60 protein-coding genes and 1 pseudogene (1 of these 61 only partly in view) are annotated in these 54,753 nt (G+C 68.5%); 43 read left to right on the top strand and 18 right to left on the bottom strand.

From position 1 onward, the window contains the following. The first annotated feature begins 62 nt into the window (after positions 1 to 62). A complete protein-coding gene (locus tag IH45_RS0101845) occupies positions 63 to 683 on the top strand; it encodes an erythromycin esterase family protein (protein WP_267885117.1) in 621 nt (206 codons plus the stop codon). A 450-nt stretch (positions 684 to 1,133) separates the two neighbouring features. On the opposite strand, the gene IH45_RS0101850 is transcribed toward IH45_RS0101845, so the two are convergent. After that, the gene (locus IH45_RS0101850) at positions 1,134 to 2,480 is read right to left on the bottom strand and encodes an SGNH/GDSL hydrolase family protein (RefSeq protein ID WP_030660169.1); all 1,347 of its coding nucleotides are present in this window, start codon (positions 2,478 to 2,480) and stop codon (positions 1,134 to 1,136) included. A gap of 331 nt (positions 2,481 to 2,811) precedes the next feature. Here IH45_RS0101850 and IH45_RS0101855 point away from each other — a divergent pair, with 331 nt between their 5' ends. After that, positions 2,812 to 3,309: a hypothetical protein gene (locus IH45_RS0101855; RefSeq protein ID WP_030660172.1), complete on the top strand. Its 498-nt coding sequence runs from the start codon at positions 2,812 to 2,814 to the stop codon at positions 3,307 to 3,309. A gap of 90 nt (positions 3,310 to 3,399) precedes the next feature. Here the strand turns inward: IH45_RS0101855 and IH45_RS0101860 are convergent, their stop codons facing one another. Beyond that, a complete protein-coding gene (locus IH45_RS0101860) occupies positions 3,400 to 4,044 on the bottom strand; it encodes a pentapeptide repeat-containing protein (RefSeq protein WP_030660175.1) in 645 nt (214 codons plus the stop codon). 397 nt (positions 4,045 to 4,441) lie between these two features. On the opposite strand from IH45_RS0101860, the gene IH45_RS0101865 reads away from it, so the two are divergent. Together IH45_RS0101865 and IH45_RS0101870 are read left to right on the top strand one after the other, a co-directional pair. Beyond that, entirely contained in the window at positions 4,442 to 5,638 is a 1,197-nt protein-coding gene (locus tag IH45_RS0101865) for an FAD-dependent oxidoreductase (RefSeq protein WP_050514449.1), read from the top strand. Positions 5,639 to 5,830: 192 nt separating this feature from the next. Then, complete coding sequence (locus IH45_RS0101870) at positions 5,831 to 6,829, top strand: zinc-binding dehydrogenase (RefSeq protein ID WP_030660179.1); 999 nt, start codon at positions 5,831 to 5,833, stop codon at positions 6,827 to 6,829. A gap of 110 nt (positions 6,830 to 6,939) precedes the next feature. On the opposite strand, the gene IH45_RS0101875 is transcribed toward IH45_RS0101870, so the two are convergent. After that, positions 6,940 to 8,118, bottom strand: coding sequence for a M24 family metallopeptidase (locus IH45_RS0101875; protein ID WP_050514450.1), 1,179 nt, complete (start codon positions 8,116 to 8,118; stop codon positions 6,940 to 6,942). 166 nt (positions 8,119 to 8,284) lie between these two features. Here IH45_RS0101875 and IH45_RS0101880 point away from each other — a divergent pair, with 166 nt between their 5' ends. Next, on the top strand, positions 8,285 to 9,157 hold the full coding sequence (locus IH45_RS0101880) for an AraC family transcriptional regulator (RefSeq protein ID WP_030660183.1): 873 nt from the start codon (positions 8,285 to 8,287) through the stop codon (positions 9,155 to 9,157). 32 nt (positions 9,158 to 9,189) lie between these two features. On the opposite strand, the gene IH45_RS0101885 is transcribed toward IH45_RS0101880, so the two are convergent. The 3 genes from IH45_RS0101885 to IH45_RS1000000144930 all read right to left on the bottom strand — a co-directional run bounded on the left by IH45_RS0101885 (position 9,190) and on the right by IH45_RS1000000144930 (position 11,800). Further along, entirely contained in the window at positions 9,190 to 9,627 is a 438-nt protein-coding gene (locus IH45_RS0101885) for a nuclear transport factor 2 family protein (RefSeq protein ID WP_030660185.1), read from the bottom strand. Between the two features lie 544 nt (positions 9,628 to 10,171). Continuing rightward, positions 10,172 to 10,891: a site-specific integrase gene (locus IH45_RS01000000142975; RefSeq protein ID WP_158812843.1), complete on the bottom strand. Its 720-nt coding sequence runs from the start codon at positions 10,889 to 10,891 to the stop codon at positions 10,172 to 10,174. Positions 10,892 to 10,927: 36 nt separating this feature from the next. Next, the gene (locus tag IH45_RS1000000144930) at positions 10,928 to 11,800 is read right to left on the bottom strand and encodes a tyrosine-type recombinase/integrase (RefSeq protein ID WP_050514452.1); all 873 of its coding nucleotides are present in this window, start codon (positions 11,798 to 11,800) and stop codon (positions 10,928 to 10,930) included. Between the two features lie 123 nt (positions 11,801 to 11,923). Here IH45_RS1000000144930 and IH45_RS0101895 point away from each other — a divergent pair, with 123 nt between their 5' ends. From IH45_RS0101895 to IH45_RS1000000148475, 3 genes are all read left to right on the top strand, one after another. After that, complete coding sequence (locus IH45_RS0101895) at positions 11,924 to 12,166, top strand: DNA-binding protein (RefSeq protein ID WP_234440396.1); 243 nt, start codon at positions 11,924 to 11,926, stop codon at positions 12,164 to 12,166. Between the two features lie 291 nt (positions 12,167 to 12,457). Beyond that, complete coding sequence (locus tag IH45_RS1000000148470; protein ID WP_030660190.1) at positions 12,458 to 13,396, top strand: recombinase zinc ribbon domain-containing protein; 939 nt, start codon at positions 12,458 to 12,460, stop codon at positions 13,394 to 13,396. 127 nt (positions 13,397 to 13,523) lie between these two features. Continuing rightward, complete coding sequence (locus IH45_RS1000000148475; RefSeq protein ID WP_032916639.1) at positions 13,524 to 14,408, top strand: MBL fold metallo-hydrolase; 885 nt, start codon at positions 13,524 to 13,526, stop codon at positions 14,406 to 14,408. On the opposite strand, the gene IH45_RS0101910 is transcribed toward IH45_RS1000000148475, so the two are convergent. Then, positions 14,390 to 15,319: an MmyB family transcriptional regulator gene (locus tag IH45_RS0101910; protein WP_030660195.1), complete on the bottom strand. Its 930-nt coding sequence runs from the start codon at positions 15,317 to 15,319 to the stop codon at positions 14,390 to 14,392. The genes IH45_RS1000000148475 and IH45_RS0101910 overlap by 19 nt on opposite strands. A gap of 213 nt (positions 15,320 to 15,532) precedes the next feature. On the opposite strand from IH45_RS0101910, the gene IH45_RS0101915 reads away from it, so the two are divergent. The 6 genes from IH45_RS0101915 (at position 15,533) to IH45_RS0101950 (ending at position 20,442) form a co-directional block, all read left to right on the top strand. Next, the gene (locus IH45_RS0101915) at positions 15,533 to 16,237 is read left to right on the top strand and encodes a beta-ketoacyl-ACP reductase (RefSeq protein ID WP_030660198.1); all 705 of its coding nucleotides are present in this window, start codon (positions 15,533 to 15,535) and stop codon (positions 16,235 to 16,237) included. 668 nt (positions 16,238 to 16,905) lie between these two features. Beyond that, positions 16,906 to 17,856, top strand: a complete 951-nt coding sequence (locus tag IH45_RS1000000144935; RefSeq protein ID WP_158812847.1) for a ParB/RepB/Spo0J family partition protein — start codon at positions 16,906 to 16,908, stop codon at positions 17,854 to 17,856. Positions 17,857 to 18,633: 777 nt separating this feature from the next. Then, a complete protein-coding gene (locus tag IH45_RS0101930) occupies positions 18,634 to 18,822 on the top strand; it encodes a hypothetical protein (RefSeq protein WP_158812849.1) in 189 nt (62 codons plus the stop codon). Positions 18,823 to 19,229: 407 nt separating this feature from the next. Continuing rightward, complete coding sequence (locus IH45_RS1000000148480; protein WP_158812851.1) at positions 19,230 to 19,487, top strand: hypothetical protein; 258 nt, start codon at positions 19,230 to 19,232, stop codon at positions 19,485 to 19,487. Continuing rightward, the gene (locus tag IH45_RS0101940) at positions 19,484 to 19,825 is read left to right on the top strand and encodes a VRR-NUC domain-containing protein (RefSeq protein WP_063762938.1); all 342 of its coding nucleotides are present in this window, start codon (positions 19,484 to 19,486) and stop codon (positions 19,823 to 19,825) included. The genes IH45_RS1000000148480 and IH45_RS0101940 overlap by 4 nt, the downstream gene beginning before the upstream one ends. Positions 19,826 to 20,142: 317 nt before the next feature. Then, positions 20,143 to 20,442 carry a hypothetical protein gene (locus tag IH45_RS0101950; RefSeq protein ID WP_030660214.1) on the top strand — a complete coding sequence of 100 codons (300 nt, stop codon included), beginning with the start codon at positions 20,143 to 20,145 and terminating at the stop codon, positions 20,440 to 20,442. A 128-nt stretch (positions 20,443 to 20,570) separates the two neighbouring features. Here the strand turns inward: IH45_RS0101950 and IH45_RS0101955 are convergent, their stop codons facing one another. Next, a complete protein-coding gene (locus IH45_RS0101955) occupies positions 20,571 to 20,795 on the bottom strand; it encodes a hypothetical protein (RefSeq protein ID WP_030660216.1) in 225 nt (74 codons plus the stop codon). 359 nt (positions 20,796 to 21,154) lie between these two features. Here IH45_RS0101955 and IH45_RS1000000148485 point away from each other — a divergent pair, with 359 nt between their 5' ends. From IH45_RS1000000148485 to IH45_RS1000000146110, 3 genes are all read left to right on the top strand, one after another. After that, a complete protein-coding gene (locus tag IH45_RS1000000148485; RefSeq protein WP_158812853.1) occupies positions 21,155 to 21,796 on the top strand; it encodes a hypothetical protein in 642 nt (213 codons plus the stop codon). Between the two features lie 842 nt (positions 21,797 to 22,638). Next, positions 22,639 to 23,076, top strand: a complete 438-nt coding sequence (locus tag IH45_RS1000000144940; RefSeq protein WP_050514455.1) for a hypothetical protein — start codon at positions 22,639 to 22,641, stop codon at positions 23,074 to 23,076. Positions 23,077 to 23,560: 484 nt separating this feature from the next. Then, positions 23,561 to 24,390, top strand: a protein-coding gene (locus IH45_RS1000000146110; protein WP_394298654.1) for an IS5 family transposase whose coding sequence is annotated in 2 segments (ribosomal slippage) — positions 23,561 to 23,915 and positions 23,915 to 24,390 — 831 coding nt in all. Because the reading frame shifts where the segments join, the coding sequence is not laid out codon by codon here. On the opposite strand, the gene IH45_RS0101975 is transcribed toward IH45_RS1000000146110, so the two are convergent. Further along, complete coding sequence (locus IH45_RS0101975) at positions 24,324 to 25,181, bottom strand: hypothetical protein (RefSeq protein WP_050514456.1); 858 nt, start codon at positions 25,179 to 25,181, stop codon at positions 24,324 to 24,326. The genes IH45_RS1000000146110 and IH45_RS0101975 overlap by 67 nt on opposite strands. A 434-nt stretch (positions 25,182 to 25,615) precedes the next feature. On the opposite strand from IH45_RS0101975, the gene IH45_RS0101980 reads away from it, so the two are divergent. Then, positions 25,616 to 25,873, top strand: a complete 258-nt coding sequence (locus IH45_RS0101980; protein WP_032916641.1) for a hypothetical protein — start codon at positions 25,616 to 25,618, stop codon at positions 25,871 to 25,873. Between the two features lie 45 nt (positions 25,874 to 25,918). Further along, positions 25,919 to 27,031, top strand: a complete 1,113-nt coding sequence (locus IH45_RS0101985) for an NAD-dependent epimerase/dehydratase family protein (RefSeq protein ID WP_050514457.1) — start codon at positions 25,919 to 25,921, stop codon at positions 27,029 to 27,031. Here the strand turns inward: IH45_RS0101985 and IH45_RS01000000142980 are convergent. After that, positions 27,028 to 27,903: pseudogene (locus tag IH45_RS01000000142980) on the bottom strand (glycosyltransferase family 2 protein). The gene IH45_RS0101985 and the pseudogene IH45_RS01000000142980 sit on opposite strands and share 4 nt — an antisense overlap. Positions 27,904 to 27,988: 85 nt before the next feature. On the opposite strand from IH45_RS01000000142980, the gene IH45_RS0101995 reads away from it, so the two are divergent. Further along, positions 27,989 to 28,690 (top strand): LbetaH domain-containing protein, encoded by a 702-nt coding sequence (locus IH45_RS0101995; protein WP_030660232.1) that lies wholly within the window; start codon positions 27,989 to 27,991, stop codon positions 28,688 to 28,690. A 113-nt stretch (positions 28,691 to 28,803) separates the two neighbouring features. Here the strand turns inward: IH45_RS0101995 and IH45_RS0102000 are convergent, their stop codons facing one another. Together IH45_RS0102000 and IH45_RS01000000142985 are read right to left on the bottom strand one after the other, a co-directional pair. Next, positions 28,804 to 29,001: a hypothetical protein gene (locus IH45_RS0102000; RefSeq protein ID WP_030660235.1), complete on the bottom strand. Its 198-nt coding sequence runs from the start codon at positions 28,999 to 29,001 to the stop codon at positions 28,804 to 28,806. A gap of 94 nt (positions 29,002 to 29,095) precedes the next feature. Then, positions 29,096 to 29,827, bottom strand: a complete 732-nt coding sequence (locus IH45_RS01000000142985; protein ID WP_050514458.1) for an HNH endonuclease — start codon at positions 29,825 to 29,827, stop codon at positions 29,096 to 29,098. Positions 29,828 to 30,057: 230 nt separating this feature from the next. Between IH45_RS01000000142985 and IH45_RS1000000144945 the strand changes: the two genes are divergently transcribed. From IH45_RS1000000144945 to IH45_RS1000000148490, 4 genes are read left to right on the top strand one after another with little or no spacing between them, the layout of a single operon-like run. Continuing rightward, entirely contained in the window at positions 30,058 to 30,720 is a 663-nt protein-coding gene (locus IH45_RS1000000144945; RefSeq protein WP_158812855.1) for a ParB/RepB/Spo0J family partition protein, read from the top strand. Beyond that, complete coding sequence (locus IH45_RS1000000146115; RefSeq protein WP_158812857.1) at positions 30,717 to 31,859, top strand: ParB N-terminal domain-containing protein; 1,143 nt, start codon at positions 30,717 to 30,719, stop codon at positions 31,857 to 31,859. Before IH45_RS1000000144945 ends, IH45_RS1000000146115 begins: the two co-directional genes overlap by 4 nt. A 10-nt stretch (positions 31,860 to 31,869) precedes the next feature. Next, complete coding sequence (locus IH45_RS1000000146120) at positions 31,870 to 32,166, top strand: hypothetical protein (protein ID WP_078897142.1); 297 nt, start codon at positions 31,870 to 31,872, stop codon at positions 32,164 to 32,166. 4 nt (positions 32,167 to 32,170) lie between these two features. After that, a complete protein-coding gene (locus tag IH45_RS1000000148490) occupies positions 32,171 to 32,695 on the top strand; it encodes a hypothetical protein (protein WP_158812859.1) in 525 nt (174 codons plus the stop codon). A 93-nt stretch (positions 32,696 to 32,788) separates the two neighbouring features. On the opposite strand, the gene IH45_RS1000000148495 is transcribed toward IH45_RS1000000148490, so the two are convergent. Together IH45_RS1000000148495 and IH45_RS0102035 are read right to left on the bottom strand one after the other, a co-directional pair. Continuing rightward, entirely contained in the window at positions 32,789 to 33,436 is a 648-nt protein-coding gene (locus tag IH45_RS1000000148495) for a hypothetical protein (RefSeq protein ID WP_158812861.1), read from the bottom strand. Between the two features lie 238 nt (positions 33,437 to 33,674). After that, the gene (locus tag IH45_RS0102035) at positions 33,675 to 34,379 is read right to left on the bottom strand and encodes a ScbR family autoregulator-binding transcription factor (RefSeq protein WP_078897144.1); all 705 of its coding nucleotides are present in this window, start codon (positions 34,377 to 34,379) and stop codon (positions 33,675 to 33,677) included. Positions 34,380 to 34,594: 215 nt separating this feature from the next. Here IH45_RS0102035 and casB point away from each other — a divergent pair, with 215 nt between their 5' ends. The 4 genes from casB to cas6e are packed head-to-tail and all read left to right on the top strand — an operon-like array spanning position 34,595 to position 37,969. Then, the gene (gene casB / locus IH45_RS0102040; protein ID WP_234440397.1) at positions 34,595 to 35,428 is read left to right on the top strand and encodes a type I-E CRISPR-associated protein Cse2/CasB; all 834 of its coding nucleotides are present in this window, start codon (positions 34,595 to 34,597) and stop codon (positions 35,426 to 35,428) included. Beyond that, positions 35,425 to 36,552, top strand: coding sequence for a type I-E CRISPR-associated protein Cas7/Cse4/CasC (gene cas7e / locus IH45_RS0102045; protein ID WP_030660266.1), 1,128 nt, complete (start codon positions 35,425 to 35,427; stop codon positions 36,550 to 36,552). Before casB ends, cas7e begins: the two co-directional genes overlap by 4 nt. Next, on the top strand, positions 36,549 to 37,322 hold the full coding sequence (cas5e, locus tag IH45_RS0102050) for a type I-E CRISPR-associated protein Cas5/CasD (RefSeq protein ID WP_030660269.1): 774 nt from the start codon (positions 36,549 to 36,551) through the stop codon (positions 37,320 to 37,322). The genes cas7e and cas5e overlap by 4 nt, the downstream gene beginning before the upstream one ends. After that, positions 37,319 to 37,969: a type I-E CRISPR-associated protein Cas6/Cse3/CasE gene (cas6e, locus tag IH45_RS0102055; protein WP_030660272.1), complete on the top strand. Its 651-nt coding sequence runs from the start codon at positions 37,319 to 37,321 to the stop codon at positions 37,967 to 37,969. Before cas5e ends, cas6e begins: the two co-directional genes overlap by 4 nt. 498 nt (positions 37,970 to 38,467) lie before the next feature. Here cas6e and IH45_RS0102060 read toward each other — a convergent pair whose 3' ends face one another. Together IH45_RS0102060 and IH45_RS01000000142995 are read right to left on the bottom strand one after the other, a co-directional pair. Beyond that, positions 38,468 to 38,845: an NUDIX domain-containing protein gene (locus tag IH45_RS0102060; protein ID WP_030660275.1), complete on the bottom strand. Its 378-nt coding sequence runs from the start codon at positions 38,843 to 38,845 to the stop codon at positions 38,468 to 38,470. Positions 38,846 to 38,905: 60 nt separating this feature from the next. After that, positions 38,906 to 39,442, bottom strand: coding sequence for a GNAT family N-acetyltransferase (locus IH45_RS01000000142995; protein WP_324607916.1), 537 nt, complete (start codon positions 39,440 to 39,442; stop codon positions 38,906 to 38,908). A gap of 94 nt (positions 39,443 to 39,536) precedes the next feature. On the opposite strand from IH45_RS01000000142995, the gene IH45_RS0102070 reads away from it, so the two are divergent. Further along, positions 39,537 to 40,592 carry an NAD-dependent epimerase/dehydratase family protein gene (locus IH45_RS0102070; protein ID WP_078897146.1) on the top strand — a complete coding sequence of 352 codons (1,056 nt, stop codon included), beginning with the start codon at positions 39,537 to 39,539 and terminating at the stop codon, positions 40,590 to 40,592. A 208-nt stretch (positions 40,593 to 40,800) separates the two neighbouring features. Here the strand turns inward: IH45_RS0102070 and IH45_RS01000000143000 are convergent, their stop codons facing one another. Continuing rightward, positions 40,801 to 41,865 carry a hypothetical protein gene (locus IH45_RS01000000143000; protein WP_050514460.1) on the bottom strand — a complete coding sequence of 355 codons (1,065 nt, stop codon included), beginning with the start codon at positions 41,863 to 41,865 and terminating at the stop codon, positions 40,801 to 40,803. A 571-nt stretch (positions 41,866 to 42,436) separates the two neighbouring features. Here IH45_RS01000000143000 and IH45_RS0102085 point away from each other — a divergent pair. The 8 genes from IH45_RS0102085 to IH45_RS0102125 all read left to right on the top strand — a co-directional run bounded on the left by IH45_RS0102085 (position 42,437) and on the right by IH45_RS0102125 (position 47,597). Next, positions 42,437 to 43,081 carry a hypothetical protein gene (locus IH45_RS0102085; RefSeq protein WP_030660285.1) on the top strand — a complete coding sequence of 215 codons (645 nt, stop codon included), beginning with the start codon at positions 42,437 to 42,439 and terminating at the stop codon, positions 43,079 to 43,081. 280 nt (positions 43,082 to 43,361) lie between these two features. After that, entirely contained in the window at positions 43,362 to 43,931 is a 570-nt protein-coding gene (locus tag IH45_RS0102090) for a hypothetical protein (RefSeq protein ID WP_030660288.1), read from the top strand. Further along, on the top strand, positions 43,932 to 44,225 hold the full coding sequence (locus IH45_RS0102095) for a zinc-dependent metalloprotease (protein WP_030660291.1): 294 nt from the start codon (positions 43,932 to 43,934) through the stop codon (positions 44,223 to 44,225). A 55-nt stretch (positions 44,226 to 44,280) separates the two neighbouring features. Beyond that, positions 44,281 to 45,006, top strand: coding sequence for a hypothetical protein (locus IH45_RS1000000149185; protein WP_050514461.1), 726 nt, complete (start codon positions 44,281 to 44,283; stop codon positions 45,004 to 45,006). Further along, entirely contained in the window at positions 45,003 to 45,488 is a 486-nt protein-coding gene (locus tag IH45_RS0102105) for a helix-turn-helix domain-containing protein (protein ID WP_030660295.1), read from the top strand. Before IH45_RS1000000149185 ends, IH45_RS0102105 begins: the two co-directional genes overlap by 4 nt. A 239-nt stretch (positions 45,489 to 45,727) precedes the next feature. Then, positions 45,728 to 45,934, top strand: a complete 207-nt coding sequence (locus IH45_RS0102115; protein WP_030660298.1) for a DUF5999 family protein — start codon at positions 45,728 to 45,730, stop codon at positions 45,932 to 45,934. Next, positions 45,931 to 46,785, top strand: a complete 855-nt coding sequence (locus IH45_RS0102120; RefSeq protein WP_030660300.1) for a hypothetical protein — start codon at positions 45,931 to 45,933, stop codon at positions 46,783 to 46,785. The genes IH45_RS0102115 and IH45_RS0102120 overlap by 4 nt, the downstream gene beginning before the upstream one ends. A gap of 422 nt (positions 46,786 to 47,207) precedes the next feature. Further along, on the top strand, positions 47,208 to 47,597 hold the full coding sequence (locus IH45_RS0102125) for a hypothetical protein (RefSeq protein ID WP_030660302.1): 390 nt from the start codon (positions 47,208 to 47,210) through the stop codon (positions 47,595 to 47,597). Between the two features lie 108 nt (positions 47,598 to 47,705). Here the strand turns inward: IH45_RS0102125 and IH45_RS0102130 are convergent, their stop codons facing one another. Next, entirely contained in the window at positions 47,706 to 49,235 is a 1,530-nt protein-coding gene (locus tag IH45_RS0102130; RefSeq protein ID WP_234440398.1) for a DUF2079 domain-containing protein, read from the bottom strand. 444 nt (positions 49,236 to 49,679) lie between these two features. Here IH45_RS0102130 and IH45_RS0102135 point away from each other — a divergent pair, with 444 nt between their 5' ends. The 6 genes from IH45_RS0102135 to IH45_RS0102155 all read left to right on the top strand — a co-directional run. After that, on the top strand, positions 49,680 to 50,255 hold the full coding sequence (locus IH45_RS0102135; protein WP_030660308.1) for a hypothetical protein: 576 nt from the start codon (positions 49,680 to 49,682) through the stop codon (positions 50,253 to 50,255). A 164-nt stretch (positions 50,256 to 50,419) separates the two neighbouring features. Next, the gene (locus IH45_RS01000000143005) at positions 50,420 to 50,758 is read left to right on the top strand and encodes a hypothetical protein (protein WP_032916643.1); all 339 of its coding nucleotides are present in this window, start codon (positions 50,420 to 50,422) and stop codon (positions 50,756 to 50,758) included. Positions 50,759 to 50,803: 45 nt separating this feature from the next. Next, entirely contained in the window at positions 50,804 to 51,916 is a 1,113-nt protein-coding gene (locus IH45_RS0102145; protein WP_050514462.1) for an AAA family ATPase, read from the top strand. A 69-nt stretch (positions 51,917 to 51,985) separates the two neighbouring features. Further along, a complete protein-coding gene (locus IH45_RS0102150) occupies positions 51,986 to 53,134 on the top strand; it encodes a PD-(D/E)XK nuclease family protein (protein ID WP_234440399.1) in 1,149 nt (382 codons plus the stop codon). A gap of 90 nt (positions 53,135 to 53,224) precedes the next feature. After that, on the top strand, positions 53,225 to 54,088 hold the full coding sequence (locus IH45_RS1000000148500) for a hypothetical protein (protein ID WP_158812863.1): 864 nt from the start codon (positions 53,225 to 53,227) through the stop codon (positions 54,086 to 54,088). Positions 54,089 to 54,280: 192 nt separating this feature from the next. Continuing rightward, a protein-coding gene (locus IH45_RS0102155) for a hypothetical protein (protein WP_158812865.1) crosses the window boundary here: on the top strand, positions 54,281 to 54,753 show its 5' portion. The gene runs 118 nt beyond the window's last position; the window shows 473 of its 591 coding nt (coding positions 1–473); it begins with the start codon at positions 54,281 to 54,283; the stop codon falls past the right edge of the window.

Here is a 54,753-nt window from a genome sequence, read left to right on the forward strand (position 1 = left end):
GGGCTGGGGCTGGGGCTGGGGCTGGGAACAAAGCCGGAACCGGGGCCGGGATTGGGGCCGGGATTGGGGCCGGGACCGACGAAGACGCCTACGCATGGGCCGTGCAGAACGCCCAGTTCATCGCGCAGACCACCAAGTTCCTCACCATGGACGTCAACGACCCGGCCTCGGTCACCGCCGCCCAGCGCTTCCGCGACGAGGTGATGGCCCGGAACATCACCTGGTGGCAACGGCGCACCGGCCACAAGATCCTGCTTTCGGCGCAGAACGACCACGTCGGCTACGCCGCCGGCGACCCCGAGCTGTACCCGAAGACACAGGGCTCGTTCCTGCGCGACATGCTCGGCGAGAATTACCTCCCCATCGGCTTCACCTTCTACCAAGGCTCCTTCCTGTCGAAGGACGCCGCCCTCACCGGCGACTGGAAGGAATTCACCGTAGGCGCCCCGAAGCCCACCACGAACGAGTACGTCCTCGACAAGGTCCGCCACCGGGACTTCTACCTCGACGTACGCCACGCCCCGCCGGCCGCCCGCACCTGGCTGAATTCCACCCGTCCCACGCGCAACATCGGCACCGAGTACCCCCACCCGGACGCTCGCGTCGCGATCGGCCGCTCCTTCGACGTCCTCATCCACCTCCACGAGGTCAGCGCGGCCAAGAAGACGAAGCCGAAGCCGTAACGCCCGACGCCGACCCCGGTGCCAGTCCCAGTCCCGGCTCCCGCTCCGGTTCCGGTTCCGGTTCCGCCCCAGCCTCAAGCAGCCAAGCCGGTCACCTCAGCCACTCTGTGCCCGGCCCGCGGCCCCGGAGGCGACGCGGACGGCTGGGCAGGCCGCAGCCGGTGCCCAGGCGGCCGCGCGTGACACGGCCGCCCCGGGCATACGGCTGCGGATCTGGACGAGGTAGCTCGTACCGAGCCTGTGGTCCGTACGTCCCTGCGACCCGTACGTCCCTGTGACCCGTACGTCCCTGTGACCCGTACGCCCCTGTCCGAGGCTAGCGACCTCGGCAGCCGCGACATCGGCCACCGCATGCACGAGGGCCCAGCCGCCCAGCCCCAACAAGAACCACCTCAGCCGCGGCTTCCTCCTCCGTCACCGCCCGCACCACCGCCTCACTGCCTCACCGCCTCACAACTCGTCCAGATCCACCGCCTCGGCCATCGCGCGGTACCCCGCGTCGCTCGGGTGGAGGTGGTCGCCGGAATCGTAGGCCGGGGCGATGCGGTCGTGGTCGGACGGGTCGGACAGGGCTCGGTCCAGATCGACTACGGCGTCGTACTCGCCGGAGGTGCGTATCCAGGTGTTGAGCGCGTCGCGCTTGGCCTCGCCGCGCTCGGAGTAGTAGTCGGCGCCCTTGAACGGCGTGACCGTCGCGCCGATCACCTTCACCCCGGCCGCGTGCGCCTGACGGATCAACGACTTGTGGCCCTGGATGAGTTGGGCGACCGACACGTCAGGGGCCGGCCCGTCGGGCCAGTTCGGCGACTCGCTGGCGCCGATGTCGTTGATCCCCTCCAGCACGATGACCGAGCCCACGTTCGGCTCGCCGAGTACGTCGTGCCGGAAGCGGGCCACGCCCTTCTCCCCGGCCCACGACGAGTCCGCGGTCACCCGGTTGCCGCCGATGCCCTGGTTGAGCACGCCGCGCGGGCGTCCGGTGGCCGCGAAGCGCTCGGCGAGCGCGTCCGGGTAGCGGCGGTTCGTGTCGGTGGTGGCGCCGTACCCGTCGGTGATGGAGTCGCCGAAGGCCACCACCGCCTTCCGGCGCGCGTCGTCCTTGCCGCCGGAGACCTCGACACCCGACAGGTAGTACCAGGACTCGGACTTCTCCGTGAACGCCGCCGCGCCGGTGTCCGACCGGTGGTCGCCCTTCGCGCGGTAGGTCGTGGCCAAGGCCGCCTGGTGGAAGGTGGCCGGACCGGTCGGACCGGCCAGGTACAGCGTTACGGTCACCGACTCCAGCGCCCGGACCTTCATCGGCAGCCCGTCGCTGCGTACCTCGCCACCCGCCGGTATGGTCACCGACCGGTGCCGCCCGAAGGACAGGTGCCGTACAGAACCGTCCTGCACCGACGCCCCCTTGCCCGCACGGGCGATGGTCGCGCCGGTCACCTTCAGCGGCGTACGGCCGTAGCGGTTGGACAGCTCGATACGGGCCTTGGTGCCGCCCGTGCTGACCCGCACCACCTGCCGGACCGTGTGATCGGTGAAGCCCGCCACCGACCAGTTCGGCATCAGCGCGTGCGGTGCCTGCGGCGAAGTCGCCCAGGCGCCGCGCCACCGCTGGCCGCTGCCGCGATCACCGGACGAGGTGCTGCTCTCCCCCGTGCCCACGGCCCCCGCACTCGCCATCGGAGCCGACGCGGCCACGGCGGCCGCGTCCCGCTCCGTACCGAGCACCGGCAGCGCCACCAGCGCCGCGGCGGCGAACAGCGCGACGCCCGAGCGTCTGGCCTTGGTACCTGACATGGTCATCCCCACCCTCTGACTGGTCGGATGCGTTGATCCGAGTTGGTTGACCCGGGTTCGTTGCCCCGGGCTCGTCGACCCAGGTTCGTTGACCCGAGCCCGTTGATCCGGGGGCTTGCCCCGGCTGGTTGGTTGGTTCGGTTGGATTCGTCGGTCCGGCTCATTGATCTGGCACGTCGGTCCGGCTCGTCGGCCCGGCTCATTGTTCTGGCTCGTTGACCCGGCCCGCCGACCCGATTCGTCACGCGTGGGCTGTGCCCGCGGTCGGCGACACCCCCGGCGGCTGTACCGACCGCGGCGGCGCGGACGAACGTACGAGCGTGACACCATCGAGGATGTGATCGACCTCGGCTACTCCCTTTCCCGCCGTTTTCCGGACCCGCCGCAAACGGACTACCGCACCGCGGACGTACGGGCCCTGCGCCACGACCTCTTCTGCGGCGACGTCTACCTGGCCGACACCAAGGCGGACCGTGAGGTCTCGACCGCCTGGGGCTGGGTGCCGGTGCTGGACTTCGCCTGGGCTCTGTGCGACATCGTGGAACGGATCGACCGCGATCCGCTCGGCAACCGCGCCGCGCAGCCGCAGTACGCCGAGCTGGATTTCACCGAATCGGCGGACCGGATGTACTTCGAGCGCCGCTTCGGCTGGGTGGACGTCGACGCCGACTGGATGCCGGGCGACGAGGCCCCGCTCACCTTCCAGCACTCCGAGCTGCGCCGCGAGGCCCGCGACTTCCTGCACGACCTGATCGCCGACCTCACCGACCTGCACGACGGGCTCGCCGACAACCCGGCCGTATGGGACCTCCAGGCCCGCTTCCCCCGTGTCTGAGCGGTCGCACAGCCGCACCGCCCCCGCGGATGCGGGCCCGGGCCCGCATCCGGGCCGCCGCCCGCACCCCCTGGTCCTCCCCTGCCGCCCTCATTCCACCCGCACCCCCATCTCCGCCGCGAACGCCGGCGCCAAGTCCATCAGCTGGGCCGGGCTGATCACCGCGCCCGACAGCCGGTCGACGCCCCGCGCGATGTCCAGGCGGGCGACCCCGCGCAGGTCGACGTCTCTCATCCGTACACCACTGAAATCCACCCGGGTCAGCGTGCAGTCGTCGAAGCTCACCCGCTCCAGCTCCGCTCCGCCGAAGTCCGCCTCGACCAGCACGCAGCCCTCGAACGCGACGTCCTTCAGCTTCGCCTTGCGCAGATTGGGGAAGTCGATCTTCCCGCCGCGCACCACGACCCGCTCCAGCACCGCCCCGTGCATCTGAACGCCGCCGAGCCGGGCGTCCAGGACCTCGACATCGCGTAGCGACGCCTGCGACAGGTCCGTCCCCACACCGCGCACCCCGTCCAGCACGCTGTCTATGAAGCGCGCCCGGCTCAGGACCGTCTCGTCCAGCGCGCACCGCCGCACCGCACAGTCCATGAACCGGGCGCCGCGCCCCGCCTGCCCCGTCAGGTCGGTGCCCGCGAACTCCAGCCCGTCGTAATCCCCCTCGGTCTCCAACTCCGCGTCCGTGTACGGGCTCAGCTCCGGCAGCCGCACCGACGGCCGCCGCACCTCCCGCACGGCCCGGCCCGTAGACGCCGCTCGCCCCTCCGGTCCGACGGCCGCACGCCCCTCCCCCACCGATCGGCCCTCCCCAACCACCGGTCCTGTCCGCCCCGTCCGCCCCGGCCGCCGCGCCCCGTCGTCACGCTCCCACACGCCTGCCCACCGCCTCCCGCATCTCCCTGCCACTTCCGCCCGCGCACCGCCGACTGACCCCATCGTGAACCACCCCACTGACAATCGCCCGAACCCAGCCCCTGACCAGCGCAGATGCCTCCGCCCCCGCACGCGTGTCACAACCGCCGCCACCCCACTCGTCCCATCCGCGAGGACCACTCAACCGCTCGGGCCCCGGCGATTCCCACACCAGCCCTGGCACACCAGCCCTGGCACACCAACCCAAGGAGGACCCACCATGCGACGACCTGCCATCACCATCGTCGGAGGCGGTTTCGCGGGCCTGACCGCGGCCATCTCCTGCGCCGAGGGCGGCGCCGCGGTCACCCTCTACGAGGCGCACCGTTCGCTCGGCGGCCGGGCCCGCACCGCCGACGGCCCGTACCGTACGAACGAAGGCCCGCACGCGCTCTACAACGGCGGCCCGCACTGGACCTGGCTCAAACAGCGCGGCCTCCTCAAGCCCCTCGCTCCGCTGCCGCCCCTCCAGGCCGCCCGATTCCGCTTCCACCGCGACGGGGTGCTGCGCCGCGTCCCTCCGGCCGGCCTGCTCAAGCTGCGCGGCCACAAGAACGCGCCGGTGGACCGCGACTTCTTCAGCTGGGCCGTCTCCCAGGAAGGCGAGGCGGCAGCCCGCGCTGCCGCCCACTACGTCGGCGTCGCGACGTTCCATCACGACCCCGGCGCGCTCTCCGCCGCCTTCGTCCAGGAGCGGCTGCGCCGTACCACCTCGTTCCCGCCCGAAGCCCACTACATCCGGGGTGGCTGGGGCGAACTGATCACTCGTATGGCCGACCACGCACGTCAGTTGGGCGTACGCATCGAAACCGGAGCCCGCGTCGACGCACTGCCCGAGGGCGGCCCGGTAATCGTCGCGACGCACCTCGAATCCGCCCGCGCCCTCCTCAAGGACGAGCGTCTGACCTGGGACAGCGCCCGCACAGTGCTGCTCGACATCGCTCTGCGTTCCCGGCGCGGTGACCTGTTCGCGATCTCCAGCCTCGACTTCCCCGGCTGGGTCGAACGTTTCACCGCTCAGGACCGCTCCCTCGCCCCGCACGGCGAGGAACTCCTCCAGTGCCAGGTCGGCATCGGCCCGGACGAGAACCGCGCCGACGGCATCGCCCGCGCCGAGCGCCTGCTGGACGCCGGTTTCCCGCAGTGGCGCGAGCGCCTGACCTGGCGATGCGATGCGCTCGCCCTCGGGCGTACGGGTGCGGTGGACCTGCCCGGCACCACCTGGCGCGACCGGCCCGCCGTCGAGCGCGGGGACGGTGTTTACCTGGTCGGCGATCAGGTGGCGGCACCCGGCGTACTCAGTGAGGTCTCGTTCAGCAGCGCTCTGGAGGCGAGCACGCTGGCGCTCCGTTCCACCAGGGCCGACCGCGCGGAGCCGTACGTACCCACCGGCACCAGTACCGACACCGGACGCTGACAACCAGTGGGCCCTGACAACCAGTGGGCGCTGACAACCAGTGAGCCCTGACAGCAACCGACCTTGACCTCAATCAAAGTTGAGGCTCCAGAGTGAGGGCCATCGGTCCCGGACGGCCACGCCTTTCCAGGCCCCGTCCCAGAACCGCCATCCACCAGTACGCCCGCCCTACTGCACCTCTGGAGAACCACCATGCACGCGATCCGCCTGCACGCCTTCGGCCCCGCCGAGAACCTCGTCTACGAGCGAACCGAGACCCCGCTGCCCGGCCCCGGCCAGGTCCGGATCTCCGTGGCGGCGGCCGGCGTCCACCTGCTCGACACCGCGCTGCGCGAGGGCATCGCGGGCGGCCCGGCCCCGCTCCCCGACCTGCCGACCATCCCCGGCCGGGAGGTCGCGGGCACGGTCGACGCCCTCGGCGAGGGCACGGACCCCGCGTGGCTGGGCCGCCGTGTCGTCGCCCACCTGGGCATGAACCCGGGCGGCTACGCCGAGCAGGCCGTCGTCGACGCCGAAAAGCTCCACGACATCCCCGGCAATCTGGACGAGGCCCAGGCCGTCGCCATGATCGGCACCGGCCGCACCACCATGGGCATCCTCCGCTTCGCCGACCTCACCGCCGCCGACGTCGCCCTCGTCCCGGCCGCGGCCGGCGGCATCGGCTCACTTCTCGTCCAGTACGCGAAGAACACCGGCGCCACCGTCATCGGCCTCGCGGGCGGCCCGGCCAAGGTCGAACGCGTACGGAAGCTGGGCGCCGACCTCGCGGTGGACTACACCAACGCCGGCTGGCCCTCAGTAGTGCGCGCGTTCCTGAAACTGCGCGCAATTCCGGGCGCCACCATCGTCTTCGACTCCGTGGGCGGCGAGCCGGGCCGCGCCGCCGTGGACCTGCTCGTCCGGGGCGGTCGACACCTTGTCTTCGGCTGGTCCTCGGGCGGCCCGCTGGAGTTCGCGGAGGGCGAGCTGACCGAGCGCGGCATCACCTCCGAGTCCGTATTCGGCCCCGTAATGCTGGCCAAAGCAGGCGGCGACAATCCGATGCGCACTCTGGAGACCGAGTCCCTCGCCGAGGCGGCGGCGGGCCGCCTCATACCGGAGGTACAGCGCTTCCCGCTCGCGGAGGCGGCAGCAGCACACCGGGCTCTGGTGAGCCGGGGGACGATGGGGAAAGTTGTGCTGATGCCGTGACTCCGTGACGTCGTGACTCCGTGACGTCCTGATTCCGTGATGTCGTCATTCCGTAGGGCCACAGCGCCCGCCCGGCGTACGGCCCTACGCCCCTCCCCTCCCCCTTCCCCTCAGCTCACCACCCCCATCCCCACCCGCTCACTGCCGTTCAGCCACCGCCCACCTGCATCCGTGCACGTCACGATGTCCCCGATCCGTACGCCGAACCGCCCCGGAAGGTAGATCCCCGGCTCGATCGAGAAGCACATCCCGGGAACCAGGGGCAGTTGCTCACCCTCCACCAGATACGGCGGTTCGTGCGTGAGGGAACCGATTCCCCGGCCCGTACGGTGGGTGAAGTACTCCCCGTAACCCGCCGCCTTGATGACCCTCCGGGCCGCCCGGTCGATCTCCTGGCAGGCCGCACCCGGCCGTACCGCCTCGAAGGCCGCCTGCTGCGCCTCCCGGACAACCTCGTACACCTTGCGCTCCTCGGAGGACGGCGGCGAACCCACCCGTACGGTGCGGCCGGTGTTCGAACCGTAGCCATCCTTCAGGCCGGCGAAGTCGAGCACCACAATGTCCCCGTCCCCAATGACCCGATCGCCCGCCTCGTGCTGCGGGTCGGCCCCGTTGGGGCCGGACCCCACCACCGTGAAGACGACCGTCTCGTGCCCGTTCGCGCTGAGCAGCCGCCCGAGGTCGGCGGCCACTTCCCGTTCGCGCCGCCCAGCGAAGCGCAGCCCGAGGGCTGCCTCGTACGTGGCGTCCGAGGCCGCGGCCGCAGCCGCCAGCCGCGCCACCTCGTGGGCATCCTTTACGGCGCGCAGCATTGGCAGCGCCTCCGTCACTGCGAGGTAGGAGGTCCCCGGCGCGACGCGCTGCAAGGCCAGCAGGTCGCGTGCCCATGTCATGTCCGAGATCGCGTAACGTCCCTCTGGGACCAGCCAGTTCGCCAGCAGGGCATACGGGTCCGCCGCGCCTGCCGCGCCTGCCGCACCCGCAGCGCCTGCCGCACCCGTCGCACCCGCAGCCCAAGCGGTCAGCTCCAGCGCGTCCGCTCCGGGAGCCTGCTCCGCGACGGCCTTCTCATCCGCCGGAACCAGCAGTTGCGGCCGCCGCTCCGCGGGCTCCGAGGCGATGACCAGCGCGGTCATCAGCCCTCTGAAGCGCGCGGGGGTGTAGCCGCACAACCACACCATCAAGGGCCCGGGCGTCACGATCAGCCCCGCCAGCCCGGCATCCGCCGCGGCCCGGGCCGCCCGCGTCATGCGCCGCTCGTGATGCACCCGCCCCGTCGCAGTCACCATGCCGGTGAACCTACGCCGTTACGCGTACGGCGCACCCGAGGAAACACGCCACCGACAAGCACCCCCACCCGGGCTCGACCACCCCCGACCGAACCGGGCACAAACTGTCGGGCCCGCCCACATGCGATCTTCCTAACGTGATGAACGCAAAGGAAGGAGATCCGGAGTGCTGGAGCGGCTGAACGAGGCCCTGGAACACATCGAGTCCCATCTCGACCAGAGGATCGAGGTGGGCGAGCTGGCGCGGATCGCGATGACGTCGGAGTACCACTTCCGCCGGATGTTCTCCGCGCTGGCGGGTGTCTCGCTGTCGGAGTACATCCGGCGTCGGCGGCTCACCGTCGCGGGGGCCGAGGTGCTCGCCGGGGAGCGGACGCTGCTGGAGATCGCGGTGCGGTACGGCTACGGATCGGGCGAAGCGTTCGCCCGCGCGTTCCGGGCCGTACACGGTGTGGGACCGGGTGAGGCCCGGCGCACCGGCGCCGCCCTGCACTCCCAGCCCCGGATGTCCTTCCGTCTCATCATCGAGGGGAGCAGCAGCATGCGGTACCGGGTCGTGGAGAAGGAACAGTTCCATGTGATCGGCAAGAAGGCCCGGGTTCCGCTCGTCCACCAGGGCGTGAACCCGGCGATCGCGGACTTCATCCGCAGCATCGGCCAGGAGACCCTGGACCGGATCACGGCACTGTCCGACCAGCAGCCGGAAGGCATCGTCGCCGTCTGCGACGACCTCGCCCCGAGCCGGGCCGAGGGCACCGAACTCGACTACTACCACGCCGTGGTGAGCCAGGCGCCCGCCCCGGACGACCTGGACGCTCTGCTCGTCCCGGCCGGCACCTGGGCGGTCTTCGAGAATTCCGGCCCGTTCCCGGAGGCGTTGCAGTTCCTTTGGCGCGACGTGTTCACCCAGTGGTTCCCGTCCAACCCGTACCAGAGCCGGCCGGGACCGGAAATTCTGCGTACCCGGTTGTCGAAGGACTCGTCGCAGGCGGATGCGGAGCTTTGGATTCCGGTGGAGAGGGTGCGGGAAGCCGGCTGATGCAGGGCCGGAAGCAGCGGGCGAGGCCGGGTTTAGCCGGCCTCGCCCTGCCCGGCCGACCGCCGACGCTTATAACAGTCATAGTTACGCTGAGCAACGATCCGGCCGTCGCGAAACTCCATAAAAACCGCGATACGAGCACGCAGCACGTGCCCGACAGGCAGATCCCCCAACGCAACCGCCAGCGTCCCGGCCCAGTCCACCTCAAGAGCTACCTGCTCACCCACCGCGACAGCGTTGAGCACCTCGAAGCTCTGACACCGCAACACGCCGCGCCCCCGCTCAGCCGCCTCAAGGATGGCAGGCAGATCCCGCACCGCCCCATCCGGAAAGAGGGCGTTGGGGTACTCACGCTGCACAACATCCTCATGAAAGAACCCGGCCAGTTCCTCACCGACAGCACCACGGGCAACCGCCTGGTGATAACGAACCGCCGCCTCTACGAGGGGGTGCCGCTGCAGACCCGTCATGTGCACAGCCTAGAGCGCGGCGCCAGATCCGGAACCGCGTTCCCGCACCTCCTCACAACCTGGGCCCCACACCCTCCGAACAGCGAGAACGCCCCTCCGGAAGATCTTCCGGAGGGGCGTTCTCAGTGCGTTTTACCTGGTCACAGCTAGAGCCCCCTGTCGGGTTCGAACCGACGACCTACGCTTTACAAGAGCCTTCCGGTCGGGAATCGAGCCGGATAAGCAGCAGTTCGGAGCGATCCCCAACCTGCCTTCCTGCGACGGCAGAACGTCGCCTCAAGGGGAGTTTCGCCAGCTCGGAGGCCCCTCAGCAAGTACCCCCGCCGCCCGCGATACCGCAAGCCCTTCCTTCGTTTTCCTCATCTTCCCCTGCCTGTCCCCGGCCTTCTGTCCACGTTCTGTCCACGGACAGTCCCCGACCGCCCCTTCTTGCGCAAACCGGCCTGGCCCCGGAGCGCGGACACGAGTTCCCGCAGGTCAGTGCCGCCCTGGCATCTGCTAGTCCAACGCTTCGCATTCGCGCTCGCCAGGCATAACCGCGCCCTCACGCTGACTTCACCTGGCAGGGGGCGGATCCACCGTCGACACCGTCCTTGCCGTCCCCGCTGCCCCCAGGCTGTTCTGGTTCTACGGCCGAGACGACGAGGGTCAGCTTCGGAGTAGCACTGTCCTCGGTCGCGTTTGCTCGCGGTACGAGGGCGACCGGCGCGTTCGCCGCTGCCTGGTCGAACTGCGGCATGAGCGAGGTGTAGGTGTCGGCGGTGAGCGAGTAGTTGCTGTGGCCGAGGAGAGCTTGGATGGCCTTCATGGACAGGCCGGCCGCGAGGCTCAGCGACGCGGCGCAATGGCGAAGGTCATGAAGGCGGATCGGAGGGAGGCCGAGCCTTTTGACCAGGCGGTCGAAGGCTTGCGATACGTTGTCCGGGTTGTGGGGGCTTCCGTCCTCGGTGGTGAACACGCGGCCTGAGTTGACGTAGGGGCCGTACTTCTCGGGTTCGGCCAGGTGTTTTGCTTCCCAGGCTTCGCGCTCGGCTTTCTGTGCCTGGCGCACAGCTCGGAGCAGTGCGCGGGTCACGTCGTCCAGGGTGACGGTGCGGCGTCCACTGCGGCTCTTGGGGGTGTCTTCCCAGACCTCGCTGTATGTGCGGCCCTTGACCAGTTGCTCGACGACCTTGATCGTTCCGGCTTCAAGGTCCGTTTCCGTCCACGGGAGGCCGACGGTTTCGCCGCGTCGTGTCGCTCTGAAGACCGCGAGGTGCCACATGGGGTACATGCGGTGGTCGGTTGCGCCGTCGAGGAACTACCCGGTCTGTTGCGGCGTCCAGACCATGACGGGTCCAGGGATTTCTCCTGTTTCGCGCCAGCGGGCGACACGTTCGTCCGTCCAGACGAGAGCTTCAGGGCGTTCGTACTTAGGGAGGGTGACGCCCTTGGTGAAGTTCTCTGTGATCAGCTTTTCGGCGACGGCGGCGTCGAGTGCGGCAGAGAGGGTGTCTTTGAACTTCTTCTGTGTGCCCGGGCCTGTCTCTCTGCGCGGCTTCTGACGTGCTTTACGAAGCGCCGCTTTGGCCTTGTCCCACCGCTGGCGCAGGTGCGGTGGACGAGGCTTGGCCGCAGACTTCCATGCTCGATGGGCGTCGTCGCACTCGGCCTTGGCCTGCTGCGCTGCGAGCCGGTTGGCCGCCTTGGTTTCGTTGAGGGCCCAGATCCCTTCGAACATCTCCTGGATGTGGCGCTTACGCAGTTGGCGCAGGGGGAGGTGGCCGAGGGCGGGGATGAATATTCGCTCGACGTAGTCCTCGTAGTCCTTGCGGGTGCTGCGCTTGAGGTCGACGCGCTGGCGCAGCCAGCGGCGCAGGTACTGCGCGACCGTTTCCTTGGAGTCGATGTCGACGCCGCCCTGGGCCTCATCCCAGAGCTTCTGTGCTGCCGCCTTCGCGTCGGCCTGGGTTCGAAAGCCGCTCTTGCGGGGCCGGCGCCGTTCGCCGCGTGGGCCATCGGGGAGGTTGAGGTAATAGGCCCAAGAGCCATGGTCTCGCTTCTTCAGGTCCGGGCAGGCCGAGCCGATCTCCCGACGCTTGGGTTTGCCGTCGGGCCTGAGCACCGGCCGGTCGGCGTCGTCGAGCACCGGCTCCGTGCACGAGCATCGCTTGTAGGTGGTTCCGTCGAACACGCAGGCTCCTGTTTGAGCTGGGGTTTCCTTGCGTGTCCTGATCATTCTGTAGCGGAACTCGCGCTTCCTTGGCTCTCGTATGCTTCCGGTCAGGTGGCGCGGGGATGAAGGATTTGACCACCTATGACCACATCTGTGATCGGTTCTGCTGCACCCGCCTCCGAGCGCGGGGACATGTCCGTGGAGGAGGTGCTGGCGCTTCCGCTTGCTATCAGCGTGGCGACGGCTGCGCGCGCTTTCAAGATCGGGCCGGACAAGGCGTATCGGCTGATCGAGGAGGGTCGGTTCCCGGCGAAGCTGATTCCGCTGGGCGATACGACGAAGGTGGCGACGGCGTCCGCCTGGGAGGCGCTTGGGCTTCATTAGTCGATCTTTTGCTGCGGCCTATTTGCCGAAGGGTCGCCCGCTTTTACCCTCCGAGGAGGCTCTACACGGGCGTTCGCCTGAGGTGATCCATAGCCCTAGGCAACCAAAAATTTCCTTGTGAGCGAGGTCACGTTTCGATGTTACATTCGAATCATGTGTCTGACCTGCATAAATGTCCGCCTTCTCTAAGGGAGTGGAGAGACCTCATATGTCGCCCAAGTACATTGGCCTATTACGGAGCTAAGAGGCCGCTATGGGCAGGGCGGTCGCACTCCCGATGGATGGAGATTCATGGCACGGCTATCGGGCTACGTGCGTCCTGGAGAGCTGCACCAGCAGGAGGCCCAGGGCTTGCGTGAGGGCGCTTCACGGCTGTTCTTGGACGAGCCCGTAGGCACGGTCGTGCGCCAGCTCACCGACAAGGGCTACACCAACGCGCGCGGGAACCCTTGGACCGCGGAGGCTTTCGTGCGGGCCATCCTCAACCCGCTCATGGCGGGCCTCGACAAGAACGGCGACCCTATCGAGGACTTCGGGGAAACGGTTCTCACGCCGGATGAGCACCGAAGGTTGAAGGCGCTGTTCGCTAAGCGTCGCGGCGAGCAGACTGCCCCTCGCGAAGCGCACGACTACCTGCTCACCAGCGGACTGTCAGAGTGCGGCCGGTGCACCTTCCACATGCATGGAGCGCGGGTGGACGGTGGCGCGGACCCCGGCTACCGGTGCCCTCCCCCCAAGGAAGGCCGTCCTTCGTGTGGTGGCGTCCGCATGAACGCCAACCGCCTGGAGGGCGCCGTAGCCGAGCAGGTTCTCGCTGATGTCCTGCGACCTGGCACTCATGAGCGGCTGCTTCAAGTCCAGGAGGACGTCAGGGCCGAGGTGCAGCGTCTGCGCGAGCACGTCAGTGGAGCCGAGGAGCGGTTCAAGGAGCTGGGGGGCCTGTACGGGCGCGGCCTGCTGGTGCGCTCGGCGTTCCTGGCCGCACAGAAGGCCACCAAGGAGGACCTGCGGGAAGCACGGGCCCGGCTTCGGTTCCTGGAGCAGATTGCGGACGTGCCGATCTCCGGCGTCACCGATTTCGTCGCGTGGTGGGAAACCGCGCCTCGGGCTTCTCAGCGAGCCCTCATCGCCTTGGAGGTTTCCAAGGTTCGCGTTATGCCGTCTGGGGGCGGGCGGCACACCGATCCGCACGAGCGGATCGTTATCGACTGGCGGGCACCCGCCAACTGATCTCCGTTTCGTGCTCCCCGCCGGCCGGGGCGCACCGTCATGTCCGCACATCGTTTCGTTCAGCAAGTTGGAGCCTGCCTTGGCGTCCCCTTCCCTCGTTCCGCTGTCGCCCACCACGTGGGCGTGGATGCACAACAGCACCGCCTGGGGATACAGCAACTGCGGGCTTGTCGCCTCCGGTGAACAAGCTCTACTGGTGGACACCCAGTTCACGTTGACCGGCACGCGCCTGCTGCTGGATGCGGTCGAGGCGGCAGTGCCCGCAGCGGAAATCACCACTGTGGTGAACTCGCACCAGAACGGGGACCACACATGGGGCAACCAGCTCCTTCCGGATGCCGAGATCATCACGTCGGCTGCGTCGGCCGAGCACGTGTGCAAAGAGATCAGCCCGGAGCAGATGACGCTGCTCGGCCGGTCGGCTCCGACGTCTGCCGTCACTGCGTACGCCGCTGAGCACATCGGTGTGTTCGACTTCAGCGGGAACACTGTGACCGGCGCGACGCGTACGTTCACCAGCACGCTGGAACTGAACGTCGGAGGGGCGGCGGTGGAACTTATCGACCTCGGCCCCGCGCACAGCGAGGGTGATGTGGCTGTGCACGTCCCCGGAGATCACGTGGTCTTCGCCGGCGATGTGCTGTTCATCGGAGCCCACATAATTGTGTGGTCCGATTCCCTCAGCGCGTGCATCGCGGCCTGCGACCGGCTACTGAGTACGGGTGCCACGACGTTCGTACCGGGTCACGGTGAGATTACCGGCCGGGCAGGCGTGGTCGCCTTCCGAGACCGCCTCGCCCGTGTCCACGAAGATGCCACTTTCCATGCTTCGCGTGGCGTCGAGTTGACCGACGCGGCCCGCCTGATCAAGGAGGCCTACGCGGGCGATCTCGCGCACCCTGAGCGGCTTTTCACTGCTGTTGCCGCTGCGTATAAGGAAGCGGGCGTAGAAGGCGGCCCTTCCACGACTATGGGGCTCGTCGAGGGAATGGCTCAGCTCGCGAGGGAGTAGTCCGGCGGCACGATGAACATCATGCGCTGGCTACGGTCGCTGAGCGGTGCGAAGCAGCGGAAGATGACCTCGAATTCCTCTTCACCGCGGTTCGGCAGGTACATCCAACGCCGGTGGCCGTCTGGGTGCGTGACACTCGTGAGGTCATCGGTAAGAAGTCGCGCTGCGACCTTGTCGCGTTTTTTGATGTCGGCGACGACTTCGGCGAGCCTGCGGTTCTCCGGCCGGGACTCGTGCACGAGACGCAGTTGGGACGCCATGGGCTTGGCCCAGGACTCTTCCCAGTCGATCAGCTGAAGCCGGGCTTCGGGGTAGGTCAGGCACCAGGTCATGATGTTGATGCCGTACTTGTTCCACGGCCAATTGCGGACGCACAGGTCGTTGTACAGGAGCATGTCCCACGAGGCGTCGGATATGTACGCGGGCCATGGCTGCCCCTGAATCACCGCGGCCGTCGAGGGGTCGATAACTGCAGTTGGGCGGTAGAGGGGCGGCGGCTCTTGCCCCTTCCCGTACACGAACAGGGTGTACCACTTGGCCTCGTTGAGGTCGAGAGCGCGCACGATGCGCTCCAACCATTCCGTTTTCGGGTTGTTGATGCCGCCGGCCTCCAGGCGCCGGTACCAGCTCTCCGTCACACCAGTGAGCACCGCCATTTCGGCCTGTGTGAGGCCTGGTTTGCTTCGCGGCCCGAACCTGGCGGTGAAGCCGGGGACCAGGTTGGGGTCCATCTTGGCGCGCCACTCCCGGAGAAAATCGCCTACGCGGTGCCTATTGGACATCAGGGCTTTACCCCTCCTTGACGGTAAAAGTAACGGAAAGACGCCGAAGACCTTAACGCCCCTTTGACGCCCCTTAGCAAGTGCCTCCATGATCATCTTTTCGCCATCGAGCCACCCGAAGCTGGACATTGACCGCTTTCCACCCCCTTCAACACTTTGTCAACCACCGCTACACTTCGTACCGGTTACGCTGTGTAGTCAGGAGCGATCAAAAGCGAGCGTTCCTTTTGTGCGAGGGTTGCTGCACCGCAGGGGCCACCCGGTCACGGATACCGGCCTCTCGGGCGCTCTGCCACGGCAAACGGCAGAGCTGAGCACCAGAGCACCAACTGAGAGGTACCCATGAGTCGCAGCGTCTTCATCACCGGTGGTAACCGAGGCATCGGGCTGGCGATCGCAGAGGCCATGGTCGCCAACGGTGACAGAGTCGCCGTCACCTACCGCTCAGGCGAGCCACCCGCCGGCGTGCTGGGCGTGAAATGCGACATCACCGATCCTGAGCAGGTCGAGGCCGCGTTCCAGCAGATCGAGGAAACGCACGGGCCCGTCGAGGTCCTGGTGGCGAACGCGGGGATCACTCGGGACACCCTGCTGATGCGCATGTCCGAAGAGGACTTCGGCGACGTGATCGGCACGAACCTCACGGCGGCGTACCGGCTGGCCAAGCGGGCCACCCGCGGCATGCTGCGGGCCCGCAAGGGCCGCATGATCTTCGTCGGCTCGACCGTCGGCCTGCGCGGCGAGGCGGGACAGGCTAACTATGCGGCAGCCAAGGCAGGGCTGGTTGGCTTCTCGCGCTCCATCGCCCGCGAGCTTGGCTCTCGGGGCATCACGGCCAACGTCGTCACCCCTGGACTGACCGAGACCGACATGACCGCCTCGCTCTCCCAGGACCTCAAGGACAGCATGGTCAAGCAGATCCCCGCGGGCCGGGCCGCCAAGCCGAAGGAGATCGCGGCGGCAGTGCGTTTCCTGGCCAGCGATGAGGCGTCGTACATCACCGGTGCCGTCATTCCTGTCGACGGCGGCGCCGGCATGGGGCACTGACCGGGGGCTCGGCCACACCGGCGGAGAAGCATCTTGCGGCTGCCCGGCACCGCGCTCGGGCCGGGCGGCCGCCACGGGGGCAGGGCGCGTCAATAGGAGGGGCAGGCGGTACACAGCCTGACTTGGCGAGGAGTGACGTGATTGATATACAGCGCATTCTGGCGCTGTCGAAGCAGCCTCGGGTTGGGCGACCGGGCACTGAGGAGCGGGACCTTGCGGCGACCGGCCGCGTGCTGAGCTACCTGCACAGCGAGTCGGACCGGCTGGCGATGCCGATCCGCTGGAGCGCGGCTCGATGTGTCACAGCGAGCTCGTGCCAATCGTCCAGTGAAGGAGACGACACGGGGGCGGCAGCAGTGTGCGCCCGGTGTCCGATCGCCCGCGACTGTTCTACCGCCCTGCTGGCAGGTGCGCCTGTTGAGGTCCGGCGGTGGCGTGAGCGCGTGGACGGGGGTCAGGCGCTCACGCCCTGAAGGGGAGCAGGAGGGGAGCCCGTGGGGCGCCGGGAAACCGGCGCCCCACGGGCATTTTGCTCTTCCTGCTCGGCCCGCGCTGCGGGGCAGTGACGTACGCCAGGTCACACCTGGCTGGGTCACCGCGAGTGGACATCCCCACGAACCATAGTAGAACTTAGTTAATGGTTGAGGGGAGAACTCACCACCTACCTCTTGGAGCAACCAGTGCAGCGCGTCCTGAACATGAGCCAGGTCCACCGCAACCCCCGCCAGCCCCGCGAGCACTTCGACGAGGCGGCCCTTCAGGAACTCGCCTCCTCCATCGACGAATACGGCCTCATGCAGGCCATCGAGGTCCGGCCCGACAACGAGCGCGGCGGATACGAGATCGTCGCCGGCGAGCGCCGGTGGCGCGCCCATCAGCTGCTCAAGCGCACCAAGATCCGGGCCACCATCACCAGCGAGAAGAGCGAACTCCGCCGCTTCAAGCGGTCGGTCAGCGAGAACGTGAACCGCGAGGACATGACGCCCCTGGAGGAGGCACGAGCCTTCCAGCGCATCCTGGACGAGGAGGAAGGCGCGACCCCGGAGTCCGTAGCCGCCGACTTCAGCAAGACCACGGCGTACGTCAAGCTCCGCCTGGCCCTGCTGAACCTGCGCGAGGATGTCGCCAAGCTCGTGGAGGCCAAGACCATCGGCACTCAGGCGGCAGTGCAGATCGCGGCACTCAGTCACGCCACCCAGGCGTCCCTGCTCGCCAAGTTCAGCCGTGGCGAACTCGCCTCGGACAACGAGATCGTGCACTTCGCCTACGCCATGCGCCAGCAGCAGGAGCAGGCCGTACTGATGATCACAGAGGAGCTGACGGAGGAGCAGCGCACGGAGCGCGCGGCAGCGCAGAAGAAGACCCGCACGACGCTCGACAAGATCGAGCATGTACGCGCGATGCTGGACGAGATCGGAGCCAGCGACCCGCTGAAGCTCGCGCAGGCCCTGGAGGGAGGCGTCGGGGCGCGCCTGGAGCAGCTGGATCGCGTAGCGGAGTCTCTGACGAAGGCGCGCTTCCAGCTCAAGCAGGCCAAGGCACGCTCCGAGGCCAAAGAGCTGGTCCAGGTCAACCCGGAAGCCGTGGCGGATACGGAGCCGGAGCTGGTGGCGGCCTGACGCCAGAGGGCGGGGCCGCGAGCCCCGCCCCTCACCTCAGCAACCTTCCCCAGCCAGAAGGAGCCCCCTATGTCCGCTCGCACCGAGCGACCACAGTGGCAGACGATGACCAAGTCCGACTTCGATGCCCGCCTTCCCAGCACATGGACACTCGACATACCCACCGGGCCGGTGCGTATCGCAGCCATCCCAGATGCGTCCGGCACCCCCGCTCTGTTCGGAGAGGCGGCGCCCCCTGTACAGGCCAGCCGCAGCCGCCCCTGTAGGCAGAGAGACGTTCAGGGGCAGGAGCCTCTTTTCTGAGTGGGGTGTCCTCTTCCGTGCCGCCCGCCGCGATTGCCCTGTTCACCACGTCCGCTTCCGGCCGGCGGAAGAGCGCACCGGACACGCCCCCAAACACAAAGGAACCCTATGCTCGCCACGTTCACCACGGTCGACTGCTACAGCACCCTCGGAATCAGCCCCGGCGAATGTGACGAGTGCGAGGGCCGCACCGTCGTCACCTTCCTCCGCGGTCCCCACGAGGAAGTCCGCGAGTGCGAGCAGTGCCGCGGCACCGGGTGGTGGCACCCTTGCCCCCACTGCCCCGACGGGACCAATCCCGCCACTGCGGACACATGCGAGACCTGCAACGGCTACGGCTCGCTTCACTAACCAGAAATAGGCCGCTACTTTATAATAGAGACAGCCGTGCGAACTGGCGACATGCTCGCTCACCACGCCCTCACCACCGGGCAGCACACCAGTGCCACCACCGGACCCGACGGAGTCTTGCACGTGAGCTTCACGCTGACAGACGGCACGATCCAGCACTTCACCCGCAACCGGCCGGGCGGCCCGGAAGACTGGCGGGCCGGCCTTCAAGAGAGCCAGCACGGCGACTGCGCGTTCAACGAACCCGTCTCCGCCGCATGGGGGCGCGGCCTGGAACTGATCGCCTCACGCCACACAGGGGGCACCAAGTGAACGACGTCCGCGCGGACTTCCGGCCGCATACAGGCGTAACCCCCATCCACTGCCAACGGGACCGGCCGCGGCCTTTCGGGTACGTGAACGGACACGCCGAGGATCCCCTCACTGGCGAAACGCTGGCGATGGTGCGCTGGCCCGGCGCGCTGACAGACACCCCCTGCCGCGCTGCCGAGCTCGCCGTTCTCAACCGACTCAGACCAAGAAATAGGCCGCTGCCTTTCGTCATGTTAGATTCGTGATCGTTGTCAGGCCCAAGGCACGGCCACACAACAATCCGACCTCCGGACGGGCAGCGACCCCCCGCGCCCAGCCCGCCCGGAAGGCCCGTCCGATACGGGCCACCCCTCCGGCCGGGGCCCGCTCCTCCGACAGCGGGCCCCGGCCCACCCACGGAGAACCAGATGCCTGCCGAGACCACCCCCTACGACTCAGAGCTGTACGAGGCACTGATCGCCGAGCGATACGGCCGCCCCATGAGCGAGATCCTCCAAGAACACCACCGGGCGCCCCTGCCCGAACTCCTCAAGGAACGCCACCGCCGCCCCGCGCGGGCGGTAGCGATCCGTCCGCGGCACACTCCGGCGCCAGACCCGGACGCAGCCCGGCACCGAGCCGACCTCGAAGCGGCCATCGCCCCTCGGCGGGTGAAAGCGGCGTGAGCGTCACCGAAGAACAGTTCCGCCGGCACGTACGCCAACTCGCCGCCGCACGCGGCTGGACGCTGGCCTACCACACCCACAACAGTCGCCGCTCCGACGCTGGCTGGCCCGACGAGGTGTACGGCCATCCCCAGACCAAACGCACGCTGTTCGCCGAGCTGAAGACGGACACCGGCCGCATCCGACCCGCCCAACGCGAATGGCTCACCCACCTCGCAGCCTGCGGCTTCGAAACCGCCCTGTGGCGCCCCAAAGACCTCAGCCTCATCGTCGCCACCCTCGCCCCCGATGGGCCCCGAGCCCAACTCCCCGAACCATGGACAAGGAACTCACCATGACAGCTGACCGCACCGAAGACACCGCCCCGGCGCCCGGCCCCTGGTGCAACAGCTGCGACAGCTACTTCAACCTGATCACTAACACCTGCCGCTGCAACTACCGCTGATTCACGGCATGTTCATGGTTGACACCACCGGCACCACCCCCGGCCCGCAAGCCCCGCCCCACCTCGAGGCGGTTCTGGCCGAGATCGCCCGTCTGTCCAACGAGCTATGCGAACACCTGGTGGACAGCCAATGGCGCGCAGCCAACCGCATCCGGCACCTTGCCGAAACCGCCACCACACCTACCGACCACCAGGGAGAAACACAACCTGATGCACGTACGGTTCGACACTCCGCCTGTCCCCCGCCGCAGCCAGGAGACCCACGAGACCGCGCAGGCGCTGCAAGGCCGCCCCGGTGACTGGGCCCACATCGACACCCACGACACCATGAACCGGGCCTCGAACCAGGCCCACCGGGTGCGTACGGGCAAGCTCGCTGCCTTCCGGCCCGCAGGCGCGTTCGAGGCCAAGGCCCACGGCACGAAGGACGGAGGCGCCGAGGTCTGGGCCCGCTACGTCGGCGCGTGCTCCGGCAGCCAATCACGACAGTTGCCTCATACACCTGCATGAGATGTACGCTCGATGGTGAGACCCCGCGGCATCCCCCGTCCGCGGGGTCTCGCTGCGCCCGGACGCTGCCCGCTTCGTCAGGCGCGCAGGCGGCAGCGACCTGTCGAAGGCGGTAGCGGACGACGCACTCAGCTCTCGGCATCGCCCCACTCTTCCGGCCCGCCGCCCCTCCATTCCACCAGCCGCGGGTCGTCCAGCGGGATGGCGTCGGCGTCTTCCGCTACTCCTGCGCGCCGCAAGAACTCCTGCACGTCTCGCCTGTCGTACTCCAGTCCAGCGACCTCTCCGCGTACGGTCACGCGCCGGCCACCAGTCGGCGGCGGGGGATGCACGATCACGGGCGGTACGGCCATATTCTCAGCGTGCAGATGCCCTGCTCACAGCGCACGTCACCGGAGCCCAGACGGGTTCAGCCGAGGAGGCGGGCTGCTATCTGCGGTGTTCGCGCCCTGTTCCGCCTCCAGGAGGGCTTGACGTTGCTGGTCCACACGTACGCGATGACGTCGCGGGTGCCGACGCCGGCGGAGCTGGCAGAAGTGATCACGTCCGCTATCCGCCCAAGAGCGAACACGCCTGCTACCGCAACCGTCATTCTCACGTAGCGGGCACGGTGTCCACTGCGAAGCTTCGGTCTTCCGCTGTGCAACTGCCCGACCCTACGCTGGCTCCGAGGCCCCATGCGAGGCGTAACTCCGCGCGTAATGGAGGAGTTGTGGGCACCGGTTTACTGATCTTGGTGGGAGCCGCAGGGGGCACCCTGCGCGGGATCATCGATGCGTACAACTGCCTCATGGAGTGGCAGGACGCCCGCCGCTTTCAACGTCAGCATTCTGATGATGCCGAATCAGGGAACGGTAGGCTCCGGTTCAGCGACTATTTCGACCCAGTCGCCGATCCGATCGCACTCGTTGTTCACGCAGTGATGGGAGGCGGCGCCGCAGCACTGTTCGGTATGACCGGGCAGATCAACGGCGTGTACGCGACCTTTGCCGTAGGCGCATCAGCACCCGCGCTGTTGACCCAGATGGCCCAGCTGCGGTTCGTCAGCGAAGCGGTCGCCGGAGCGCCGCAGCCAACTAGTGAAGCCGTCGCAAGCGCCGAGGCCGGCCCGGCCAGCACCCCGCCTCTGCCGCCTGCGGCACATGCTTCTGCTCAAGCCGGTGAAGCGCGAGCCGGCGCGGAGAGGGCGGACACCAATCGCACGGATGGCGAGATCACGGAGCCGGAAAAGCCGTCCCGGCACGGGAAGTTGCGGCACGTCGACGGCCAGCCCGCGTCTCCCTCCGGCGCTCAGCCCAGGAGAGCGAGCACCGCGCCACCGGATTCCGTCAGCGGTCAGGAGGAGCCCGCATGAAAGCCCGAGCTTCCGGGCAGCGCCCCATCACAGCCGCAGTGCTCGGCGTCACCCACAGGGCCATCTCGGATCCCCGCTGGGCCCGTCCGAAAGATGTGCCGCTCGGACGGCGCATCACGTCTGCGGTTCTCGGCATCCCGCTACGACGCCCCCGGCCCGCTGTCGTCGCCGAGACTGCCCGGACCCCGGCCCCCTCACCCACCGTCCAACCGCCGGAGATCGGACCGGAGACGGACCAGCACACCCACCACTCGCCCGAGGCCCCACTGATGCGGCCGACAGCCAAGCCTTCACACCTGCTGAGCGAGGACCGCGCGGACTTCGCGCAGTTCCTCGACGAGGCGCTGCGCACCACGCTCCCCCGCCCGGGAACGGCACCCCCGGCGCGAGGGCACCTCAACACCGAGCAGTTGCGCGCCCTGGCGCTCAGCGCCACAAACGCCATCGCCGCGTGCGCGACGGTCGAATACCAGCACTACGTACGGCTCCGCCATGAGCTACGCACGCCGGGACATGCGCGGGGCGCTGACGGCTGGCAAGGACATGGGAGAAGAGACACAGCAGCTGACGCACACGTACGCCGTTACGCGGCACGGGTCTCGGAGGAGCGAGGCCACGAATCAAAGCACGAGCCACCTCGCCGAGCCCCGAACTCTCTGCCCGAGGAAGAGCACCGGCCGAAGCTGATCTCCGTGAGATCCACGCCGCGCCACCCCCCTGCCGCACCGTGGCCGGGCCACACCTCTGACGCACCATGGAAGACCGGACCGATCGCGGCGGCTCCAAGACGCCTTCTACTACTGGCGGGTATCCTCACGCTGCTCTTCCTACTCATCGGTTTCGTGCTGCGCGCGGTCGACGCCGCCCCGTCCGCCGCCCGGGCAGCCATCAGCACAGGCTGGGCCCTCGCGGCACTCACCATCGTGGGCGTGATCGCCTCCATGACGAAACTGCTGCGCAACGCCGCAGACATCGACCGCTTTCAGGCCAGCGAGACACAACTCCTAGCGCAGGAAGTAGCCCTTGCCCGGAACGCCTGGCAAAAGGCGCTCATGGAGCACGGCATCCTCCCGTTCCTGCGACAGTCCCTGACCGACCCAGCGGACGCCGACATCCGCGACCCGAGCCGCTGCGTACCGCGCCGCGGCAGTGTCAGTCAGGTTCAGTCCCGGGACCATTCGCAACCCGACCCCACCAGCCAAGCCGACGATCCTCCCGCTACTTCCCAGCCCCGCTTCTCACATCCCGACTACGGAGGCGCCGACGAAGAATCAGGTTAACAACGGCCAGCAATGCGACTCGGACTTGCTCGCGGAGCGAGCTTCCCAGACACTACGCAGGCAGCTGTCGTGTACGTCGGATATGGCCTGACCATCGACTAAATAGAAGGCTTCTGATTCGGGGGCTCCCCGCAGCATCGGCGGTCCGTTGGCGTCACATGCCATCGAGGCCGAGACGGTTTCAGCTAATGGAGACGGGCTGCCTTTTGCCGGAGCTGTTGTGCTTCGCTCATTCCCTCGTAGCGGCGCAGTCGTACGCGCATGTCCTGCAGTGCCGCCTGGACCTTGACGGAGCGGATGCCGTCGGCGCAGTTGAGGAACGTGTTCCAGGAGGCGAGGGCTCCGTCGAGGTTGCCTCGGCGTAGGCGTACGCCGGCGAGGTCGGCGTGGACGATGGCGCGGGTGCGGCGGCGGTCGAGGCCGTGGATGTCGAGGGCTAGGCCGTGTCTTCAACTGATCTTGAATAGTGGATCATGGTCGGGTGATACGCCGCCATGAACTGTCTGACGAGGAGTGGGAATTCGTCCGGCCGCTGCTGCCTGAATCGTTGCGGGGGCGCAAGCGGGTGGACGACCGAAGGGTGCTCAACGGGATCGTGTGGAAGTTCCGCACGGGCACGGCCTGGCGGGATGTCCCCGAGAGGTACGGTCCGTGGCAGACACTGCACACCCGTTTTCGCCGTTGGGCCCTGGATGGCACGTTCGAGCGGATGCTCCAGGCCGCCCAGGCCCGTGCGGACGCGGCCGGGGACATCGACTGGCTGGTCTCGGTCGATTCCACCGTCGTACGCGCCCACCAGCATGCCGCCGGGGCCCGAAAAGGGGGCGCCGAAGCCCCGCACTCGGACGCTCCCGGGGCGGCCTGACCAGCAAGATTCACCTGGCTTGCGATGCCGTCGGGCGCCCGCTCGCCTTCACGGTCACGGGCGGCAACACCAACGACTGCACGCAGTTCACCACCGTGATGGAGGCGATCCGTGTGCCCCGGGTCGGTGTCGGTCGGCCCCGGGTACGGCCAGGCCACGTGCTGGGCGACAAGGGCTACAGCTCCCGCGCGATACGGGCCTGGCTGCGACGCCGCGGCATCGGCCACACCATCCCCGAGCGCGCCGACCAGGTCCGCAACCGGCTCCGGCGCGGCAGCCGGGGAGGGCGCCCGCCAGCGTTCGACACGCAGTTGTACAAGCGGCGCAACGTCGTGGAGCGGTGCTTCAACCGGCTCAAGCAGTGGCGTGGCATCGCCACCCGCTACGAGAAGACCGCCGAGTCCTGCCAAGCAGCCGTCACTCTTGCATCGCTCCTGATGTGGGCGTGACATTTGAAGACAACTCCTAGGTGGAGGTGTTCTTCGGCGGCGGGCAGGTCGCCGAGGCGGGAGAGGATCAGGCCGGATTCGTGGGCCCAGCGACCGGGTGAGTAGTGGGCCGCCCAGGAGTCGCCGGGGGTGGCGGCGGCCGGGCGGCCGATGGCTGTTTCGGAGGCGGCGAGGTGTTTGGTGGCCAGGTGTCGGTCGTCGTCCTGGGCTGCGGCGGTGGCGAGGGTGGCTTCGTAGTAGGCGATGGCGCGGGCGTTGTCGAGGTTTTTGCCGTGTTCGACGCAGGCTTCACCGAGTTGGACGGCTTCGGCCCTAAAGCCGAGGTCGATGCACTGGACGGCCAGGCCGCGCAGGGCGGTGGCCGACAGTTCGGGGTCGTCGGCTTCGGCGGCGAGGCGGAAGGCGTGTGCGTAGTAGCCCTGGGCCAGGTCGTGGAGCTCGGGGGTGTCGCCTTCGTCCTGGGCCATCCATCCGGCCAGGTGCACCAGCTGGGAGGCGGCGGCGAAGAGCGCGCGGCCGGTGGCTTCGGTGAAAGAGCCATTGAGCCAGGGGGCGACGTCGTCGGTGAGGTAGCGCACGGCGAGGTGGCGGGCGTGGCCGCCGCCGAGTTCGGCGGCGGAGTCGCCGAGCGAGATGACCATGCGCTGGACGGCGGCGACCTCGCCCTTGCCGACGCGCACCACACCGGCGGGCGAATTCCTCATGCGGCGGGTAATGCTGTCCGGGTCGGGCAGGCCGAGGGCGGCGAGGGCGTAACCGCTGGACGCGGTGACGAAGTTCCGGCGGTCCACGTCGCTCCTTCCCAACTCCAAGGCTGAGGCCACGGTATCGATGCTGGCATCCGCTGGAGGGTATGTGTCCGGCACGTCGATCGCGTGAACATCCAGATCTAACACCTGGGCGACGAAGGGCCACCAGTATGCGGGGGTGCGCTCCCCCGTGAGCCAGCGGCGCGCGTACTGGCGCTCGACCCGCCCCGAGTCGCCGCTCTCGGCTCGGCCTGCCGCCCGGGCCAGGTCGGTCGGTCCCCACCCGCGCTCGGCGCACGCGTTTCTGATGAGCTGCGCGATGACCTGGTTCCTCGGCATCGGCGCCCCTTCCTGACCTACGCGGACCTACACGGGACTACGCCCTGCCCCCTCCCCCGGCGGTCTACCCGCCCTTTCACTGAACTGCAGACACAAGCAGACCAGTTGTCGGTACGCAGACACGGGAGCGCCAAGACATGCGCTGGGAATCGAACCGCCCGCCGGAGCCGGCCGGGCAGCGGGTTGCGGTCAGCCACGTTGCACCTGCCGACCGCGACCTGGCTTTCGACGCGGACGCCGGAGAGATCAGGCTCCCGGTCACCGTGCACTTCACCGACGGCACCACTGAGGAGGCCGTGCTGAGTCTGGGGTCGGGCCGGGCGGAGCTGCTCGCCATTCAGGTTGAGCAGGCCATCGCGCGGCGCGCCAAGGCCCGGCGTGCGATGCCCGAGTGACCGGACCTGCTTCCCCCCACCACGTTTCCCGCTCAAGGAGGAACCGTGCATCCCAGCCTCGACCTGCCCGGGCCGCTCGCCGGCCGTACCGTGCTGGTGACCGGCGGGGCCGGACTGATCGGCAGCCGCATCACCGGCCTACTGCGCACCCTGGGCGCCCGCCCGCTGTCCTTGTGCACCCTCGACGCCTACCCCCGCACCGTCTACCGCGACCTCTTCGGCATCACCCCGGCCAGTCCTGACGTGATCTCCGGGGACGTGCAGGACGCGGAGCTGGTGCGGCATCTGGTGCGCCGCTCGGACTACGTCATCCACGCCGCCGCCCTGGCCGATGTCGCGGCCTGCACGCGCGAGCCGATGGCGGCACTGCGCACCAACATCATCGGCACGCAGGTCCTGCTGGACGCGGTGGCCGCCGGCGACCGGATCCGGCGCTTCGTGCTGACCTCCTCTGCCAGTGTCTACGGCAACGGCAGCACCGACGACTGGGCCTCCCCCTGCCCCGAGCTGCGCACCGTGCGCGAACTCTTCGAAGCCGTCTACGGCCGCACCCCACCCCGCTTCCACGAACAGGCCCCGCTGCGCCCGCTGTCGGTGTACGCCAACACCAAGGCATGGGCCGAGACGCAGACCGACCTGGTACTGCGCCCGGCTGGCACGTCGTACGCGGTGGTGCGGTACTTCAGCATCTACGGCGAGCCGCAGGTGGTGAAGCCCGGCAGCCACTCCTGGGTGGTGGCCCACTTCACCGCTCGGGCCGCCCGCGGCCTGCCACTGCACCTCAACGGCGGCGGCCACCAGATCCGTGACCTGGTCCACGTCGAAGACGCGGCGGCCGCCACCGTACGGGCCCTGGTCGCGCCGCGGGCGCACCACGAGACGGTCAACGTCGGCACCGGCGTTCCGACCAGCGTGCGGAAGGTGGCCGAGCTGGTGCGCGAGCACTACCCGCAGGCCACGTTCCTGGAGACGCCCCTGCCGCCTGGGGACCCGCTCGGCGGCTACGCCAGCACCCACCGGATGACCAACGTCCTGGAATGGCGGCCGTCCGTGCCGCTCGCCGACGGCGTACGGCGGTACGCGCGGTGGCTGGACACGCATCCGCAAGCCGTGCCCGAGCAGTGGCAGAGCCCGGACGACCACCCGGTGGGGGCCTAGATGACCGGCGGGCGCCCGAGGCGGGTCATGCGCCACACCGTGCGCCACCGCATCGGCCGCCGCGGGCCGCACGGGGTGCGCACGCCTTCGGCGAACCCGCCGAACCACGCCCGCAGCCCGCCGATCGAGCGAGTCCGCGCCAGCGTCAGGGCGGTCCAGACGCCCAGGTAGACGGGGACGAGAAGGGCGGGCAGGTGGCGTTTGGCCAGCCACACCCGGTTGCGGGCCACCATCCGGTAGAAGACCGCGTGCCGGGTCGGCGAGGTCCGCGGATGCTGAAGCACCAGCTGCGGCTCGTAGACGATCCGCCAGCCGGCATCCAGCGCCCGCCACGCCAAATCCGTCTCCTCGTGCGCGAAAAAGAACTCCTCCGGCCAGCCCCCGATCTCCTCCAGCATCCGCATCGACAGGCTGTGCCCGCCACCGAGGAAGGTAGTGACCTCACCACCGCGCAGCGGATCCCCCGCCCGCAAGCGGGGAACGTGGCGGCGCTGAGTGGGGCCGGTCTCGTCCGCGATACGGAAGCTGACAATGCCCAGCCGCTCATCCGCCGCGTGCAGCTCCGCGATATGGACGAACACATCCGCGGCGATCAGCAACCCGTCGTCGTCCAGATCGACCAGCACATCCACATCGCCGAACTCCCGGAGCGTGCGCAGCGCGACGTTGCGGCCACCGGAGACGCCCAGGTTCTCGTCCAGCTCCACGCCGGTCACTCACTCCGGCAGCTCCGGCAACGGCGAACCGTTCGCGACGACGACCACCCGCTGTGCGGCCGTGTCCTGCTTGGCGACCGAGTCGAGCAGCGCCCGCAGCTCCGCCGGGCGGTTGCCCATGGTCAGCACGGCGACGCCGATACGGGGGTGACGCACCGATGAACTCCGTTCTGCCGGCCGGTTGCCCGAGATGCTAACCGCCCCGACCCCAGTCTCGCCCCACCTCACCGACGGAGCACTCATGCCTCAGCTCATCCTCGGCGATTACCTCAGCGCGCCGCGCACCGGCCACCTGGCCCACGGGCCCTACGGGCGCCTGGAGAAGGCCGATCTGGCGGAGTTCCTCCGGCACTGGACCGGCCTGCACCGCCAGGCCCTGGCCGGCGTGCGCGACCGTATCCACCCCACCGCGCAGATTCACCCGTCCGCGATCACCGGCGACGACGTCATCATCGGCCCGCACGTGCGGGTGTACGAGTTCTCCGCCGTCCGCGACGGCAGCGTGCTGTGCGCGGGCGCCCGCGTCGGTTTCAACTGCGAGGTCACCCGCTGCTTCGTCGGCGAACGCGCCGTGCTCGGGCATCGCATCGGCATCAACCGCACCCTCGTCGGCGCCGACGCCCACCTGTCCGCCACCCTCACCGTCGCCGCCATTAGCCTGTGGAACACCGACCTGCGCCACCCCGACCGCGAGATCATCTTCCGCGTGCCGGACGGCCTCTACCGCTGCGGCACCCCACGCTTCGGCGGCATCCTCGGCGACCGCTGCCAGACCGGCAACGACATCAGCCTCGGCCCCGGCATCGCCATCGGCCCCCACTGCCGCATCGCCAGCGGCGTCACCCTCGCCGGCCGCGCCGTCGATGCCAACAACGTGATCACCGCGCCTCACACCGCAGAGGTCAGCATCCGCCGGTCCTCACCCCGCAACGTCAGCCCGTAAGGCGACACTCTCCTGGTCTCGTACCGGCAGATGCGGTCAGACCGGGGGACGAGAAGCCTTTCGGAAAAGGCGGTGGCAGCTTCCCGCTACGTAGGTCGCTGCCACCGCTCGCGTCATGCCAGCCTGATCCGGGCTTCAACCGCCCTCGGGAGCAGCACAGCGATAAGCGCGCCCAGGAACTGGCCAAGCTGCTCGGGGCTGTAGCTTCCCGTAAGGATCAGGAAGCACAGTGCGATCAGGAGCAGCACCAGCAGCTCCAGCAACAGCTTGGGGCTCGGCAGGGGGAGCCCCTGCGAGGAATAGGTCATCATGGAGGTGTCACCTCCTCTCGTATTGCGATGGGTGTGTGACGGCCGCCGACCCCGTGTTGCTGTGGAAGGTGCGTGGGGTCGGCGGAGCTTACGGTCAAACCTCGGTTTCAGCGTCAGCGGTGCGCTCGACCTCGTCTGCGAGCTTTTGCCGCACGATCTTCTGCAGCTCGGGGCTAAGGTGCCGGTACATGGCCCAAGCCCGTTCAACCGGCGAGGGGGACCGCTCTCCCTTCGCCATCCACGCCAGGAGGATGGTCTGCTGGCGAGCAGGCAAGTCGCAGACGTAGCGAGAAACCTTCGCCAGCCGGGCAGCACTGTCGCCGAGGGCGCGGACACCGGCGTTGCAGCTGTTGCACAAGGTCACCATGTTCTCTACGCCCGCTTTTCCGCCCTCAGAGATCGGAACTACGTGCCTCACGTACAGTTGCGCTGGGTCGCCCGAGTCAAGGTGCGATTCCCCGGCTGAGATGCCGCACGAGGTGCAGCGAAAGCCATCACGTTCGAGAATCCACATCCTCTCGGCCGCCGACACGAGGGGACGACTTCTCCGGGTGCGCGCTGGGTCCCACACCGGGTCGCCGATCTTGACCAGTTGCATGTCCGCCCCTTCGGGGGCGCCCCTGAAGACCTTGATATCCCAACCGTAGTCCCCTCGGAGATCGCGCAGGCGACGATCGATGTTCGCCACATCAGGGAACGCCTCGTGGAGTTGTTTGCGCGAGAACATGTTCCCCTCCCCTACGACCGTCGCGAGCCAAGCCGCCGCGCGTACCTTGGTCCCCACCTTGGTGTCCCGCCAGTCCGGCGGCTTTCGCGCGGCATCCATCCTTGCTCCTCCGTTCCAACTTGATTCATGGGCGCACGTCCGGTGCACGAGAGGGACACTACTCGCCGCGGCAACCTCGCGGCAACCTTACGGCAGCTTCGCGGCGCCGAGGCGGCAGGCCAGTGCAGCATCGAGCGCCTGTTCCCGGCACGACGGGCTATGGGCCAGGCGCCAAGGGAGACAACGCTCTGGTCGCCTAGGCTCGGATGCGGGCGTGGGGCTGGAGTTCCGTGTCCACCTCTCGTATCCCAGCTTCGCTCGCGGACCTGGCCGTATCTGTCGATCAGCTTGCCGTCTACCACCGCAACCCGCGCACCGGTGATCTCGATGCGATTGCCGAGTCGCTGTCCACGAACGGCCAGTACCGGCCGATCGTCGTCAACAAGGGCTCATTGACCGGTCGGCCGAACGAGGTTCTGGCGGGCAACCACACGCTGAAGGCTGCCAAGCGGCTCGGCTGGGACGACATCGCGGTCACTTGGCTCGACGTGAACGACGACGCGGCAGCGAAGATCGTCATCGTCGACAACCGCACCAATGATCTGGCTGGATACGACACGGCGCTGCTCGCCGACATCCTCACCGATCTGCCCGACCTCCAGGGCACCGGCTACGACCAGGCGCAGCTGGACCAGCTCCTCGATGACACGGCCCTGCCGGCGCCGATCGAGCTGCCCAGCGACGGGGCGGGGACGGGGGCTGCGGCCATGGTGGACTACTTGCAGTGGGGTTACCTTCAGTGGTCCTCGACGCGAGTGCGGATCACTCAGGCCGAGGTCGAGTTGCTGGACGCGTTGTACCGGCAGTTCGTCGACGCGCACGACTCGGACATGGGCTTCGGGTGGCACGTTCTCAACGAGGAGCACCAGGCCCGCGAGGGGGACGTGGCGTGAGCAACCGTCTCGACGTGCGCTTCGACCCGGCGTATCCGCTGGTGAAGCTGCGGCCGGCCGACTACAACCCGCGGCACCTGTCCGAGGAGTCGTTCGTGCGTCTGCAGGGTTCGCTGCGTCGCCACGGTGTGGTGAAGCCGGTGATCTTGAATGCGGACGGGACGTTGGTCGCCGGCCACCAGAGGACCAAGGGCCTCAAGGCGATCGGGGAGACGACGACACCGGCGATGATCCTGCCGCAGAAGGTCAGGTTGCAGGACGAGATCAAGTTCAATCTCCTTCACAACCGGGTCGAGACCGAGTCGTCGGTGGTCTACGCGGGGCCGGGGCCGATTGGCGAGTGGTGCTGGATTCCGTGGCAGACCATCGAGGTGGAGGATTCGAACAACCTGCCGTTCCAGCAGGCCATCGCGTTCATGACCGCGGCGCACGGGCCGTGGGGGTCGGTGGTCATCGATGACCAGGGCCGCGTCGTGCTGAACGCGGAGTACGCGGCAGTCGCCAAGACGCAACGCTTCGACGTGCTGGCGTGGACGGTGGCCTCGTTCGACGCTGGGCAGCTCGTCGAAGACCTCACTGGTGAGTACGGCGTGTACGACTGGTCCGGCCTGGAGGAGCAGGCGCCGGTGTGGAACCAGCACATCGTTCAGCCCAACCGGCTTCGCGAGCACTCCTCGAAGGCGAAGAAGGACCAGGTGCGCTACAAGTCGGAGGTGTGGGAGCGGCTGGTGCTGCCGTGGCTGACGACCTCGCACCGGGTGGTGGACTTCGGTGCCGGCCATGGCGACTACGCCCGGCACCTGCGTACGAGCGGTTACCGGGTGCAGGACGCAGGACTACGAGCCGTACCGCACCCTGAAGGGCAAGTACGCGCTGGACATTCGCAGCATCGTCGGGCAGATCCGCGGCCTGGAACGCGACCTGCGTGCGAACGGCCTCTTCGAGGTCGTGGTGCTGGACTCGGTGATCAACGCGACGACATCCCTGGAGTACCAGCACTGGGTGTTGCTGGCGGTCAACGCGCTGTGCGCGGCGGACGGGCAGGTGTGCATCGGCACGCGCAACCTGGACCGGGAGCTGGCCTACGAGAATTCCGAGCACTCCATCAGCCGCGACTCGACCCGGCTGAGCTTCCTTGATGCACACAACGTGGACATGCGCTTCACACGGGGGAAGTGGCAGCGGATCCGGTATCACACGCCCGAGTCGCTGCGGGGGCTGCTGTCGCGCTACTTCGAGGAAGTGGAGCTGAGCGACACGACACGGGCCACGCTCAAGGCGGTGTGCCGCAAGCCGCGCCCCTTCCCGATCGAGGACTACAAGGAAGCCCTCGATAACGAGTTCAACATGCCCTACCCCAATGAATTCCGACACAATAAACATGAGGGAATTGTCGGAATTCTGATAGAATTGATCAAGGATAGGAATGCCATTTTGGAGGGGTAGAGGAATGAAATCATGGGCGGACTCGAAAAGGGTTCGCATAGAGATAGAGAGCCGCGCCAGCTACCGCATCATGTGGCTGGCCGGCGTGCGTCAACTCGACCTGTCCCAACACTGCTTGAAGACCTTCGCAGAGAGCGACCGGTACAACGCCAACCCGAATCGACGCACCCAGACCTTGGATCTGCCGGCAGAAAATCCCCCTGCCGCCTGGTATTTGTGTGCTCTACCCATCCCGTGGGACTGGGCCCGCAACGCTCATTTGGCTTTTGAGTATGCATCGGGCGCGACGTGGGAGGGTGACGCCCTTGTGGGCGGCCTGCGCGTACGGCTCTCCGATGCGGCGCCAATCACGGGGTGGGGAGAACACAGCATTCCGCAGGACGCGCCCCGACGGTCGTCATACCGGTACCGCACCTGCCGGAACTGGCAGTTCGCCTGGTGGCTCCACACACATCGCGACGTGCCCGATACTCCGCACCCTCCGCGCGGCGGAATCACCGACGGCCCACGGCAGTTGACGTTGGAGTGAGGCGCTGCGTCGTCTCCGGGATGCGCATCTCAGAGACGACGCTGCCGACTGATGCGTACGGGCTGCGAGGGGCAGAGCGTGCAGGTCATAGCGTTACGCGCTTTGCAGGACACTTGAGGCTAGGTCGTCCACAGATCTCCTCAGCTCTCGTTGCGACAGCGAGTCCTTGGGCCCGAATCGTTCGATGTACAGCGTCGCCCCGTTACCAAGATCGACAGTCAGCTGCGCCTTCCAAGTCTCACCGTAGAGAACTTGGCGGGCAGCGGCACGGCCCCCGATCATCAGGGGCTCCGCCTTCTCCGGTATCGCGTTTGTTCCGTCCACCGTCTGCTGCAACGCCTCCGCAGTGGGGTAGAAGGCGACCACGAAGCCAGCTGGATCAGTGGCGCCTTCCTCCGTCATCATGAGGTAGCACGAAGCCGCTCCTTTGTCCTCAGACATAGGAGTTGCCTTCACTACACTGAGCTGCCGTTGCATATCGCTGCTGACGATCTTGCAGGCATTCTTCTGGTCGATGCCGGAAATGGCAGGAGTGGACCGACCGGACGTCGCAGGGTTCGCGGTGCTAGACATGCGTGCGACGGCATAGCCGACACCGCCGCCGACGGCTAAAGAGACCGCGGCAGTGAGGGCCAGCATGTTCGTCGCTGGGTGACGGCTTTTCGTGGGTGCCGAGGTTGCTTCTTGAGCGGAGCCTTCGGCCTGGCCGTGCTCGTGAGTTGGGGTGTCCTTGCTGACCATGGCGTGAGCATCACACATCGGGGCCGCCCCCAGTGTTGCGCCGATGCCTGATCGTTACGCCTCGTCTTCGCATCGATTGCCGCGGGCCTGGGCGGACTGCCAGGGCGGTCGTCAGGTGCATTCGGCCACTCGCCGGGCGGGCATCGAGGATCAAGCCCCCCTCCACTGGCTTGTTCCTCACCACCCAGTGGTCAGGCCGCCGTGGGCGTCCCGCAGGTTGGTCTTGGCGGCTGACTCCTCATGAGGCCCGGTCCCACTGTCTGCTGAAGGACAGCAGCGGTCTGACAGCGGGGGCAGCGACTGCCGGCAACAGGTACTTCCACAGGTTAGTCACGCGGTGGTACAGGTCGGTGCGGCGCGTGGAGATGTGGGATAGGAGTTGGGTGCCGGAGTAGGAGGCCACCAGCGTCCAGGCCAGTTCCCGCACATCTACGTCCGGTAGCACTTCCCCCTTGGCCTGCGCGGCTTTCAGCTGCCCGGCGAATTCATCGATCCAGTAGTTGTACGGGGAAGCATCCTGGAGGCCGAAGTCTCCTTGCTCGATCGCAAGGCGCACTCCGGCGCGCAGCTTCGGGTTGGTCTGAAGTTCGCCGGCGAGGTAGAGCGTCTGGTCGATCAGCCGCTGGAGGCCGTCTTCCCCAGGCGGCATCTCCAGCCCGTCGCCTTGACCGATCATGACCGCTTGGGCGAGGGCTTCCTTAGACTCGAAGTGAAAATACATGGCGCCTGGGGTGACCCCGGCGCGCTTAATGATCTTGTTGACGCTCGCTTCGCTGAATCCGTACTCGTCGATTAGCTCGGCAGCCGCTTGAAGGATCGCCTCCCGCGTCTTGACCGCCCGTTCCTGCACCGTGTTACACCATTTCCCTCGGCAACCGTACGGATAGTACGAAAAAACCGAGCGTTCTGTCGCATTGAGGTCCCGAGCGGCAAAGTTGATCATTCTGCACGGTCTCGCATCCCCGGCTCGCGGTCGCCGCCCCCGTCCCTGTGTTGCGAGTTCGACCTGAAGGCCAGCGGGGACGTTTCTCCTTCTTGCGTGTAGACGCCGGTTCCCGGTGCCGCAGTCGCGTTCAGACATTCGAAGTCCGCAGGTCAGCGGCTGGTGGCTTCAGTCAGAGATCATGGAGGGACGGCGCGGGGCCCAGGGAGTTGTGCATGGGCCGCCCCAATCGTGCCACGCGGGCCGCCATCACCCAGCGCCGCGCCGACGCCATCGATCTGAAGCTGGCCGGGGTGGACTGGCTGACGATCGGGCGGAAGCTGGCCGCGGACCCGGCGATCAACTCCGACCGCGTCGCCTACCCGCAGGGGTACGGCATCGACAAGTACAAGCGCGGGCTGGAGCCGCCGAGCGACAAGCGGCTGATGAGCACGCAGCGCGCCTCCGACCGGTTCATCGCCTACGTCCAGGAGCTGTGTGCCTCCAACCGCACGCGCGCCGAGCTGCGCCGCGGGCTCGGCCTGCCCGTCGACCGTTGCAACTACCTCCACCGCTACCTGGTGCCCTTCCTCGCCCCGGCCCACGGCAAGCAGGTCCCCCGCGAGCAGCGGCGCGCGTACTACGCGGTGGCCGCCCTCATCGCGGCCCGCCCCCGAGCCGTACGCGGCGCCGAGCCGGCGGGCTGGAGCGAGGGGCGGCCGCCGGAGAACTGGTTCGCACGCGCGAACTTGGGTGCCTGCCTGGGACAGGCCGCGGCCAGCGGCGTGCTCAAGGCCCGGACGGCCGAGGACGTCCTGCACCTGATGTGCCGGCAGAGCGCCGAGAACATCCACCCCGGGCTACCGGCCCTCACCCGGCAGCTGGCCAACGGGGGCGTGGCGGTGGACTGGGCCGTGCTGCTGGAGGACCTCGCCCGCTGGGACCGCGACCGGGACCGCATCGCCACGCGCTGGCTGGAGAGCTACTTCCGGGTCCTGCACGCCGAGAACCCGGCCAGCCTGACCGTACCGAACCCCCTCAACGACCGCACCGAGGAGAACGAGTCATGAGCCTCTACCTGGATCTCAGCGCCCTGCAGTCGGTCCCGGTCGCCAACCTCAACCGGGACGACCTGGGCTCGCCCAAGCAGGTCAGGTACGGCGACGCCCCCCGCATCCGGGTCTCCAGCCAGTCCTGGAAGCGGGTGATCCGCGACGGCGTGGAGACCGACCTCGGCGAGAAAGCGGTGCGGACCCGGATGGTGCCCGTCAAGGTCCGTCAGAAGCTGGAGGACGCGGGCTGGCCGCAGCCGCTGGCGGAGTTCGCGGGAGAGCAGGTGGTCGCCAGTGTCGGGAAGAAGGGCATCGGCACGGAAAAGGAGGGGCACACCTCCGTGCTGCTGTTCGTGCCCACAGCGGCGATCGAGGACCTGGCCGCGGTGTGCTCCGATCACCGTGCGGCGCTGGAGAAGGGCCAGACGGCCAAGAAGCCGGGACGGCTGCTGCCCGCGGAGCGGATCGAGGAAGTCCTCAAGCAGCGCACCGCTTCCATCAGCCTGCTCGGCCGCATGCTGGCGGAGGTGCCCGGCGCCAACGTCGACGGGGCGGCGCAGGTCGCCCATGCCTTCACCACGCACGCCGCCGAGCCCCAGCGCGACTACTTCACCGCCGTCGACGACTGGACCGGCGAGACGGAAACCGGCAGCGGCCACCTGGACACCGCGGAGTTCAGCGCCGGGGTCTTCTACCGCTACGCCACCGTCAACGTCACCGACCTGGTCAAGAACCTGGAAGGCGACACCCAGGCGGCCCGCACCGTGCTGCAGTCCTTCGTCGAGCATTTCCTGTTCTCCCTGCCCCAGGCCAAGCGCAACAGCACCGCTCCGCACACCCTGCCCGACCTGGCCTACCTCGCCGTGCGCGAGCACCGTCCCATCTCGCTGGCCGCCGCCTTCGAAACCCCCGTGACCGCCGATGGCCGCGGCGGGTTCTCCCCCGCCTCGCGCACCGCGCTGGCCTCCTACGCGACGCAGATCAACCGGCTGACCGGCCAGCGCCGCCGCCGCTTCCACGGCCACACCACCATCGCCCCCAACGAGCAGCTGGCCGGGATCGGCGACGCCCACGACTCCTTCGACCAGCTCACCCAAGCCGCGGTCGACAGCGCCCTTCCCGCCACCGGGCAACCGGCATGAGCGCACTGATCCTGCGCCTGGCCGGACCGCTACAGTCCTGGGGAGAACGCTCCGCGTTCGCCCCAGTGCGCGACACGGCGCCGTTTCCCACCCGCTCCGCCCTGACCGGGATGCTCGCCGCCGCCGAAGGCATCAGCCGCGACGACACCGGCGCCCTGCACCGCTACCGGCCGCTGCGGTTCACCATCCGCATCGACCGGCCCGGCACCCCGCTGATCGACTACCACACCGCCGGCGGCGGCCGGCCCACCTCCCGTACGGCGGCCACCAGCGGCGGCAGCAACAAGGGCGCCGCCGTCATCACCCGCCGCCACTACCTGGCCGACGCGGTGTTCGTCGTCGCGGTCTCCGGACCCGACCCCACCATCGACCGCCTGGCCCGCGCCCTGCGCCGCCCCTGCTGGGCCCCCTACCTCGGCCGCCGCTCCTGCGTGCCCGACGAGCCGCTCCTGCTGCACGCCCACGCCGCCGACCCCGAGACGGAACTGCGCACCCGCGTCCCGCTCAGCCGCACCACCCAGCCGGAAAGCCCCGACACCACCACCCTCGCCGTCCCGTTCCTCTACGAACACCCGCCCACCAACGGACAGCCCGGCACAGGCTCCGACATTGTCAGCGTCAACGACATCCCGCTCAGCTTCTCCCCCCAGGCCCGCGCCTACGGCTCACGCACCCTGCACCGCAGCACCGAACAGCTCCCCGCCGCCCTCGCCGGCCCCCAGCACACCCTGCTCCCCCGACTGATCGACTACGCCCGGGACCACGCATGACCGACCACCCCCTGCTCGCGCGCATCCGGCTCAACCCGCACAGCCGCGACGTCCAGCGCGACCTGCGCGACGCCACCGAAATGCACCGCACCGCCATGCGCCTGGTCCCGGACCACCTCGGCCAAAGCGCCCGCCAGCAGGCCGGCCTCCTCTACCGCATCGACGAAACCGACACCGCCAGCACCCTGCTCGTCCAGGCCCGCCACCTCGACCTCACCCGCCTCCACAACGGCTACGGACACGGCGAGGTCAAAAGCCTCGCCCCCATGTTCCAGGCGCTGCGCGAAGGCCTCACCGTCCGCTACCGCATCGTCGTCAACCCCTCCAAACGCGAACTCCTGCCGAAATCCGCCGGCAGCAAACGCGGCCGCATCATCCCCCTCACCGGAGCCGACGCCGACCAGTGGTGGACCCGCCGCGCCGCCGACGCCGGCCTCCACCTGAACACCCTCACCCCCACCCCGCTGCAGCCCGTGCGCCCACACGGCAAAGACGCGTCCTCCATGCGCCACAGCCTCCTGCGCTACGACGGCACCGCCACCATCACCAACCCCACCGCCCTCACCCACGCCCTCACCACCGGCATCGGCCGAGCCAAACCCTACGGCGCCGGCCTCCTCAGCCTCGCCCCCGCCACCACCCGATGAACACGCCCGACCCTCCCCGCAGCGCGGGGGTGTTCCGTAGGTTCGGTCGCCGTGGCCCGTGCACGAGGCGTCCTCCCCGCAGGGGCGGGGGTGCTTCGATCGTGGAGGAGGCGGGGGAGGTTGCCCAGGCGTCTTCCCCGCAGGCGCGGGTGTCCCGGCCGCGAGAACGGCGTTTCGGCTGACGTCAGGGATCTCGCCAGACGCCCTCTGGCGTGACAGTGACCGGAACTCACCCCAGGCGCGATGCTGTAGGGGCTACGCGATCCCCGAGCGCCTTCCCCTCATCACCCGAGCGGAGGAAAGCAGCGGTCTCGGGCACACCGACGAGCGAAACCCGCGCAGCTTAGGAGGGCCTAACGGACACATGAGGTATCGCACAATCCAGCACCAACCAGGGTCGTACGTCAGCGCAGCTCAGAGCCCAAGGTCCCAGCCATATTTGCTGCTGATGCGGCCGGTGGCGATGTGGCGGAGCGCGGCGGCATGGTAGGGGACGGTCTACTCAGGGATGCCGTCGAAAGGAAACCAGGACAGGCCGCCGCATCTGTCGGGTTCGGCGTTGTACGGTTCGCCGTCCCAGGAGTGGGCGCGGTAGAAGATGCCGAAGCGGGGGTCTTCTCCAGGAGCGCGGTGGTCGATGACGTGGGCGAGTTCGAGGTGGTCCGGATCGACGCGTACGCCGATCTCTTCCCATCCCTCGCGGACGGTGCCGTGGTCGGTGGGTTCGTCTGCTTCGAGGTGGCCGGAGGGAACCTGCCATTGCCCGGAGGCGTATCCGCCTTGGCGCAGGCTGAGCAGGACCCGGCTGTCGCGGATCAGCAGGAGGTGGACGTCAATGATCCGACGGTGTCGCTGGACGCTGTGGGACGCGGTCATGGCGGTGACGTTTCTCGTGAGTCCAGTGATGTGGGCATACGGCGTGCGACTACTGCGTGTTCATACGGGCCTGCCATTCGTCCTTGAGGATCGCGTACGTGATGGAGTCCCGCGACGCTTCCCGGACGTAGACGTGCCCTCGGATGCGCCCCTCTTCGACCATGCCAGCCGCGAGAAGGGTTTTGGCGGATGCTTCGTTGCGCGGGGCCCGTGCGGCCCATACGCGGTGAAGGCGAGGTCGAGGGTCAGCCGTACGGTCTCCTGGCCGTATCCGACGCCCCAGGCATCGGGCCGCAGGGCGAAGCCCATGGTGGCGGCCTTCTGCTGGTGGGGGTCGGTGGCCAGGCGGGTGACGCTGATGAGGTTGCCGTCGTCCCCCTGCGTGACGACGGCGAGTACGTACTCGTGGCGCGGGGTGGCGGTGGCCGCGGCGATGCCGCGGGCGACGATTCCACCGACCTCGTCGCGCGTGCGCGGGGTGAAGCTGAGGTGTTCGGTGGCCGCCGGGCTCCCGTAGATGGCGTGCACGGTGTCCACGTCGTCGATGGTCAGCTCGCGCAGTGCGAGGCGGGTGCTGTGGCGGGTGACCGGGTACATGACCGCGGATGTTATAGGCCAGGCACCTGGCGCAGCAGTGCCCAGAGCCCGCAGAAGATGGCGGTGCCGCACCCGCGGAGGGCACGATCTGTCCATGCGCATTCTCATCATGGGCGGGACGTGGTTTCTGGGCCGAGCTGTTGCCGAGGAGGCGCTGCGGCGCGGGTGGGAGGTGAGCACCTTCAACCGCGGGCGCTCGGGCCCAGACGTGCCTGGAGTGCAAGCGGTGCACGGTGACCGGACAGATCCGGAAGATCTGTCGGCCTTGGCGTCGTACGGACCGTGGGATGCAGTGGTGGACACGTCGTCCTCTGCGCTGCCGCCGCGCGATGTCCTGGCCGGCGCCCGCGCCTTGCGCGCGGTGGCCGAGCGATACGTGTACGTCTCCACGGTCAACGCCTACCGCGGGTGGCCCAGTGATCCGCTGACGGAGGCATCGGAACTGCTGGACGGGCCGCCGGATGCGGATGCCGAGTACGGGCGGCTGCCCGAGGGCTGGGACGGCCCGGACTGGTACTACGGGCGGCAGAAGGCTGGGGCCGAGCGGGCGGTGCTGGAGGTGTTCGGGGAGAAGCGGTCGGTGCTGCTGCGGCCGGGTGTCATTTTGGGGCCGGGTGAGTACGTGGGGCGCCTGCCGTGGTGGCTGCACCGGGCTGAGCGGGGCGGGCGCATCCTGGCGCCGGGAGACCCGGCCAAGAGCATTCAGCCGGTGGATGTGCGCGATGTCGCGGTGTTCGCCTTGGATCAGGGTGCGGCGTCGGTGGGCGGGGCGTACAACGTGGTGGCGCCGGTCGGCCGCGAGACGATGGGCAGTTTCCTGGAGGCGTGCCTTGAGGTGACCGGGCGTCGCGGCAAGCTGTCCTGGGTGCCGGATGCCTTCCTGCTCGAAGCGGACGTGGAGCAGTGGACGGAGCTCCCGTTGTGGCGGACGCATGTCGGGGTGTGGAACATCGACTCGCAGCGGGCGCGGGCGGCCGGACTGGTGTGCCGGCCGCTGGCGGAGACGGTGGAGGCGACGTGGCGGTGGCTGCGCGACGGCGGTGTTCCGGTGACGCACTCGCGGGCCGGCGAGCACGGCCTTGATGCGGGTAGAGAGCAGCGGCTGCTGGCGGCGTTTGATGGCCGGACCGTGTCAGGTATCGAGGGCTAGGTGCGCTGATCCGCCCAGGTTTCGTGAGACGGACACGGCCGTGAATTCCTCGATCCGTTCGCCGAGGTCGGCGGCCTGGGCGGCGGTGCGGAAGTCCGGGTGGGTGAGCTGGGCGCGGGCGGACGCGAGGCGTTCGAGGACGCCGGCGCCGCGCCAGTCGCGGGGGACATCGAAGACCGGCTCCAGCGCCTCGCAGGCTCCGTCGAGCTCACGGCGCAGGAGGCGGGCGCGGGCCAGGTCGGTGGCGGCTTGGGAGGAGATGAGCAGCGGGCGGGGGCCGTCGGTGCGCTCGTCGAGCAGGTGCAGGGCGGGTGGCGTTGCTCATGGCGAGGCGTTCGGGGGTGAAGCCGAATTCGCCGCCGATGTCGTCGTGCAGCTCGTCGCGGTCCGTGTGGTGGATGTCGAGGGAGGCTTGTGTGGCGCGGACGGCTTGTTCGCGGTCGCCGAGGTGGGCGTGGGTGCGGGCTTCGATGACGGCGAGGCGGGAGCGGGCGGTGGCGCCGAGGCCGCCGAAGTCTTGGGCGGTGCGTACGAGGTTGAGGGCGGCGGCGGGGCGTCCGCTCCAGTAGGCGAGGAAGGCAAGGGCGCCGTGGGCGTACGCCTGGAGCGGGCCGTGCTCGATGATCTGGCCGTAGAGGGCAGCCGTGCGGGAGTGCTGGACTGCGGGTTGCAGAGCACCGAGGTCGAAGCAGACGGCGGAGAGCATGGCGGCGGCCTGGCCGGCGGTGAGGTAGAGGTGTTCGCGCTGGCGGGGCACTTGTGTGCGGTCGAGTTTGTCCTGGGCGTCGAGCAGGAGTTCCTTGGCCTTGCGGTGGACCTCGGGCGGGGAAGTGCTGTTATAAGTCCGGGCGAGGTCGAGGATGGCGTCGTGGAGCCGGTCGAGGGATATGTCCGGCACGGTGAGGGAGGCGGCGTCCTCCGCGTGGGCGGCAGCGTCACGAGCGGTCATGTCGAGTTCGCTCTCTTCGATCGTGGATACGGCCAGGGGCTGACAGGATGCTTCGGGCGCCGGTTGGAATAAGGCCCGCGCCGGGTGCCCGTACATGTGCTCCAAGACCAGCGGCGCGGGATGTTGCGGCAGGGTCTGCACCTTTCCCGATGTCCAGCGCCGGAAGGTGATTTCGGAGACGGTGGCCGTAGCGATTCTGCGGTCCCGTCGTACGGCTGCGACTTCCCGCGCTGCCTGCTGATAGTCATGCGCGAACATCTCGTAGGTCTGGTGAGCCTCGTCCACCAGGCGCTTGAGCAAGGTGGAAGCAGGTTGGGCGGCCACGCACACTCCTTTCGGCTCGACGGGGCACACAGCCAGCCGTCGTCCACGTCACTTTTCCCTACTGCCCTGCGGACGCAACACGTTGGCGCCTGGTGATACCCAGGTGACAGCGCCGTGCGTCGAGTGGGCTTCGGTGATCGCAGAAGTGATACCCCCGTGAAATGGCGGTGTTGACGCCTAGGCGGGACTCTGGCTACCCGCTCGGCTCGCCATCACCGCAGGTGGTACCCGTGCAGCCGCGGCTGCAGGCACTCACGGCAGCAACGGCTTCAGCGCGCGGAGCGGGCCCCGCGGCACCTCAACACCTGCCGCCCCCTGTAGTCGCACCGCGTACGCGTTGAAGGCCCCCGGGTTTTCGGCGCTCTGCACGATGCAGCCAACGAAAGGCATTGACGATGTCTCCCGTTCCGGCGTGTCGCTCCCCCGCTGTTGCTCCTCGAAGACCGCCTCAGCTCCCACCGCTAAGCCGCTTCTCACCTCGTCGGGCAACACTGCCCGACCGCACCATGGAGCGCAGTTGATGCCCCCTACGTGCTCAACGACACCGAAGCCCACGCCCGATGGGCGGGTGATGAGCGACGAGATACACCTTGCGTTCACCCGCTCGCATCCCCCCTGGGGCGTCGACGAGTTACGGCGCGCTGCTGCCTGCCTGAAGGCCGGGCGCGGCGCCGACATCATCGCCGCCGCGGCCCTGGCGTCCGATGCGGTGTTGATGAAGGACGCGCCGCTGCTGGAGGGCGCCGAGGTACACCGCCGCATCGCCGGGCTGAAGAAGCACCTCCAGGACGTGACAGCCCTTCTGAGTGACCAGGCCGCTGAAGACTCTTCACATGTGCTGCGGCTGCTGCTCGCCCGTGCACGGCACGTCCAGCAGGAGACGCCGCCCAGCCCGCTGGGCCCGACGCTTCACATGGTGCACCTGGCGGAAGTGCTCCAGCAGCAGGTGCGCTACCTGCGGGCGGGGCCCGACGCCTTGAACCGCTGCCCGGCCCCGCCGCCTGCTGCCGTCACCGCACGCCTGCCCCGGCACCGCACCGGGCCGGTCAACCCCCGGCCACCGGCCCCGGCCACCACCCGCCACCGGCGTGCAGGGTGTGCGCGCCGTGCCGCCGGGGTGTTGCGGCGGCACCCGGGCGCGGCTGTGCTGACGGCCGTGGTGTGCCTGCCGTCCCTGTACGGCCTCGGCGAGCTGGTCACCGTCCTGCGCGCCTGACCGGCCGTCCTGATGCCGCCCCTTCGCCGGGCCCCGTGGTCCATGCCTGCCCCCCGGCGAAGGGGCCCGCCCCTTCCCGCTCACTCGCCTCGAAAGAAGCCATGACCTCCCACTCCCCCGTGCCACCGTGGCCGGCGCGCCGCCCGGGCCCGGCCCCGCAGTACCTCGGGCGGGTGCGTATAGAGCGCACTCCCGCCGGGACGATCACCGTGCCGCTCTACGCCAGCGCGCCTCTGCCGTCCGCCGCCCCTGAGCCCCATCACGCTCCGGGGGGCGCGGCATGAGCGGCATCGAAGTGAACGTCCATGACGAGACCGGCCGGGCGCGCAGGCTGGCCCAGCAGGTCCGGCAGGTGCTGGCCGAGGCGGCACCGAGGCTGGAGGAGATCACCGGCCTGGCCACGCCCACGGTCACCTTCCGGCTGGTGACACCCCGCGTCTGGCGGATGGAGGTGGTGGCCTACGTCGAGCGCGGCATACAGCAGGCGTTCGCCGGCTCCGAGGTCTACGAGCGCGAGCGGGCGGAAGCCGCGCACAAGGTGGACGCCTGGCGCAGGAAGTTGGCGTTGACGTGGCCGCTGCAGGAGGGCATGACGCTGACCGGTCCGGACGGTCGGCCGCAGACGCTGATCGCGCCGCGGGCCCTGCACCACACCGGGGTCCGGCGCGACCGCACCGCCCTGCTCCGGCTTCTGGTGCACGAGTGCGTTCACCACGGGCAGGTCTTCGCCAGCCAGGGCGCGGTCGTACCGCCCCGCCTGTCGGTACGCCGCTACGCCTACGACGACCGGGCGGTGCCCGTCCTGTTCGAGGGGCACGCCGAATGGGCCGAACGCCATTACACGAGCTAGGTGTTCGGCGTCCTCCCGTCCGCGGCCCGGTTGCACCGCTCGTGGCGCTACCGGCTGCATCAGCAGCTCTGTCGCGAGCAGGACCGCCGCGCACAGCAGCACACCCAAGCCGCGACGGAACCGCCTGGACCGCCCCTGGACCCGCGCGTCGACGGGGCCCGGTTCGTTGCCGCGGCCGTGGCCGGTGTCGGTGACGTCGCGCGGTTCAACAAGGTCTGGCACGACCTGAGCCTGGTGCCGACCGACGAAGAGATCCACCAGCCCGAGGCGTGGCTGCGCCGCGTCGGCCTGTGAGCCAGCGCGCCCCCAGCCCCGTACTCCTCCATGGACACAAGAGAACGAGCCCGCCATGACCATCCCCGTAACCGCACCAGCCACCGGCGTCCCCTGGCCGCCGGGCCTCGTCCCGTACGTCAGCCGCTGGAGCGCCGAGCACGAACTCCCTGCTCCCGTCGTCCCCGCCCGGGGCGGGGGCGGGATCGCCTTCGCGGACGAGCAGCTGCACGACCGGGACCGGCGCGGTGTGCTCTGGGTCCGGCGCCAGGCCAACCAGGGCGCCGGGAGCCCGCTGTTTGCCAAGGTGCACTCGGTGCGGCAGCGGTACGCGATGCTGCGTCTGCGCTGTCAGGTGTGCCGCCAGCCAGCCGACCGCAATGAGCAGGGCCTCTTGTGGCTGCTGGAAGACGGCCGCGCGGACCGGCCGGACTGGCCGGAAGGCGAGCTGACCGTCCACCCGCCCGTCTGCCGCGGCGGCTGTGTGGAGAAGGTCACCGAGCGGTGCCCGCATCTGCGGGACAACTGGGTCACCGTGCGCGTGCGCGAACCGCTCCTCGACGGCATCCTCGGGCGGCTCTACCGCCCCGGACGGCCGCTGCCCGTCCCGGTCGCGAAGGTGACCCGGCTCTACGAGTCCCCGGATGTGCGCTGGGTGCTGGCTTCCCAGCTCGTGGCCACCCTGACCGGCTGCACCGTCGAATCGGCCTGGGCACCACAGCCCTCCCCCACCACCGCCAAGCCCCCGGGGCCCGCCCCCTCACGCACCAGTGCCGGACACGCTCGAAGGAGAAGCCGATGACAACCCCCAACCCGGCGCACGTGACCCCGCGGGAGAAGCAACTGCTCATCCTGGTTGCACAGGGCAAGAAGAACAGGGAGATCGCCGAGGCACTGTTCCTGGCCCCGACGAGCGTGCGCACCTACCTGGTCTCCCTGCGCCGCAAACTCGGCGTCAACGGTCACCGCGCGGCCCTGGCCCGCATCGCCTTCCGCGACCGGCACCTGGACCCCGGCATGCCTCGGGGCCAAGCTCCCACGCTGGACGGCGGTGAGAAGCGTCTGCTGCGGACCGTGGCCGACGGCCTGACGCTGACCGAGATCGCCGAGCAGACCGGCCAGTCCTCCGACCAGGTCAAAGTCCGAATGGCGCAGCTGTTCAGCAAGCTGGGAGCCGAGGACCGCATCGACGCGATGCGCATCTGCGAGCAGCACCGCCTCCTCGACGAGACCGCGGCCGGCTCTGGCCCGGCCGATCCTGCCCGCACCGGCCGGGCGGCCTGAAAACGTCCGCTCGGTGCGCCGGAGCGATCAGACCCTGCGCACCGAGCGGCATCCACCCCATACCTCCATCCACGCCGCGAGGAATCCCATGAGCGAGCACAACACCAGCGAGCCGGACGACCAGGACCCGCCGGAGGGGGAGGGCTGCATCGGCTGCGGCACCAGCGAGGGCCGCTGCATGGACCCCAGCCGGCACGGCCTGATGTAGCGGCCGTCAACGCGTCGTGAAAGGACTGCGCATGTGCCAGCACCAGCCGCCCTGCCCGACGGCCGACGCCCCCGACCGGGACGCCGTCCACCTGATCGCATCCCACCCGGAACAGGGCTGGAGCCTGTTGTGCAACGGCGTCCTGCATTTCGAGGACACCGGAGTCCTGCTGCCCGACGGCCAGGTCATCCGCCCGTGCCGGCCCGGCCGTCATGAAGTGGCAGGCAGCGCGGCGTGACCTACCGCCTCAACCCCCAATCGCGGCTGCTGAAGGGCACGACCTGGGAACCGTGCGAGGCTCCCGCGACCGCGCTGCGGGCCCCGCACACCATGTACGTCTCCCCCGCCATCAAGGGCGTCTTCGCAGGCATCCACCGCATCGACACCTGGTTCGGCGCCCGCCTGCTGCGGGCACTCACCATGCACCTGATCGTCTCCGGCACCTGGACGCACTCCGTCGAGCGCGGGCTGTACTGCGTACGCGACCGCAGCAACAACCGCGGCCTGTGCCACCAGATGGTGGTGGGGGCCACCGGGCTGCACGCCTACGAGTACCGCACCAGCCACCCGGCGGCGTCCTGCCACCTCCAGGCGAACCCGCCGCCGCAAGGAGCACGGTTGTGGCTCCCGCCGGTACGCGGAGCCCTGCCCCCGGCCGGCAGCATCGTTCCCTGGCGCTACCTACTGTCGTTCAGTTCATCGCTTCCGGTCAGGATGAGCGAAGACGTGGTGTGGGGCTACGCCCGGCACCTGAACAGCGGCGGCATTCTCCCGCCGCTCGCCGATGCCTACGTGGCCGCGGCGCAGCGCGCGAGCGCCGTTGCCGAGCTGGCCCCCAGCCGTCCGGGCCGCTACGAGGTCAGTGACGATGACGGTCTTGCGTGGCAAGTGCTGGTCGACCGCCGTATCCACGAGAAACCTCTCGTCAGGGGCCTCCTGCCCACGGTGGGGCGGTTCGATAAGCCCGTTCGGCGCATGCGGAGCCCAGGCATCTCCTTCCAAGTGCCCATCGCTGAGCGCCCGTCTCTCCGCGGACGCCCTGGGCGCAGCGAACACGCTGATGCGTCCAGTGCCAGGTGTGAATGGTGAAGGTCCCACATGCGTAGGACGCGGGGTCTTCACTGCGCCTCTTGGAAAGTGCGGTTCCAGTTGTTCAACGGCGAGTAGGCCGGTGTGCGGCTTCCCATAGTCGGCGGGCCGCTACGGGCGAGTTCCAGACTTCTCATACCACTGGCGCCCCTGTGCTGTCTGGGCTACGAGCAGCCCAAAGCGGCTCAGTTGACGCACGGTAAACAGGCGCTTGAAGCGGAAGTTGTTATTCAAGTGAAGCATGATGCTCGTGGGACGCACAGGATGCTCGGACTCCCTGGGACTGACGCATTCAAACCCTGCTTTGAGAGACGTCTAGAACACTGAACATCGGGCCGTTAATCGCACGGACGATCGACTTCGTGTTGGTAGCTTCCTCCTCGTCGCCTCAAGAGGGGCGACATGATGAGAAGGGGGAACAAATGACCATTGTTCGCCGTATGGCTAGCGTTGGGCTGTCGACCGTTGCCATGGTGGGGGCCATGGCGGCCTTCGGGCCGTCGGCTCAGGCCGCACCTGCCATCACCGCCGGCACCTCCTGCGTCAACACCGGCAGTGGCAGCCTGTGTCTGTCCGCCGACCCGAAGGGTTACGACATCAGCTACCACAAGACGCGTGGTGGCAAGGCGCATGCGGACTTCAACCTGGTTTGTGACAACGGGCGTTGGTTTGGTGACGAGGGGTCGTTCTACATCTCTGCGGGGCAGGTGAGGACCTACGTCTTCTCCGTGGGCAGCCAGGGCGCCTGCCGTGGCAAGCTGATCGACAAGAACAGCGGGGGCACCTGGATGACCGGCAAGGTCAGCCGGTAACCAAGCCAATACCTGGGCGCATCAGCGTCCCAGCACCAACGCGGGGCCGGAGCAGGGTTTTCCCTCTCCGGCCCCGCCGGTGTTTCCGCCCGCCGGCCGGGCGCCCCTCTACCGCTGGAACAGATTGCGCCCCACGTCCGCGGGCACCTGTTCACGGACCGGAGTGCTGCCGGGGCCGGGACGGCTCATGCCCGGAATAGGTACGGGGCTCACGCGGCGCAGCAGCACCACCCCGTCCCGGCGCCACACATCCTGGTACCCATGGGCCAGCAGCAGACTGATCCGGTCGCGCTGTTCGGTCACTGTGGCGAAGGGAAAGGCACGTTTCTTCTCCCGCATCAGGACCCAGTCGGCTCCGCGCGGGGTCGCATCGACGATGACGACGTCGGTGCGGGCCGTCAGACGCGGGGCGATGGTGTTGTCCGCCTCGACGGTGGCTCCGACGGGGATGCGACCGGCCGCCTGGGCCAGGGCGCGTTTGTCTGCCGGGGGCTGCCAGGAGCCCGGGTACACCAGGATGCCCAAGCCGAGGAAGACCGCGGCCGCCGAGCTCAGCATGAGGCCGGCGATCGCCCATCGCCCCGGAAGCCGGGGGCACCGGGCAGCCGGTTGCCTCACTCGGCGTCGATGCAGCCGCGCCACGGCTTCCAGGGCGGCGGTGAGCAGAATCGGCCACAGGAAAGCATCGTAATGGTTGATCACGGGCCAGTGGTTGGGGTTGTCGGACAGCACCCGTTCCGCCAGCAACGGCAGCGCGAGAAGCATGGTGGGCGAGCCCAGCGGCAGCAGCGCCAGAGTGCCCAACACCCATGCGAGCATGGCCACCTTGATGGCCGGGATACAGGCGACCTGAAGTAGCACCCATGGTTCGGTGAGGATGTGCAGCAAGGCGCTGCCCGGGTCTGCTCCCAGGCGGCCGTAGGACCAGTAGTAGCCGGCTGGGCTGCCCATCGCCGGCAGGAACCAGGTGATCACGGCAGCGGAGACCAGTGGGCCGGCCACCATCACCGCTACGCCTAGGGCCCGTCCGGTGCGGTGGCCCGAGCGGTGTGCGCGTACCGCCAGGACGAGCCCGAAGATCCCGGCCACCAGTCCCATGTCTTCTTTGACCGTGCACAGCAGAGCCGCCCACAGCGCCGCGGCGCCGTAGCGGCGGGCCAGGCCCCGCTCGATCATCAGCAGGGTGATCGGCACGGCGAAGGCCACCTCGTGGAAGCCGGCGTACGAGGCGTTCAGCAGCGGCCAGCCCAGCGCATACACCAGCCCCGCCCCATCGGCCGCTCGCCGCGTGACGGACGGAGCGGCGTCTGCGAAGCAGTACCGGGCGATCCTGCGCACCACGGGCACCCCGGCGGCGAACAGGATTGCCTGGGCGAGGATGAGCATCCGCGGGTCGTCCCACACCCAGTACAGCGGCGCCAGCAGCGCGAGCACAGGAGAGAAGTGATCACCCAGGAGGGAGAAGTCCGGCGGGAACTCGTGATGCACGTTCTTGATCGGCGACCTAGGCAGCTCAAAATGGGCATACGACCGTATCGCCTGATCGAAGATCCCGAGATCGAAGCCCGTCACCCGCAGCGCCGTCCAGGACTGCCACCCCAAACCGCAGCACACGAGAAAACACAACAGCGCCAGCACCCAGCCCCGCCCTGCGCCACCGCGCCACGGCGCAGGGGCCGACGAGCACGGCCGCTCAAGGTCGCCAACCGAGACAGCAGCCTGCCCAGCCGGGCGCTGACGTGGTAAGTAGACGGCGCCCTGGCCCGGTATTCGGTCCCGTCGCAGAATCATGGCGACGACGCTACTTCGCCCGGCCACGCCGCGTCCCGAAACTTGATCCACACGCCCTTGCACCGACCTACCCAGGCCAACTCTGAGGCGCAGCGGACAGGCTGATGTCTCCAGCGCCAGGCGTGAACGGCGAAGGCCCCGCGTCCGTGGGACGCGGGGCCTTCGCTACACCTCTTGGAAAGGGTGCCTTCACCCTAACAGTGGCTACCGACAGTCCGGCCCCGGCGTTCGACCACACGACGCTTAAGCGTATTCTGCTACCCCTGGTGCGGGACGGGAGAGGAGACCGTTGTGGCGAAGCCGCTGCTGTTTGGCCGTAAGGAAATCGCGCGGGTGTACAACATCGCACCGACAGCGGTCAGTGACCGATGGGTGCCGGCCGGGATCTTGTCGTACGAGGATGCGGCGATCGTCTCCGGCAAGCCGTTCTGGCCGGGCGGGCTCGTCATTGACGTTGCGCTGCCGCCCGGCGGCAAGGGACGCCAGTTGGATGAGGGTCTGCTGAAGAAGGTGCTGGAGGAACAGCAGGCGACCTCACGCCCCAAGAGGAAGGGCGAGCTGCCTCCCCTGGTCGGCACGCAAGAGTATGGAGAGCTGTTCGGGGTCGGCGAGGTGGCCGCCGCCCAGGCGGCGACTCGGAACACGGGGATGCTGCCGCCGGCGGACTATGTACTGTCGGGCTCCCGCGTGTGGCTCCTGGACACGGTGCTCGATGCCGCCGAGGTGACGATGCAGAAGTCCCGGAAGTCCACATGGCAGCTCCAACAGGAGGTCGCGGAGGCGTTGCGGGCGGGCCGGTACGACGGGCCGGGTTCGTTCATCGCGAAGCGCGGTGCGGCCGCGAAGAAGGCGCAGCAGGAGCAGTAAGGCAGGGCAGTTAGCGGTAATGACCAGGTGGTTATCGCCGCCATTTCCGTAGTTGACCCCCACTCCAAACATAGTAGAATTTACCTACCGAAGGAGGGGTGTGTAGATCAGGGCCGCCCCATGCCGCAAAATAGGCTGCAACATTTGAACGGAGGGGGAGGATCATGGTTCCCGAACAGCTGGAACTACCCGTTGCGCCTTTGCGGCACCCCGAGACGCCCGGAAGCGCGAGCATCCAGGACCGTTTTGAGTCGTTTCACCAGCTCAACCCGTGGATCCTGGACCAGCTGGAGGCGCTGACCTCCGACTGCGTCAATCAAGGAATCAAGCGCGTGGGCATCGGGATGCTGTTCGAGGTCCTGCGCTGGCAGTACGGCAGGGCGACTCGCGGTGAGCCGTGGAAGCTGAACAACGACTACCGGTCCAGGTACGTGTGCAAGCTCATCGACCTGCACCCCGAGTGGTCACCCCTGTTCGAGCTTCGAGGCCTTCGCTCGGCCTAAAAATAGGCCGCTGTATTTTATGACCTCTTGGACTGGAGCTACCGCATGACCACCCCCACCGTCCCGAAACTGCGCACCCGCAAACCGACAGGCGCCATCCCCTGGCCGAAGATCCTGCTCGAAGGTGAAGAGAAGGCAGGCAAGAGCTACCTGGCCGCCTCCTTCACCGGCTGCGACCGCACCGGCCAGGCGTACTGGCTGGAACTCGGCGAGGACACCGCCGACGAGTACGCCGCCATACCAGGGGCCGACTACCTGCTGATCGAGCACAACGGCACCTACCGCGACATCCTCGGCCAGATCGAGGCCGTGCACGCCGAAGCCAAGCGCGCCGCCTCCGCAGGCGAGCCCCCCGTCGTGCTGGTGATCGACTCGGTGTCCCTGCTGTGGCGGATGCTTGTGAACTGGACGCAGGACCGCGGCCGGCGCAGCAAGACCGGGCAGAAGAAGCTGCGCTTCGACCCGGACGCGGAGATCAAGCCGGGCATGAACCCGTGGAACGACGCCACCGAACGGTGGAACCGGGTGATGTACCTGGTTCGCACCATGCCCGGCATCGTGCTCCTCCTGGCGCGCGGTAAGGACGTACAGGCCATCGACGGCGCTGGGGAACCCATCCCGAACACGAAGACGTGGCGCGTCGAGGGGCAGAAGTCGCTGGCGTTCGACGCCACCGTGTGGGTGCGGCTGCTGCGCGGGGATGATCACGCCTACGTGGTCGGCGCCCGCTCCCTGAAATTCCAGGTCCCCCGCGAGGGCAAACCCAAGGCGGTACCGCAGTTCTCGGTCGAGTCGCTGGTCTTCGACCTCATGGGCTGCGGGCCCCACTCGGCGCCGCGCCAGGCCCCGCAGTTGACCGGTGACCTGGCTCTGCCGTGGATCGCGAAGGTTCAGGAGACGGCTGAGAAGAACGGCATTCCGGGACTCCAGGAGCTGTGGAAGAAGGTCGGGGCGGACAAGTCCCTGAGCCGGGATGAGATCAACGTGGTGCGTCACGCGATCACCCAGCAGGTAGCAGCGTTGAAGAACCCGCCGAAGATCCAGGACCCGACGAGCGATGCGGCCAAACTGCGCGCCGCTGCCCTCGCGGAGCAGGACGAGCAGGGCGAACCGGAGCCGGATCCGTTCGATGAGGACCCGTACGCCCCCGCCGCCTGATCACCCCTGCCTCATTCACGCCGGGCCCGTCACTACGGGCGGGCCCGGCGTGCCCTCTTGGAGAAACGCGTGACTGCAACACTGACCGAGCCCGCCCCGGTGTCGATCTGGGATGCCGCTACCGCCGTCGACGCCCGGCGCCCCCGGTCACAGCAACGACAACTCGGCGCGTCCGACACCGTGTGCCAGCGCCGGGCCGGATACGTCGTGCACCAGGTGCCGCCCACGGACACGCCGGACAAGAAGGCCGCGATCCTCGGCACCTATATCCACACCGGACTACTGGAGTCCGCCCGCACCGAATACGGCTGGCTGGTGGAACGCGCCGTCGCCGACGACCGGATCCGCGGGCACATCGACGTCGTACAGCTGGATGCCGCGACGGCCGCTCGCCTGCCGAAGCGGCACCGGCCACGCCAGCCGGCCGAGGTGCTGACAGTGGAGGACGTGAAGACAAAGTCCAGCCGCGTGTGGGACCGGGTCGTGCGGTACGGGCCGACGGCTGCCGAGGTGCGGCAGGTCCTGCTGTACGCCGACCTGCTGCGCACGGTCGAGTTCGCTGATGTGCCGGGGCAGCGATACCTGCACCGGGTGGGGCCTGTGGACGTGCAGCGGATCCGTTTTCGCTTCGTGTGCCGGGATACCGGCGAAGAGCACATCGACGAGTTCGACTTTGACCCGTGGCTGGCGGACGAGGCCCGGTGGTGGGTGGACCGGGTGTTGGAAGCGGACACCCCCGAGGAGCTGTCTCGTGATCACGATGGACCGGGTTTGCCGACGAAGACGCTATGCGACTACTGCCCGTGGGCGTCGGCGTGCTGGCCCGGGGCGGCTCCGGGCAGCCCAGCGCAAACGATCCTGGTGCACGACGACGAAGACCGCACCGCTGCTCTGGCGGAGTACGCGCGCCACCGTGAGCGGGAGAGCGCGTCGAGGAAGCGCAAGCAAGCGCTTCGGGCGATGCTCGACGACTCACCCGAGGGCTGTTATGGGGACAACACGCTGAGCTGGGGCGGCGGTAACCCGAAGGAGGAACCCGACGTTCAGGCGTTGGTCGACACGTTCGAGAACGCCGGACTGACGGTTCCCATGGTTCCGGATGTGAACGGCATGGTGGCTATAGCCCGTCGTGCCGGCGTGGCGGTGCCGATGCGTAACGCGGCGGGGCAGAAGACGCCCCGCACCATCAACGTCACGCGTTCCTGCAAGCGCCCCTGACGCTCCCTTGAGCGGCCCCGCGCGCACGGCGCGGGGTCCGCCTCCCTTTTTGGTCTTTTCGAGCCCTGTGCTGCCTTGGAGGCATGTTCCGTGACCATTCTGCGCCGCCACCTGACTTCCGGGTTCACGGTGATGCCCAACTCGGCCGTGAACGATGAGCGGCTGAGTTTTCGGGCGCGGGGCATCCTGACGTGGCTCATCTCGAAGCCGGACAACTGGGAAGTACGGATCACGGCGATCGCGGCCGCGGGGAAAGAGGGCCGGGAGGCTGTGGCGGAGGCGGTGCGGGAGCTGAAGAGGCTCGGCTACTACCGCGTGGTGACCGACCGGGGTCCGGGTGGGCGGCTCTCGCGGTTCACCGAGGTGTACGACACGGCGCAGGACTGGGTAGCCGAGGAGTATGAACGGCTGGAGGCTCGCCGGTTGTCCAGAAAGCTGTCCAAGAAGCTGGGCTCTGACGCTGCGGAGAGTTCTTCGGGGACCGAAGACGGGTTTCCGGGGGTCGGTTCACCGGGGGTCGGTTCACCGGAGTCGGGTGGACCGGGGATTCTAGGTAGTAACCACAACCAACACCTTCAGAAAGAGATCCCCCCTACCCCCGCGGCTGTCGCCGCAGGGGAGCCATTGCCCGCTGGCGACGAAGAGCCAGTGCCTGCGGGGAAGGGGGCGCCGGGTCGGGCGTGTGCTGCTCATCCGGATGTTCCAGGGCGTTCGTGTCGAGGCTGCGGGACAAGTCCGCGTGCGCAGCGTGAGGCGGAGAAACGGGCAGAGAGGGAGCGGGTCAAACGGGCTGAGCGAGCGGTGAACGAGAGCACGTTGGCGGAGGTTCGGCGCCGGCCGGGTGGGGACGGCTTGTCGGAGGTGGCTCGGCGTCGGATCGAAGAGATGCGCGGGGCGCGACAGCAGGTGATGGACTCGGGCTCTGGTGTGGGGGTGACATCGACCAAGAAATAGGCCGTCGTTTATGATTCAGATTGGACTGCTAGCCACCTGCTTAATCACCCCAGAGAGCCGAGTGATCACTCGCAGGCCACCCGGGCAATAACTAGCCCCCGCGGTAGGCCCAGCGCACACCGCAGGGACATAGGCAACGACCCGCACATTCAATCGTGGCTTAATAGGCCGCTGCATTAGCTTAGGGACGGTATGACGAACGCCTCCGTTCCCGCACCGGACGCCTCACGAGAGTGGGCCGGACTGAAGGCAGGGGACTCCACAGCGGAGCTGACGGACGAAGACCGACGGATGGCCGTGCACGGGTTCTTCACCCCGGCCGAGCTGTTGGAGTTCGTCGATCTCGCCGACGCCAGCGCGCGCGTCGCGTGGGCGGCGCACCACTTCGGGCGGCCCACAGCTCCCCGCCGAATGCAGCGCGTGGAGGGCGAGCCTGACGCTGGGGCCTCAACCTGCTGGGGCCCCAGCTCGGGTGGGTTCACGTACGAGGTGCAGGCGCCTTCGGGCACTCGCACTGGCCGCCTGTCGTGGACGGAAGTGCACATTCAGGTCACCGAGCGGCTGACGCCCGTGCGCTACGGAGCCCTGCGCCAAGCAGTCGAGGTCGAGCAGGCCCACGCGGCCACGTATACGACATGCCCCCTTCCATACCGGACGGCCGAAGT

Source organism: Streptomyces rimosus subsp. rimosus, from assembly GCF_000720725.1.
In the GTDB taxonomy this organism is placed as follows: Bacteria; Actinomycetota; Actinomycetes; order Streptomycetales; family Streptomycetaceae; genus Streptomyces; species Streptomyces rimosus_A.

Bases quoted from the DNA above. Each gene is read 5' to 3' on its own strand.
- IH45_RS0101850 (WP_030660169.1), bottom strand. From the start codon at position 2,480: ATGACCATGTCAGGTACCAAGGCCAGACGCTCGGGCGTCGCGCTGTTC.
- IH45_RS0101865 (WP_050514449.1), top strand. From the start codon at position 4,442: ATGCGACGACCTGCCATCACCATCGTCGGAGGCGGTTTCGCGGGCCTG.
- IH45_RS0101870 (WP_030660179.1), top strand. From the start codon at position 5,831: ATGCACGCGATCCGCCTGCACGCCTTCGGCCCCGCCGAGAACCTCGTC.
- IH45_RS0101875 (WP_050514450.1), bottom strand. From the start codon at position 8,118: ATGGTGACTGCGACGGGGCGGGTGCATCACGAGCGGCGCATGACGCGG.
- IH45_RS0101885 (WP_030660185.1), bottom strand. From the start codon at position 9,627: ATGACGGGTCTGCAGCGGCACCCCCTCGTAGAGGCGGCGGTTCGTTAT.
- IH45_RS01000000142975 (WP_158812843.1), bottom strand. From the start codon at position 10,891: ATGTGGCACCTCGCGGTCTTCAGAGCGACACGACGCGGCGAAACCGTC.
- IH45_RS0101895 (WP_234440396.1), top strand. From the start codon at position 11,924: ATGACCACATCTGTGATCGGTTCTGCTGCACCCGCCTCCGAGCGCGGG.
- IH45_RS1000000148470 (WP_030660190.1), top strand. From the start codon at position 12,458: ATGGCACGGCTATCGGGCTACGTGCGTCCTGGAGAGCTGCACCAGCAG.
- IH45_RS1000000148475 (WP_032916639.1), top strand. From the start codon at position 13,524: ATGCACAACAGCACCGCCTGGGGATACAGCAACTGCGGGCTTGTCGCC.
- IH45_RS0101910 (WP_030660195.1), bottom strand. From the start codon at position 15,319: ATGTCCAGCTTCGGGTGGCTCGATGGCGAAAAGATGATCATGGAGGCA.
- IH45_RS0101915 (WP_030660198.1), top strand. From the start codon at position 15,533: ATGAGTCGCAGCGTCTTCATCACCGGTGGTAACCGAGGCATCGGGCTG.
- IH45_RS1000000148480 (WP_158812851.1), top strand. From the start codon at position 19,230: ATGCCTGCCGAGACCACCCCCTACGACTCAGAGCTGTACGAGGCACTG.
- IH45_RS0101950 (WP_030660214.1), top strand. From the start codon at position 20,143: ATGCACGTACGGTTCGACACTCCGCCTGTCCCCCGCCGCAGCCAGGAG.
- IH45_RS0101955 (WP_030660216.1), bottom strand. From the start codon at position 20,795: ATGGCCGTACCGCCCGTGATCGTGCATCCCCCGCCGCCGACTGGTGGC.
- IH45_RS0101980 (WP_032916641.1), top strand. From the start codon at position 25,616: ATGCGCTGGGAATCGAACCGCCCGCCGGAGCCGGCCGGGCAGCGGGTT.
- IH45_RS0101995 (WP_030660232.1), top strand. From the start codon at position 27,989: ATGCCTCAGCTCATCCTCGGCGATTACCTCAGCGCGCCGCGCACCGGC.
- IH45_RS0102000 (WP_030660235.1), bottom strand. From the start codon at position 29,001: ATGATGACCTATTCCTCGCAGGGGCTCCCCCTGCCGAGCCCCAAGCTG.
- IH45_RS01000000142985 (WP_050514458.1), bottom strand. From the start codon at position 29,827: ATGGATGCCGCGCGAAAGCCGCCGGACTGGCGGGACACCAAGGTGGGG.
- IH45_RS1000000148490 (WP_158812859.1), top strand. From the start codon at position 32,171: ATGAAATCATGGGCGGACTCGAAAAGGGTTCGCATAGAGATAGAGAGC.
- IH45_RS1000000148495 (WP_158812861.1), bottom strand. From the start codon at position 33,436: ATGGTCAGCAAGGACACCCCAACTCACGAGCACGGCCAGGCCGAAGGC.
- IH45_RS0102035 (WP_078897144.1), bottom strand. From the start codon at position 34,379: ATGATCAACTTTGCCGCTCGGGACCTCAATGCGACAGAACGCTCGGTT.
- casB (WP_234440397.1), top strand. From the start codon at position 34,595: ATGGGCCGCCCCAATCGTGCCACGCGGGCCGCCATCACCCAGCGCCGC.
- cas7e (WP_030660266.1), top strand. From the start codon at position 35,425: ATGAGCCTCTACCTGGATCTCAGCGCCCTGCAGTCGGTCCCGGTCGCC.
- cas5e (WP_030660269.1), top strand. From the start codon at position 36,549: ATGAGCGCACTGATCCTGCGCCTGGCCGGACCGCTACAGTCCTGGGGA.
- cas6e (WP_030660272.1), top strand. From the start codon at position 37,319: ATGACCGACCACCCCCTGCTCGCGCGCATCCGGCTCAACCCGCACAGC.
- IH45_RS0102060 (WP_030660275.1), bottom strand. From the start codon at position 38,845: ATGACCGCGTCCCACAGCGTCCAGCGACACCGTCGGATCATTGACGTC.
- IH45_RS01000000142995 (WP_324607916.1), bottom strand. From the start codon at position 39,442: ATGTACCCGGTCACCCGCCACAGCACCCGCCTCGCACTGCGCGAGCTG.
- IH45_RS0102070 (WP_078897146.1), top strand. From the start codon at position 39,537: ATGCGCATTCTCATCATGGGCGGGACGTGGTTTCTGGGCCGAGCTGTT.
- IH45_RS0102085 (WP_030660285.1), top strand. From the start codon at position 42,437: ATGAGCGACGAGATACACCTTGCGTTCACCCGCTCGCATCCCCCCTGG.
- IH45_RS0102090 (WP_030660288.1), top strand. From the start codon at position 43,362: ATGAGCGGCATCGAAGTGAACGTCCATGACGAGACCGGCCGGGCGCGC.
- IH45_RS1000000149185 (WP_050514461.1), top strand. From the start codon at position 44,281: ATGACCATCCCCGTAACCGCACCAGCCACCGGCGTCCCCTGGCCGCCG.
- IH45_RS0102105 (WP_030660295.1), top strand. From the start codon at position 45,003: ATGACAACCCCCAACCCGGCGCACGTGACCCCGCGGGAGAAGCAACTG.
- IH45_RS0102115 (WP_030660298.1), top strand. From the start codon at position 45,728: ATGTGCCAGCACCAGCCGCCCTGCCCGACGGCCGACGCCCCCGACCGG.
- IH45_RS0102125 (WP_030660302.1), top strand. From the start codon at position 47,208: ATGACCATTGTTCGCCGTATGGCTAGCGTTGGGCTGTCGACCGTTGCC.
- IH45_RS01000000143005 (WP_032916643.1), top strand. From the start codon at position 50,420: ATGGTTCCCGAACAGCTGGAACTACCCGTTGCGCCTTTGCGGCACCCC.
- IH45_RS0102145 (WP_050514462.1), top strand. From the start codon at position 50,804: ATGACCACCCCCACCGTCCCGAAACTGCGCACCCGCAAACCGACAGGC.